49 protein-coding genes and 1 pseudogene are annotated in these 56,311 nt (G+C 67.7%); 30 read left to right on the top strand and 20 right to left on the bottom strand.

All coding sequences use genetic code 11. The features are described from left to right. The 7 genes from ACM14_RS20520 to ACM14_RS20550 all read left to right on the top strand — a co-directional run. A partial coding sequence (locus tag ACM14_RS20520) for an HlyD family secretion protein (RefSeq protein WP_139093477.1) occupies window positions 1-544 on the top strand: 544 nt, incomplete at its 5' end. Next, window positions 541-3,297 carry a ribosome-associated ATPase/putative transporter RbbA gene (gene rbbA, locus ACM14_RS20525; protein ID WP_043820141.1) on the top strand — a complete coding sequence of 919 codons (2,757 nt, stop codon included), beginning with the start codon at window positions 541-543 and terminating at the stop codon, window positions 3,295-3,297. The genes ACM14_RS20520 and rbbA, both read left to right, overlap by 4 nt. Before the next feature lies 1 nt (window position 3,298). Next, window positions 3,299-4,429 (top strand): ABC transporter permease, encoded by a 1,131-nt coding sequence (locus ACM14_RS20530; protein ID WP_012202690.1) that lies wholly within the window; start codon window positions 3,299-3,301, stop codon window positions 4,427-4,429. A 53-nt stretch (window positions 4,430-4,482) separates the two neighbouring features. Further along, complete coding sequence (locus tag ACM14_RS20535) at window positions 4,483-4,992, top strand: hypothetical protein (RefSeq protein WP_065347159.1); 510 nt, start codon at window positions 4,483-4,485, stop codon at window positions 4,990-4,992. Between the two features lie 137 nt (window positions 4,993-5,129). Further along, entirely contained in the window at window positions 5,130-7,613 is a 2,484-nt protein-coding gene (locus ACM14_RS20540; RefSeq protein WP_065347160.1) for a DUF3141 domain-containing protein, read from the top strand. Next, entirely contained in the window at window positions 7,610-9,070 is a 1,461-nt protein-coding gene (locus ACM14_RS20545; RefSeq protein ID WP_065347161.1) for a bifunctional enoyl-CoA hydratase/phosphate acetyltransferase, read from the top strand. Before ACM14_RS20540 ends, ACM14_RS20545 begins: the two co-directional genes overlap by 4 nt. Next, entirely contained in the window at window positions 9,067-10,302 is a 1,236-nt protein-coding gene (locus ACM14_RS20550) for an acetate/propionate family kinase (protein ID WP_065347162.1), read from the top strand. The genes ACM14_RS20545 and ACM14_RS20550 overlap by 4 nt, the downstream gene beginning before the upstream one ends. Here the strand turns inward: ACM14_RS20550 and ACM14_RS20555 are convergent. Further along, the gene (locus ACM14_RS20555; RefSeq protein WP_016449526.1) at window positions 10,299-10,649 is read right to left on the bottom strand and encodes a chorismate mutase; all 351 of its coding nucleotides are present in this window, start codon (window positions 10,647-10,649) and stop codon (window positions 10,299-10,301) included. The two genes, ACM14_RS20550 and ACM14_RS20555, sit on opposite strands and share 4 nt — an antisense overlap. Then, a complete protein-coding gene (gene trpE, locus ACM14_RS20560; RefSeq protein WP_013804687.1) occupies window positions 10,646-12,145 on the bottom strand; it encodes an anthranilate synthase component I in 1,500 nt (499 codons plus the stop codon). Before trpE ends, ACM14_RS20555 begins: the two co-directional genes overlap by 4 nt. Window positions 12,146-12,502: 357 nt before the next feature. Here trpE and ACM14_RS20565 point away from each other — a divergent pair, with 357 nt between their 5' ends. The 3 genes from ACM14_RS20565 to ACM14_RS20575 are packed head-to-tail and all read left to right on the top strand — an operon-like array spanning window position 12,503 to window position 14,324. After that, window positions 12,503-12,898 carry a hypothetical protein gene (locus ACM14_RS20565; protein WP_013804688.1) on the top strand — a complete coding sequence of 132 codons (396 nt, stop codon included), beginning with the start codon at window positions 12,503-12,505 and terminating at the stop codon, window positions 12,896-12,898. Next, complete coding sequence (locus ACM14_RS20570) at window positions 12,895-13,344, top strand: hypothetical protein (RefSeq protein WP_012202682.1); 450 nt, start codon at window positions 12,895-12,897, stop codon at window positions 13,342-13,344. Before ACM14_RS20565 ends, ACM14_RS20570 begins: the two co-directional genes overlap by 4 nt. Next, complete coding sequence (locus tag ACM14_RS20575) at window positions 13,344-14,324, top strand: CBASS cGAMP-activated phospholipase (protein WP_065347163.1); 981 nt, start codon at window positions 13,344-13,346, stop codon at window positions 14,322-14,324. Before ACM14_RS20570 ends, ACM14_RS20575 begins: the two co-directional genes overlap by 1 nt. Window positions 14,325-14,372: 48 nt before the next feature. Here the strand turns inward: ACM14_RS20575 and ACM14_RS20580 are convergent, their stop codons facing one another. Continuing rightward, window positions 14,373-14,687 carry a hypothetical protein gene (locus tag ACM14_RS20580; protein ID WP_034389625.1) on the bottom strand — a complete coding sequence of 105 codons (315 nt, stop codon included), beginning with the start codon at window positions 14,685-14,687 and terminating at the stop codon, window positions 14,373-14,375. Between the two features lie 1,130 nt (window positions 14,688-15,817). Between ACM14_RS20580 and ACM14_RS20585 the strand changes: the two genes are divergently transcribed. After that, complete coding sequence (locus ACM14_RS20585; protein ID WP_047219814.1) at window positions 15,818-16,414, top strand: chalcone isomerase family protein; 597 nt, start codon at window positions 15,818-15,820, stop codon at window positions 16,412-16,414. Here ACM14_RS20585 and ACM14_RS20590 read toward each other — a convergent pair. The 8 genes from ACM14_RS20590 to ACM14_RS20625 all read right to left on the bottom strand — a co-directional run bounded on the left by ACM14_RS20590 (window position 16,389) and on the right by ACM14_RS20625 (window position 24,626). Then, a complete protein-coding gene (locus ACM14_RS20590; RefSeq protein WP_013804691.1) occupies window positions 16,389-17,804 on the bottom strand; it encodes a HAMP domain-containing sensor histidine kinase in 1,416 nt (471 codons plus the stop codon). The genes ACM14_RS20585 and ACM14_RS20590 overlap by 26 nt on opposite strands. Next, window positions 17,773-18,459: a response regulator transcription factor gene (locus ACM14_RS20595; RefSeq protein WP_013804692.1), complete on the bottom strand. Its 687-nt coding sequence runs from the start codon at window positions 18,457-18,459 to the stop codon at window positions 17,773-17,775. Before ACM14_RS20595 ends, ACM14_RS20590 begins: the two co-directional genes overlap by 32 nt. Beyond that, window positions 18,437-18,937 (bottom strand): hypothetical protein, encoded by a 501-nt coding sequence (locus tag ACM14_RS20600; protein ID WP_034389620.1) that lies wholly within the window; start codon window positions 18,935-18,937, stop codon window positions 18,437-18,439. The genes ACM14_RS20595 and ACM14_RS20600 overlap by 23 nt, the downstream gene beginning before the upstream one ends. Window positions 18,938-19,106: 169 nt before the next feature. Continuing rightward, a complete protein-coding gene (locus ACM14_RS20605) occupies window positions 19,107-19,799 on the bottom strand; it encodes a hypothetical protein (protein ID WP_047219816.1) in 693 nt (230 codons plus the stop codon). A gap of 244 nt (window positions 19,800-20,043) precedes the next feature. Next, window positions 20,044-21,339 (bottom strand): polyamine aminopropyltransferase, encoded by a 1,296-nt coding sequence (gene speE / locus ACM14_RS20610; protein WP_065347164.1) that lies wholly within the window; start codon window positions 21,337-21,339, stop codon window positions 20,044-20,046. A gap of 146 nt (window positions 21,340-21,485) precedes the next feature. Continuing rightward, window positions 21,486-22,163 (bottom strand): phosphoglycolate phosphatase, encoded by a 678-nt coding sequence (locus ACM14_RS20615; RefSeq protein WP_043820118.1) that lies wholly within the window; start codon window positions 22,161-22,163, stop codon window positions 21,486-21,488. Between the two features lie 187 nt (window positions 22,164-22,350). Then, a complete protein-coding gene (locus tag ACM14_RS20620) occupies window positions 22,351-24,078 on the bottom strand; it encodes a methyl-accepting chemotaxis protein (RefSeq protein WP_065347165.1) in 1,728 nt (575 codons plus the stop codon). 71 nt (window positions 24,079-24,149) lie between these two features. Next, window positions 24,150-24,626, bottom strand: coding sequence for a chemotaxis protein CheW (locus ACM14_RS20625; RefSeq protein ID WP_065347166.1), 477 nt, complete (start codon window positions 24,624-24,626; stop codon window positions 24,150-24,152). Between the two features lie 333 nt (window positions 24,627-24,959). On the opposite strand from ACM14_RS20625, the gene ACM14_RS20630 reads away from it, so the two are divergent. The 6 genes from ACM14_RS20630 (at window position 24,960) to ACM14_RS20655 (ending at window position 32,771) form a co-directional block, all read left to right on the top strand. Then, on the top strand, window positions 24,960-26,657 hold the full coding sequence (locus ACM14_RS20630) for a methyl-accepting chemotaxis protein (RefSeq protein WP_065347167.1): 1,698 nt from the start codon (window positions 24,960-24,962) through the stop codon (window positions 26,655-26,657). Window positions 26,658-26,731: 74 nt separating this feature from the next. Continuing rightward, window positions 26,732-27,967: an HD-GYP domain-containing protein gene (locus tag ACM14_RS20635; protein ID WP_065347168.1), complete on the top strand. Its 1,236-nt coding sequence runs from the start codon at window positions 26,732-26,734 to the stop codon at window positions 27,965-27,967. 268 nt (window positions 27,968-28,235) lie between these two features. Further along, window positions 28,236-28,607, top strand: coding sequence for a response regulator transcription factor (locus ACM14_RS20640; RefSeq protein WP_043820108.1), 372 nt, complete (start codon window positions 28,236-28,238; stop codon window positions 28,605-28,607). Then, window positions 28,607-29,371, top strand: a complete 765-nt coding sequence (locus ACM14_RS20645) for an HD-GYP domain-containing protein (protein ID WP_065347169.1) — start codon at window positions 28,607-28,609, stop codon at window positions 29,369-29,371. Before ACM14_RS20640 ends, ACM14_RS20645 begins: the two co-directional genes overlap by 1 nt. Before the next feature lie 9 nt (window positions 29,372-29,380). Next, a complete protein-coding gene (locus tag ACM14_RS20650) occupies window positions 29,381-30,220 on the top strand; it encodes an ABC transporter substrate-binding protein (RefSeq protein WP_065347170.1) in 840 nt (279 codons plus the stop codon). Between the two features lie 25 nt (window positions 30,221-30,245). After that, window positions 30,246-32,771 (top strand): ATP-binding protein, encoded by a 2,526-nt coding sequence (locus ACM14_RS20655; RefSeq protein WP_065347171.1) that lies wholly within the window; start codon window positions 30,246-30,248, stop codon window positions 32,769-32,771. Between the two features lie 38 nt (window positions 32,772-32,809). Here the strand turns inward: ACM14_RS20655 and ACM14_RS20660 are convergent, their stop codons facing one another. Both ACM14_RS20660 and ACM14_RS20665 read right to left on the bottom strand, forming a co-directional pair. Beyond that, a complete protein-coding gene (locus ACM14_RS20660; protein WP_065347172.1) occupies window positions 32,810-35,413 on the bottom strand; it encodes a bifunctional diguanylate cyclase/phosphodiesterase in 2,604 nt (867 codons plus the stop codon). Window positions 35,414-35,656: 243 nt separating this feature from the next. Then, window positions 35,657-36,571 (bottom strand): LysR substrate-binding domain-containing protein, encoded by a 915-nt coding sequence (locus ACM14_RS20665; RefSeq protein WP_065347173.1) that lies wholly within the window; start codon window positions 36,569-36,571, stop codon window positions 35,657-35,659. Between the two features lie 183 nt (window positions 36,572-36,754). Here ACM14_RS20665 and ACM14_RS20670 point away from each other — a divergent pair, with 183 nt between their 5' ends. The 6 genes from ACM14_RS20670 (at window position 36,755) to ACM14_RS20695 (ending at window position 42,323) form a co-directional block, all read left to right on the top strand. Then, window positions 36,755-37,504 carry an SDR family NAD(P)-dependent oxidoreductase gene (locus ACM14_RS20670; protein ID WP_013804706.1) on the top strand — a complete coding sequence of 250 codons (750 nt, stop codon included), beginning with the start codon at window positions 36,755-36,757 and terminating at the stop codon, window positions 37,502-37,504. A 71-nt stretch (window positions 37,505-37,575) separates the two neighbouring features. Then, entirely contained in the window at window positions 37,576-38,577 is a 1,002-nt protein-coding gene (locus tag ACM14_RS20675) for a TRAP transporter substrate-binding protein (RefSeq protein WP_065347174.1), read from the top strand. Between the two features lie 17 nt (window positions 38,578-38,594). Continuing rightward, the gene (locus ACM14_RS20680) at window positions 38,595-39,149 is read left to right on the top strand and encodes a TRAP transporter small permease (RefSeq protein WP_043820094.1); all 555 of its coding nucleotides are present in this window, start codon (window positions 38,595-38,597) and stop codon (window positions 39,147-39,149) included. 13 nt (window positions 39,150-39,162) lie between these two features. Continuing rightward, the gene (locus tag ACM14_RS20685) at window positions 39,163-40,422 is read left to right on the top strand and encodes a TRAP transporter large permease (RefSeq protein ID WP_017406354.1); all 1,260 of its coding nucleotides are present in this window, start codon (window positions 39,163-39,165) and stop codon (window positions 40,420-40,422) included. 33 nt (window positions 40,423-40,455) lie between these two features. Beyond that, the gene (locus tag ACM14_RS20690; RefSeq protein WP_065347175.1) at window positions 40,456-41,319 is read left to right on the top strand and encodes a transketolase; all 864 of its coding nucleotides are present in this window, start codon (window positions 40,456-40,458) and stop codon (window positions 41,317-41,319) included. After that, on the top strand, window positions 41,316-42,323 hold the full coding sequence (locus ACM14_RS20695) for a transketolase family protein (protein WP_065347176.1): 1,008 nt from the start codon (window positions 41,316-41,318) through the stop codon (window positions 42,321-42,323). Before ACM14_RS20690 ends, ACM14_RS20695 begins: the two co-directional genes overlap by 4 nt. Before the next feature lie 57 nt (window positions 42,324-42,380). Here the strand turns inward: ACM14_RS20695 and ACM14_RS20700 are convergent, their stop codons facing one another. Then, complete coding sequence (locus ACM14_RS20700) at window positions 42,381-43,073, bottom strand: winged helix-turn-helix domain-containing protein (protein ID WP_043820088.1); 693 nt, start codon at window positions 43,071-43,073, stop codon at window positions 42,381-42,383. A 33-nt stretch (window positions 43,074-43,106) separates the two neighbouring features. Next, window positions 43,107-44,273, bottom strand: coding sequence for a hypothetical protein (locus ACM14_RS20705; RefSeq protein ID WP_254662106.1), 1,167 nt, complete (start codon window positions 44,271-44,273; stop codon window positions 43,107-43,109). Window positions 44,274-44,285: 12 nt separating this feature from the next. Here ACM14_RS20705 and ACM14_RS32505 point away from each other — a divergent pair, with 12 nt between their 5' ends. The 3 genes from ACM14_RS32505 to ACM14_RS20715 all read left to right on the top strand — a co-directional run bounded on the left by ACM14_RS32505 (window position 44,286) and on the right by ACM14_RS20715 (window position 46,540). Further along, window positions 44,286-44,879: a hypothetical protein gene (locus tag ACM14_RS32505; protein WP_254662107.1), complete on the top strand. Its 594-nt coding sequence runs from the start codon at window positions 44,286-44,288 to the stop codon at window positions 44,877-44,879. A 128-nt stretch (window positions 44,880-45,007) separates the two neighbouring features. After that, window positions 45,008-46,054, top strand: a complete 1,047-nt coding sequence (locus tag ACM14_RS20710) for a porin (protein ID WP_013804713.1) — start codon at window positions 45,008-45,010, stop codon at window positions 46,052-46,054. A gap of 198 nt (window positions 46,055-46,252) precedes the next feature. Continuing rightward, window positions 46,253-46,540, top strand: a complete 288-nt coding sequence (locus ACM14_RS20715; RefSeq protein ID WP_224986389.1) for a CzcE family metal-binding protein — start codon at window positions 46,253-46,255, stop codon at window positions 46,538-46,540. A gap of 69 nt (window positions 46,541-46,609) precedes the next feature. Here the strand turns inward: ACM14_RS20715 and rpe are convergent, their stop codons facing one another. After that, window positions 46,610-47,293 carry a ribulose-phosphate 3-epimerase gene (gene rpe, locus ACM14_RS20720; RefSeq protein ID WP_012202654.1) on the bottom strand — a complete coding sequence of 228 codons (684 nt, stop codon included), beginning with the start codon at window positions 47,291-47,293 and terminating at the stop codon, window positions 46,610-46,612. A 116-nt stretch (window positions 47,294-47,409) separates the two neighbouring features. Between rpe and apaG the strand changes: the two genes are divergently transcribed. From apaG to ACM14_RS20740, 4 genes are all read left to right on the top strand, one after another. After that, the gene (gene apaG, locus ACM14_RS20725) at window positions 47,410-47,817 is read left to right on the top strand and encodes a Co2+/Mg2+ efflux protein ApaG (RefSeq protein WP_034367895.1); all 408 of its coding nucleotides are present in this window, start codon (window positions 47,410-47,412) and stop codon (window positions 47,815-47,817) included. A gap of 52 nt (window positions 47,818-47,869) precedes the next feature. Continuing rightward, window positions 47,870-49,837, top strand: coding sequence for a site-specific recombinase (locus tag ACM14_RS20730; protein WP_012202652.1), 1,968 nt, complete (start codon window positions 47,870-47,872; stop codon window positions 49,835-49,837). A 198-nt stretch (window positions 49,838-50,035) separates the two neighbouring features. Further along, a complete protein-coding gene (locus ACM14_RS20735; RefSeq protein ID WP_043820084.1) occupies window positions 50,036-51,298 on the top strand; it encodes a cation:proton antiporter in 1,263 nt (420 codons plus the stop codon). Beyond that, the gene (locus tag ACM14_RS20740; RefSeq protein ID WP_013804717.1) at window positions 51,288-52,412 is read left to right on the top strand and encodes a YbdK family carboxylate-amine ligase; all 1,125 of its coding nucleotides are present in this window, start codon (window positions 51,288-51,290) and stop codon (window positions 52,410-52,412) included. Before ACM14_RS20735 ends, ACM14_RS20740 begins: the two co-directional genes overlap by 11 nt. 20 nt (window positions 52,413-52,432) lie before the next feature. On the opposite strand, the gene ACM14_RS20745 is transcribed toward ACM14_RS20740, so the two are convergent. From ACM14_RS20745 to ACM14_RS20760, 4 genes and pseudogenes are all read right to left on the bottom strand, one after another. Next, the gene (locus ACM14_RS20745) at window positions 52,433-54,553 is read right to left on the bottom strand and encodes an alpha/beta hydrolase domain-containing protein (RefSeq protein WP_065347178.1); all 2,121 of its coding nucleotides are present in this window, start codon (window positions 54,551-54,553) and stop codon (window positions 52,433-52,435) included. Window positions 54,554-54,661: 108 nt separating this feature from the next. Beyond that, a complete protein-coding gene (locus ACM14_RS20750; protein ID WP_013804719.1) occupies window positions 54,662-55,645 on the bottom strand; it encodes a tripartite tricarboxylate transporter substrate binding protein in 984 nt (327 codons plus the stop codon). Window positions 55,646-55,693: 48 nt separating this feature from the next. Beyond that, entirely contained in the window at window positions 55,694-56,065 is a 372-nt protein-coding gene (locus ACM14_RS20755) for a hypothetical protein (RefSeq protein WP_043820078.1), read from the bottom strand. Further along, a pseudogene (locus ACM14_RS20760) lies at window positions 56,062-56,311 on the bottom strand (hypothetical protein); the annotation flags it as partial. The gene ACM14_RS20755 and the pseudogene ACM14_RS20760, both read right to left, overlap by 4 nt.

A 56,311-nucleotide genomic window follows, 5' to 3' on the forward strand; every position in this document is an offset into this window, starting at 1 on the left:
CGCCGTGAAGGCGGCCGAGGCCCAGGTGGTGGGCGTGCGCTCCCAGGTGCAGGCGGCCACGGCCACGGTGGCGCGCGTGCAGGCCGACATCGACGACGGCGTGCTCAAGGCCCCGCGCGACGGCCGCGTGCAGCTGCGCGTGGCCCAGCCCGGCGAAGTGCTGGGCGCAGGCGGGCGCGTGCTCAACCTGCTGGACCTGTCCGATGTCTACATGACCTTCTTCGTGCCGGAAACTGCAGCCGGGCGCATCGCACTGGGCAGCGAGGTGCGTCTGGTGCTGGACGCCGCGCCCGAGTACGTGATCCCGGCCCGCGTCTCCTTCGTCGCCAGCCAGGCCCAGTTCACGCCCAAGACCGTGGAGACCGCCAGCGAGCGCCAGAAGCTGATGTTCCGCGTGCGCGCCCAGATCCCGCCGGAGCTGCTGCGCCGTCATCTGGAACAGGTCAAGACCGGCGTGCCCGGCATGGCCTGGCTGCGCACCGATGCCAGCCATGAGTGGCCCGCCAACCTGGCCATCAAGCTGCCAGCCCAGCCCGCGCAATGAGCGAGAGCACGACGCCCCACGCCAGCGGCTGGGTCGTGCGCCTGAAGGGCGTGCACCAGCGCTATGGCCAGGTCGAGGCGCTGGCGGGCATCGACCTGGACATTCCCGAAGGCCGCATGGTCGGCCTGATCGGGCCGGACGGCGTGGGCAAGTCCAGCCTCATGGCGCTGATCTCCGGGGCGCGCAAGATCCAGGAAGGCAGTGTCGAGGTGCTGGGCGGCGACATGGCCCAGCGCCGGCACCGCGAGGCCGTCTGCCCGCGCGTGGCCTACATGCCGCAGGGCCTGGGGCGCAACCTCTATCCCACGCTGTCGGTGGAGGAGAACCTGCAGTTCTTCGCGCGCCTGTTCGGCCATGACGCGGCCGAGCGGCGCCGGCGCATCGACGACCTCACCCAGGCCACGGGCCTGCGCAAATTCCTGGAGCGGCCGGCCGGCAAGCTGTCGGGCGGCATGAAGCAGAAGCTGGGCCTGTGCTGCGCGCTGATCCACGACCCCGACCTGCTCATTCTTGACGAGCCCACCACGGGCGTGGACCCGCTGGCGCGCGCCCAGTTCTGGGACCTGATCGCGCGCATCCGCCGCCAGCGCCCCGGCATGAGCGTGCTGGTGGCCACGGCCTACATGGACGAGGCCCAGCGCTTCGACTGGCTGGTGGCCATGGACGAGGGCCGCGTGCTGGCCACGGGCACGCCGGCCGAGCTGCTGCAGCGCACGGACAGCCGCTCGCTGGAAGAGGCCTTCATCGCCCTGCTGCCCGAAGAGAAAAAGCGCGGCCATGCGCCCGTCACCATTGCGCCCCTGCCCGAGGGCGGCGAGGACGACATCGCCATCGAGGCCAGGGACCTGACCATGCGCTTTGGCGACTTCGTCGCCGTGGACCATGTGTCCTTCCGCATCCGCCGCGGCGAGATCTTCGGCTTCCTGGGCTCCAACGGCTGCGGCAAGAGCACCACCATGAAGATGCTGACCGGCCTGCTGCCGGCCAGCGAGGGCCAGGCCTGGCTGTTCGGCCAGCCCGTGGACCCGCGCGACATCGACACGCGCCGCCGCGTGGGCTACATGACCCAGGCGTTCTCGCTGTACGGCGAGCTGACCGTGCACCAGAACCTGGTGCTGCATGCGCGTCTGTTCGGCGTGCCCGAGGCGGACATTCCCGCGCGCGTGGCCGAGATGCTGCAGCGCTTCGACCTGCAGGCCGCGCAGCACAGCCTGCCGGCCGCCCTGCCGCTGGGCATGCGCCAGCGCCTGTCGCTGGCCGTGGCCATGGTGCACAAGCCCGAGCTGCTCATCCTGGACGAGCCCACCTCGGGCGTGGACCCCGTGGCGCGCGACGGCTTCTGGCGCCTGCTGGTGGAGCTGTCGCGGCGCGACCGCGTGACCATCTTCATCTCCACCCACTTCATGAACGAGGCCGAGCGCTGCGACCGCATGTCCATGATGCATGCGGGCAAGGTGCTGGACAGCGACACGCCCGCGCGCCTGGTGGCCAAGCGCGGCGCGGCCACGCTGGAGGAAGCCTTCATCGGCTACCTGGTCGAGGCCGGTGGCGGCGAGGCCCCGGCCGAGGAACAGCAGGCCGCACCGGCCACCCCCGCTGCCGTGGAAACGCACACTGCGCGCCGCCGCCATTTCAGCGCCCAGCGCATGCTCAGCTATGTCTGGCGCGAAGCGCTGGAGCTGCAGCGCGACCCGGTGCGCGCCACGCTGGCCCTGGTGGGCTCGCTGATCCTGATGTTCGTGATGGGCTACGGCATCAGCCTGGACGTGGAGGACCTGCGCTTTGCCGTGCTGGACCGCGACCAGACCACCATCAGCCGCAGCTATGCGATGAGCCTGTCGGGCTCGCGCTACTTCATCGAGCAGCCGCCGCTGACCGACTACGACGCACTGGACCGCCGCATGCGCAGCGGCGAGCTGACCCTGGCCATCGAGATCCCCCCGGGCTTTGCGCGCGACGTGCTGCGCGGCGGCTCCGTGCAGGTGGGCGCCTGGTTCGACGGCGCCATGCCCACGCGCGCCGAGACCGTGCGCGGCTACCTGCAGGGCATCCACCAGCACTGGCTGACCGAGCAGGCGCGCGAGCGCCTGGGTGTGACGCCGGCCGGCCTGATCGACATCCAGACGCGCTTTCGCTACAACCCCGACGTGCGCAGCCTGCCGGCCATGGTGCCGGCCGTCATGCCCCTGCTGCTGCTGCTTTTGCCCGCCATGCTGACGGCGCTGGCCGTGGTGCGCGAGAAGGAAAGCGGCTCCATCACCAATCTCTACGTCACGCCGGTCACTCGCACCGAATTCCTGCTGGGCAAGCAACTGCCCTATGTGGTGCTGGCCATGCTGAACTTCCTGCTGATGTGCCTGATGGCCGTCACCCTGTTCGGCGTTCCCGTGACGGGCAGCTTTGCCACGCTGGCCCTGGCGGCGCTGATCTTCAGCGGCGCCTCCACGGGCTTCGGCCTGCTGGCCTCCACGCTGACGCGCAGCCAGATCGCCTCGATGTTCCTGGTGCTGATCGGCACGCTGATCCCCACCACGCAGTTCGCGGGCCTGGTCGATCCCGTGTCCTCGCTGGAGGGGGCGGGCCGCATCATCGGCGAGGTCTATCCGGCCAGCCACATGATCGCCATCAGCCGCGGCGTGTTCAGCAAGGCGCTGGGATTTCGGGAGCTGGCCGGCTCGTTCGGGCCGCTGCTGCTGTCCGTGCCGGTGATCCTGGGCCTGGCCATTGCACTGACCAGAAAGCAGGAGAGCTGACATGCGCACCCGCCTTTTCTCCAACATCTACCGGCTGGGCGTCAAGGAGCTGTGGAGCCTGTGGCGCGACCCCGTGCTGCTGGTGCTCATCGCCTATGTGTTCACGGTATCCATCTACACGGCGGCCACGGCCATGCCCGAGAGCCTGCACAACGCGCCCATCGCCATCGTGGACGAGGACGGCTCGCCGCTGTCGCAGCGCATCGCGGGCGCCTTCTATCCGCCGCAGTTCGCGCCGCCGGCCATGATCGACCGCACGCAGATGGACCCGGGCATGGACTCGGGCACCTACACCTTCGTGCTCAACATCCCGCCCAACTTCCAGCGCGACGTGCTGGCGGGCCGCGCGCCCGAGCTGCAGCTGAACGTGGACGCCACGCGCATGAGCCAGGCCTTCACGGGCAACAGCTATGTGCAGCAGATCGTCACGGCCGAGGTCAGCGAGTTCGTGCGGCGCTTTCGGGGCGCCACTGCCCTGCCCGTGGACCTGGTGGTGCGCGCGCGCTTCAATCCGGCGCTGGACAAGGTCTGGTTCGGCGGGCTGATGCAGATCATCAACAACGTGACCATGCTGTCCATCATCCTCACGGGCGCGGCCCTGATCCGCGAGCGCGAGCACGGCACGGTGGAGCACCTGCTGGTCATGCCGGTGACACCGACCGAGATCATGCTGGCCAAGATATGGTCCATGGGACTGGTCGTGCTGGTCACCGCCTTTGCCTCGCTCAACCTCGTGGTGCGCGGCGCCCTGGGCGTTCCCATCGAAGGCTCGCTGCCGCTGTTCCTGGCGGGGGCCGCGCTGTGCCTGTTCGCCACAACGTCGCTGGGGATCTTCCTTGCCACGCTGGCGCGCAACATGCCACAGTTCGGCATGCTGCTGGTGCTCGTGCTGCTGCCGCTGCAGCTGCTGTCGGGCGCCATGACGCCGCGCGAAAGCATGCCCGAGCTGGTGCAGAACATCATGCTGGCCGCGCCGACCACCCACTTTGTCGAGCTGTCGCAGGCCATCCTCTACCGCGGAGCGGGGCTGGACGTGGTCTGGAAGCCCTTCCTCGCGCTGGCCGCGATCGGCTCCGTGCTGTTCGCCCTCACGCTCACCCGTTTTCGCAAGACCATCAGCCAGATGGCCTGATTTCGTTCCCGCCGCCAAGGCATCTTTCCATCTCAACCAGCAAGGAGTTTCATATGAGCGCACAGACCATTCCCCTCCATCTGCTCAAGGCACAGCTTGAACTGCAGTTGCACCTGAGCCGGCTGCTGCAGGAAAGCGGCCAACAGTGGCTGGAGCATGCCGCACGCAACGGCCCCGAGCGCATCGCCGAGACCGGCAGCGAGATCGAGGGCGTGCAGCAGACCAGCAGCTGGCAGGAGCTGGCCACCCTGCCCGCCCAGGCCTTCTGGCGCCACGCCCATCTGCGCATGGGCCATGCCCAGGCCCTGGTCCAGACCGCCATGGCCAGCCAGATGACCCTGGCCCAGGGCGTGCAGCAGGCCGTGCACGACTGGCAGCAACAGGTGGCAGCCACGCTGGGCAACAGCACCCAGGGCGCAGCCGACACCGCCGTGCCGTGGAGCGACCTGCTCGCCCGCTGGACCTCGGCCGTGCAGTCCGTGGCCCAGCCCGCCCATGCGGCGCAGCAGCCCATTGCGGCAGCCGCCGCCGAAACGGCCCGCGACACCACAGCCCAGGGCTGACGGCTCCCAAGGAAGCCGCCACGCGGTCCCGCAGTTTCGGGGCCGCATGGGCGCGGGGCGGTCATCCGCACCCAGCCACAAGCAATCACACGCAATCTAAGAGCAGGGCATGACATGCCGGTAAAGGAGTGGGCCAGATGAACGAGAACCTGCAGAGCCACGGCACCGTGGACGTGGGAGGGATGTGGGGCGATCCGATGAAGCTGTCGCAGGCAGCCGCGCAATACGCCACCGATGCCTGGCAGCGCTCGCTGCTGTATGCCGACATCCGGCGCCAGCGTGGCAACCAGTACCGCGAGCATCTGGCCGAGGAAGTGCCCAATGTGCTGAGCTTCCGGGCCGAGATCGTGATGTCGGGCCTGGACCTGCCGCGCCCCGTCAACTACGGCCTGGCACGCATCGCGCCCATGGAGGGCACGGTCATCGACCCGGCCAAGCGCCCCTTCATCGTTGTCGATCCGCGCGCGGGCCACGGCCCCGGCATCGGCGGCTTCAAGCCCGACAGCGAGATCGGCGCCGCGCTCAAGGCCGGCCATCCCTGCTACTTCGTGGGCTTCCTGCCCGACCCCGTGCCCGGCCAGACCGTCGAGGACGTGATGCGCGCCGAGGCCCAATTCGTGCGCAAGGTCGCCGAGCTGCATCCCGAGAGCCGGGGCAAGCCCGCCGTCATCGGCAACTGCCAGGCCGGCTGGCAGATCCTCATGACGGCCGCCGTCTGGCCCGAGCTGTTCGGGCCCATCATCGTGGCCGGCGCGCCGCTGTCGTACTGGGCCGGCGACAACCCCATGCGCTACGGCGGCGGCCTCATGGGCGGCAGCTGGGTGACGGCACTGACCAGCGACCTGGGTGCGGGCCGCTTCGACGGCGCCTGGCTGGTGCAGAACTTCGAGAACCTCAACCCCGCCAACACGCTGTGGGAAAAGCAGTACCAGGTCTATGCCGACGTGGACACCGAGGGGCCGCGCTACCTGGGCTTCGAGAAGTACTGGGGCGGCTATGTCTTCCTGGAAGGCCGCGAGATGCAGTACATCGTGGACAACCTGTTCATCGGCAACCGGCTGGCCACGGCCGAGCTGACGACCTCGGACGGCGTGCGCATCGACCTGCGCAACATCCGCTCGCCCATCGTGGTGTTCTGCTCGCATGGCGACAACATCACGCCGCCGGGCCAGGCCCTGGGCTGGATCACCGACCTGTACCGCGACGACGAGGACATCGCCGCCCACGACCAGACCATCGTCTTCGCCACGCATGACAGCATCGGCCACCTGGGCATCTTTGTCTCGGGCGCCGTGGGCCGCAAGGAGCACCGCGAGTTCGCGGCGCACATCGACATCATCGACCTGCTGCCCGCCGGCATCTACCGCGCCGAGATCGCCGACCGCCCGGCCGGTGTGCCGGCACAGGATCTGACCGACGACGCCTACCTGATGAAGATCCGCCGCAGCGACCTGGCCGAGGTGCGCTCCATCGTCCGGCCCGACCCCGAAAGCGAGCGCCACTTTGCCGCTGCCGCGCGCGTCTCCGAAATCAACCTGGCCCTGTACCGCAACACCGTGCAGCCCTGGGTGCAGGCGCTGTCCACGCCGCTGTCTGCGCGCTGGCTGCAGGCCATGCACCCGCTGCGCGTGGGCTATGAATGCTGGTCGGACTCGCACCCGCTGGCACCCGTCGTGGCCCAGGCCGCCGAGCATGCGCGCGAGGACCGCCACCCCGTCGAGCCCGACAACCCCTTCCTGAAGGCGCAGCAGGCCATGTCGCAGGCCGTGGTGCATCTGCTCGACACCTACCGCGACCAGCGCGATGCCATGCAGGCGCGGCTGTTCCACGCCATCTATGGCTCGCCCCTGGTCCAGGCCCTGGCCGGCCAGAGCCGCCAGGACGACGGCCCGCCGCGCCCCCACCCCGGCGAATCGCCCGAGCACTGCCAGTACATGCGCCAGGAGCTGGCGCGGCTGCACGAAAGCGTGGCCCAGGGCGGGCTGTACGAGGCCGTCATCCGCGCCCTGTTCCACGTGCTGCGCGCACGCGGCGAGGCCGATGAGCGCCACTTCCGCCACGCCTGGCGGCTGCTGCAGGACCACCTGGGCGGCGTGCCGCCCGACATGGCGCAGTTCCGCCGCATCGTGCGCCGCCAGGCCCTGCTGATGCAGCGCGAGCCCGACGCCGCCATGGCCGCCATCCCCCGGTTGCTGGCCGCCTCGCCCGCCGCCGACATCCGCTGGGGCATGACCACGGTGGACGAGCTGGCCAACCAGGGCGGCAACCTCAGCGATGCCGAGCACCAGCGCCTGCTGCAGGCCATGGGGCATTTCGTGCAGGCGCTGGAGGCGGCCGAGTCCAGGCAGGCGAAAGAGCAGGCCGAGCGGCACCCGGCCATCGCGCCAGCCTCGGTGGCCGAGCCTGAACCCGCACCTGTGACGGCACCTTTGACGGCACCCGTGACAGCTCCTTCAGCAGCGCCTCTGACCGCTCCTGTTGCGGCTCCTGTGGCCGCTCCTGCTGCAGCTCCTGAACCGGCACCCGAGCCCGCACCTGTTCCCGACTCCGCGCCTGCCGCCAAGCGCCCCGCACGCGCCCAGGCCAGCCGCGCACACCCCAGCCCCCGGAAAAAGCGATGAACCTCTCCCCCGATTCCGATGCGGCCCTGCCGCCCGAAGACCTGGCCCTGGTGCGCAACCACAGCTTTGACGAGCTGGACGTGGGCGACAGCGCCAGCCTGGAACGCACGCTGAGCACCCAGGACCTGCGCCTGTTCGCCGCCCTGTCGGGCGCGGCCGTGGCCGACGGCGCTGGTGCCGGTGCCGGTGCCGGCACGGTTGCCGGCGCCGACGATGACGACACGGCCCTGATCGCCCACGGCATGTGGGGCGGCATGCTGCTGGCCTCGGTGCTGGGCACGCGCCTGCCCGGCCCCGGCACCACCCTGGTCGGCCAGACGCTGCGCTTTCTGGCGCCGCTGGCCGCAGGTGACAGGCTGACCGTGCGCGTGGAGGTGCTGGCCAAGCAGGCCGAGCAGCGCCAGGTCACGCTGGCCGTGGCCTGCACCAACCAGCATGGCGCCGCCGTGATCGAGGGCCAGGCCACCGTGCATGCGCCTGCGCGCCACATCGAGCGCCAGCGCACCAGCCTGCCCGAGATCCGCCTGGAAGCCGGTGGACGCGACGGCCTGCAGCGCCTGCTGGCCCACGTGGCCGGCCTGCCACCCATCCGCGTGGCCGTGGTCCATCCCTGCGACGAGCCCAGCCTCTCGGCCGCGCTGGACGCGCGCCGCGAAGGCCTGATCGACCCCGTGCTGGTGGCCCCGCGCGCGCGGCTGGAGGCCGTGGCGGCCGAGCACGGGCTGGACCTGGGCGGCCTGCGCATCGAGGACGTCCCGCACAGCCACGCCGCCGCCACGCGCGGCGCCGAGCTGGCCGCCTGCGGCGAGGTCGAGGCCATCATGAAAGGCAGCCTGCACACGGACGAGCTCATGGCCGAGGTGGTGGCCGCCGCCGCCGGCCTGCGCACCAAGCGCCGCGTCAGCCACTGCTTCGTGCTGCAGACGCCGCACTACCCGCGCCCGTTCATCGTCACCGATGCGGCCATCAACCTCGCGCCCGACCTGCAGCAAAAGGCCGACATCGTGCGCAACGCCATCGCCCTGGCCCATGCCATCGGCGTGCCCGAGCCCAAGGTCGCCATTCTGGCCGCCGTGGAGACCGTGAGCCCGCACATGCCGGCCACGCTGGACGCCGCCGCGCTGTGCAAGATGGCCGACCGGGGCCAGATCGAAGGCGGCGTGCTCGACGGGCCGCTGGCCTTCGACAACGCCGTGTCCATGGCCGCCGCGCGCACCAAGGGCATCGATTCGCCCGTGGCGGGCCAGGCCGACATCCTGGTCGTGCCCGACCTGGAAAGCGGCAACATGCTGGCCAAGCAGCTCATGTACATGGGCGAGGCGGCCAGCGCCGGCATCGTCATGGGCGCCAAGGTGCCCGTGATCCTGACCAGCCGCGCCGACAGCCGCGCCTCGCGCATCGCCTCCTGCGCCATCGCCCTGCTGCTGGCCCACCGCTACCGGAACTCCCCGCCATGATCCCTGCCCACACCGCATCCTCCCCTGCCGCCCGCGAACTGGTCGTGGTGCTCAACTGCGGCTCATCCAGCATCAAGTTCGCCGTCTTCGACGGTGCCCAGCGCCCGCTGCCGCGCAAGCCGCTGTGGAACGGCAAGGTCCAGGGCATAGGCGGGCCCGCGCCCGACTTCGGCGAGAGCGGCGTGCCGCCCTTTGCCATTGCCCTGGATGCCGCCCACCCCTACCGCGCCGCGCTGCAGCTGATCCGCGAGCGCATCACCGCGCGCCTGGCGCAGCTGGACGGCGCCCGCGTGGCCGCCGTCGCCCACCGCGTGGTGCACGGCGGCAGCCGCTACTTCGAGCCCGTGCGCGTCGATGCCGGCGTGCTGGCCGATCTCAAGGCCTTCATCCCGCTGGCGCCGCTGCACCAGCCCTTTGCGCTGGAGGCCATGGACATCCTGCTGCGCGAGCGGCCCGAACTGGTGCAGGTGGCCTGCTTCGACACCGCCTTCCACCACACGCTGCCCAAGGTCGAGCAACTGCTGCCCCTGCCCCACGCGGCCTGGGAGCGCGGGCTGCGCCGCTACGGCTTCCACGGCCTGTCCTACGAATACATGGCCACCGCCCTGCCCGAGCGCCATGGCGACCTGGCGCGCGGGCGCACCCTGGTGGCCCACCTGGGCAGCGGCGCCAGCCTGTGCGCCATGCAGGGCCTGCAAAGCGTGGCGACGACCATGGGCTTCTCGGCGCTGGACGGCCTGATGATGGGCACGCGCACCGGCGCGCTGGACCCCGGCGCCGTGATCTACCTGATGGAAATCGAAAAGCTCAGCCTGCAGGAAGTGGGCCGCATCCTGTACCACGAGTCGGGCCTGCTGGGCGTCTCGGGCACCTCGTCCGAGCCGCGCGTGCTGCTGCCGCTGGAGTCAGGCGCCGATGCCCAGGCCGAGCGCGCGCGCGACGCGCTGGCCCTGTACGTGCGGCGCATCGTGCGCGAGATCGGCGCCCTGGTCGCCGTGCTGGGCGGCCTGGACCTGCTGGTGTTCACCGCAGGCGTGGGCGAGCACAGCGCCGAGATACGGCGGCGCGTGTGCGAGGGCCTGGGTTTTCTGGGCCTGCGGCTGGACGCCGAGGCCAATGCGCGCGATGCGGCCGTGATCTCGGCCACCGGCAGCGCCGTCACCGTTGGCGTGGAGCCCACGAACGAGGAATGGGTGGCAGCGCGCCATGCGCTGCGCTGGCTGCCGGGCTAGGAACGATCGTCCTGCGCACCGCCTTCGCGCAGCCGCGCGAACTCGCGGTGCTCGTAGGCAATGCATTCCTCCATGAGGTGGCGGTACACCGCCTCCATCATGTCGGGCTGGCCGCCCTCGGCGGCCGTGCGCTCGCGCACGCGGCGCACGATGGCCTCGATGCGGCCCTCGTCGCGCACCTGGGCCGCATCGGCCTTGATGCGCGCGGCCTGCTGCATGTAGCCCATGCGCGTGACCAGCAGCGGCACCAGCACATCGTCAAGCGCATCCACATTGCGGCGCACATCCAGCATGTCGGTGCAGTGCTGCACCAGGTCGATGGCCTGCTTGGCGCGGTCCGTGCTCATTCCAGTCCTTCCTCCACCAGCTCGGCCGCGCGCATCAGTGCGCGCGCCTTGTGCTCGGTCTCTTTCCATTCCATCTCGGGCACGGAATCGGCCACCACGCCGGCGGCGGCCTGCACGTAGAGCGTGCCGTCCTTGATCACGCCCGTGCGGATGGCAATGGCCAGGTCCATGTCGCCCGCAAAGCTCAGGTAGCCGCAGGCGCCGCCGTAGATGCCGCGCTTGGTGGGCTCCAGCTGGTCGATGACCTCCATGGCATGCACCTTGGGCGCGCCCGTCAGCGTGCCGGCCGGGAAGGTGGCCTTGAACACGTCCATGTTGTCCATGCCGTCGCGCAGAATGCCCTCCACGTTGCTGACGATGTGCATCACGTGGCTGTAGCGTTCCACGGCAAAGGCCTCGGTCACCTTCACGCTGCCCGTCTTGGCGATGCGGCCGATGTCGTTGCGCGCCAGGTCGATCAGCATCACGTGCTCGGCGCGTTCCTTGGGGTCGGCCACCAGCTCCTTTTCGGTGGCCTTGTCGGCCTCGGGCGTGGCGCCGCGCGGGCGCGTGCCGGCCAGCGGGCGGATGGTGACCTTCTGGCCCTCGTCCGTGTTCTCCTGGCGCACCAGGATCTCGGGGCTGGCGCCCACCACATGGAAATCGCCCAGGTGGTAGTAGTACATGTAGGGGCTGGGATTGAGCGATCGCAGCGCGCGGTACAGGCTCAAGGGGCTGGCCGTGAAGCGCTTGTGGATGCGCTGGCCCACCTGCACCTGCATGAAGTCGCCCGCGGCGATCAGCTCCTTGGCCTTCTCCACGGCCGCCAGGTAGTCTTCCTTGGCAAAGCTGCGCTGCGCCGGGTGGCTCTCGCCGGCCTTGATCTGCGGCGCGCTGACCGAGTAGCGCAGCAGATCCTTCAACTGCCGCAGCCGCTTCTTGGCGCGCGTATAGGCCTCGCTCTCGCCGGGGTTGGCATAGACGATCAGGTACAGCTTGCCCGACAGGTTGTCGATCACCGCCACTTCCTCGCACTGCAGCAGCAGGATGTCTGGGCAGTTGAGCGTATCGGGCGGGCAGGAATCTTCCAGCTTCTTCTCGATATAGCGCACGGCGTCGTAGCCGAAGTAGCCGGCCAGCCCGCCGCAAAAACGCGGCAGCCCCGGGCGCAGCGCCACCTTGAAGCGCTTTTGGTAGGCAGCGATGAAGTCCAGCGGATTGCCCTTGGCCGTCTCCACCACCTGGCCATCGGTCACCACCTCGGTGCATGCCGCATCGCCAAAGCCGCTGGCGCGCAGCAGCGTGCGTGCAGGCAGGCCGATGAAGCTGTAGCGCCCGAAGCGCTCGCCGCCCACCACGGACTCCAGCAAAAAGCTGTGCTTGCCGTCACCGCCCGCATGGGCCAGCTTGAGGTAGAGAGACAGGGGGGTTTCGAGGTCCGCAAACGCCTCGACCATCAGAGGGATGCGGTTGTAGCCCTGCGCAGCAAGGCTCTTGAATTCGAGTTCGGTGATCACGGGGGAAGGCTCCGGATTGCGTGGCGCTGGCAGACCTGATGTGGGTGCGGGCTGCGTATGGATTGCGCCGATTCATTCGATTGGCCCGTAGGGCCTCGGGTGCACGCCGGGTCGCGCCCCGGGTGCTTCAGCTGTTCAGTTGGACAGGCTTGCGCCAGGGCCAGGCTCCCCGGTCTCCACAACCTGCAATGAACATGCGATGAATGAACATAGCGGGCAAGTGTAGCGCAGACGCGGCTGGGTACAAGTGCGGACCGGCGCCTTGCGGGGGCGCCGCAGGGGCCTGCCATGGCCACAATTGACACCCTGGTCAGCCTGACCAACAATGGCAGCACAACCTGACCAGAAAGGTCGATCATGCCGTCCCATTTCTCCGCCCGCACCGACGCTGCCTTGCCCGAGGGCGAACGCGACCCGCTGAACCGCGCCCTGCGGGACCTGAGCCATCAGGTCGGATCGGCCATGCCGCGCAACACCACGCCCATGCCGATCTCGGTCTTCAAGGCGCAGTACGGCGCGGTGCTCAAACAGGCCGATCACGACGGGGTGGCCCTCATCTCCCAGGGCCGCAAGCGCTACGTGATCGTCAGCGAGGAGCACATGGTGGCCCTGTCCGCCAACGAGCGCGCCCCCCGCACGGTGGCCGACATCTGCAGATCGCTGCCGCTGCCGCGCCAGGCCGTGGATCTGTCCGCTGCGCAGATGTCCGGGGCGCGCGGCGATATCGACGTACCCGCCCGGCGCGCGCCATGAGCCGCTACCTGCTGGGCCCCCGATGCCTGCTGTGGATGGCGAACCAGGAGCCCGCGACCCTGGAGTGGTTCTCCACCATCCGGCCGCTGGACTGCATCGTCAGCGACCTGTCCATGGCCATCGCCAAGGCGGCCGTGGCCGAGGCATTCCACGACCTGCGTGACCGCAACGAATGGTTCTCCCTGCTCGACGCGCTGTATGCCAACCTGCGCGCCGAAGGCGCCTCCATGCTGACCAGCGTGGACAACAAGGTGCTGGAGCGCTTCATCGAATGGCGCAACTTCGCGCCGCTGGACAGCCAGGGCCCGCGGGGCACGGCGCCCCTGGCGCAGGACCTGCGGCTGCTCATCGCCACGGCCGACTTGCTCAAGGTCTGCTACACCGAACCCGCCAACCTCTACCTGACGCAGGCCGCCGCCCGGGGCGTTGCCGTGCACGCGCTGTGATGGACTTCGACGTACCGCCCCTGTCCAGCGCGGTGCGCCAGGACCTGCGCCGGCGCCGGGTCGTCCTGAGCCTGTCGGGCGGCGGCTATCGCGGCCTGTTCAGCGCCCATGTGCTGGAGCGCATCCACCGCGAATTCGGCAACGGCGACCTGCTGGAGAAAGTGGACCTGTTCGCCGGCACCTCCATCGGCGCAATCATCGCCACCGCCCTGGCCAGCGGCTGCCAGCCCGCGCGCATCAAGCAACTGCTGCTGGACCACGGCCCCGCCATCTTTCCCTCCAAATGGCTGCCCGGCCTGCGCCAGGCCATGGGCAAGGCGCTCTATGACAGCGCCCCGCTGCGCGCAGCGATCAAGGAGGCCATGCCGCAAGCGGAGCAGTCCGCCCTGGGGCAACTGCAGGTGCCGCTGCTGCTGCCCGCCGTGAACTGGAATTCATCGCAGCTGCACGTGCTGGCCAGCGGCGCCCTGCCCGACAGGGACCGGCTGGGCCTGACGCTGATGGACGCCATGCTGGCCTCATCGGCCGCCCCCACCTACTTTCCCGCGCACGCCGCAGCAGGCCATGTCTTCGTGGACGGCGGACTCGCCGCCAACGCGCCCGACCTGCTGGCCCTGCAGGCCGCACGCCAGCTGTGGGGGCCGGCCGCCGACATCGTGATGATCAGCATAGGCACCGCCAACCCCCAGCAGGGCCAGGACCCCGTGGCCATGCCCCGGCGCGGGCTGACCCTGGTCAAGCCCCTGCTGGACCTGGTCATGGCCGCCCAGGAGGTCCAGGCCGTCAAGGCGGCCCGCCAGGAAATGGGCACCAGCAGCTACCTGCGCCTGAACTTCACGCAGCCCCCAGCCCAGCAAAAGCGCCTGGGCCTGGACATCGCCAACGCCGACAGCACCCGGCTGCTGCAGGCCCTCGGCGACGAATGCATAGCCGCCCTCACGGAGCAGGAAAAGACGCTGCTGAAGAACGTCCTGGGCTGAAGCCCCAGGCCAAGCGAAGCGAAGGCCCGACAGGGCTTGCAAAGAGAATCAGCGCTCAAACGCCGCCGAAGCCGCAGCCATCCGCCGCAGATACGCCGGATCCTCCTGCAGGCAATGCACGTAGCTCACCTCGTCCTCCACCAGCTCCTCCATCCGCTGCGCAGCCCCGCAAATGGCCTGCAGCGCATTGGCCACCACCTCCAGATTGCGATGGCCCTCGGGCCGCTCCAGCCAAGCCAGCGCCAGCTGGCCCAGCGAGTACACCTCGCTGCTGCCTTGCAGCGTCAGCCGGCCGATCTCGGTCACGGCATGGCTCAACTGCTGCGGCGTGGGCTGGGTCAGGGTTGTGGAAGCGGTACTCATGGCGCAACCCCTCCCACGGCAGACGCGCCAGCGTGGGGCGCTTGATGGGAGGAGGGGAAGGCAGAAATGGAAATGCCGTACATGATTTCGTACTCCTTTGCGAGAGAACAAAACCACCGGCCCGTGTTCTTACGCACAGACAGGTGGACGGGATGTTAAGAACACGTGCAAAGCCGTGCGGACGCCCTTGCGGGTAGCCCCATCCCGCCCGTAACCGCAGGGACGTGGGCATGCACCCACGATCCGACAATTCAGACGTGACAAGGCCTCGCTCACGGGGAGGCCGCACCGCTTTACACGCAGGTGTTCTTACGCACCAGCCCCTGAACAGGGGGCCGCCGCAATGATAGAGGCTTTCAAGACGGCAAACGCCCCAGCGCTCCAGGCCGAGCGAAGCGAAGGCCCGAACCCACTCCCCGTATGGCCGCGCCTGCGCCGGGCTGCCTGCGGGGTTGCAGTCCTGCCGAAGGACAGGACTGCTTCGTCATCTGACTCGCTGCGGTTGTCTGAGCGAAGTTCACGCAGTGAACGCAGCGAGTTCCGCAGCGAACCCCGCAGGCAGCCCGGCGAAGGTTGCCCCGCAGCGCAGCGAAGGGGACGCGGACATTCGGGCGCTTTTCTTTGCTCACTTTCTTGTAGCGAGACAAGAAAGTGAGTCGGCCGCCGGGCCGAAACCCGGCCTCGAAAAGAAACGCCCCGACAGGGGCTTGCAAACAGAATCAGCGGTGCAACGCACAGACAGGTGGACGGGATGTTAAGAACACGCATTGCGACGTGCGGACGCCCTTGCGGGTAGCCCCATCCCGCCCAAAACCACTGGGACGCAGGCTCGCGCCTGCGCTCCGGAAACAAGACGAAAGCCACGAGCCGGTGTACTTACCCACAGACAGGTGGACGGGATGTTAAGAACACGCATTGAGCCGTGCGGACGCCCTTGCGGGTAGCCCCATCCCGTCCATAACCGCAGGAACGTGGGCATACACCCACGACAAGAACAGCGGACCGAGCAGGAGATAGCCACACTCCATCGGCCCGCGAAAACCCTGTTGCCACCCCCACCCGATCCCCACAACATGTCGCCCGGACGTAACAAACCGCAACCGGGCCACAGGCCCCGCGCAGGAGACACCATGACCGCCTTGCCCCGCTGGATGAAGACAGCCGCCCTGGCCATGGCGCTGGCGATGCCGCTGGCCGCCACTGCCCAGGAGCCTGCGCGCACCGTCGCGGGCGTGGCCTATCCCGCCCAGGCCGGGGTGGGCGGCCAGACGCTGCAGCTCAATGGCGCGGGCATTCGCTACAAGGCCATCTTCAAGGTCTACACGGCGGGCCTGTACCTGGAAAAGCCGGCCGCCAGCCTGCAGGAGATCGCGGCCCTGCCCGGCCCCAAGCGCGTGAGCGTGACCATGCTGCGCGAGATCGATTCGGCCGAGCTGGGCAAGCTGTTCGCGCGCGGCATCGAGGACAACATGGAGCGCGCCCGCTTCTCGCGCCTGGTGCCCGGCGTGCTGCGCATGAGCGACATCTTCACGCAGCACAAGAAGCTGCTGCCGGGCGAGAACTTCTCGGTGGACTGGGTGCCGGGCCAGGGCGCCCAGGTCTTCGTCAAGGGCCAGGCCCAGGGCGCGCCCTTCCAGGAGCCCGAGTTCTTCCAGGCGCTGCTGGGCATCTGGCTGGGCCCGCACCCGGCCGACGATCAGCTCAAGAAGGCATTGCTGGGCGGTTGAACGGCTGCGCGGGCTCCTGCACGGGCCCGGCAAAGCGTGCCTGGATCTCCAGCCCCGTGGCACCGGGCAGGGCCGTGAGCGTCCAGCCGTGGGCGCGCGCAATCTCCAGGCAGATGGGCAGGCCCAGGCCTGCGCCCAGGTCGCGCCGCTCGCTGCTGCGCCAAAAGCGCTCGAAGATGCGCGGCAGGTCCTCGGGCGGCACGCCACGGCCCTGGTCCAGCACCGAAAAGCCCAGGCCGCAGGCCTTCACGGTGACGGTGGCGCCCTGCGGGCTGTGCTGCACGGCGTTCTCGATCAGGTTCTTGAGCAGCACGAAGAGCGCGCCCCGGTCGGCACGCCAGGCAGGCGAGCCGTCCTTGACCTCGCAGTGGATGTGCACGCCGCATTTTTCGGAGGCGCGGGCCATGAAGTCGCAGACCTCGCCAATGATGTCGGCCGGCGCAATGTCTTCCATGCGGTAGCGCTGGTGCTCGCAAACCTCGGCCAGGTGCAGCAGCTGCTGGACCTGGCGCGCCATGTGGTCCACGTCCTTGAGCAGCTCGGGGCTGCGCCGGTCCTCGGGCTCCAGCTCGATCTGCACGCGCATCAGGGCCAGCGGCGTCTTGAGCTCATGCGCGGCCATGGACAGGAATTCCTGCTGGTTCCTGAAGCCGGCCTGCAGCCGGTCCAGCACGTGGTTGAAGGCCTCGACCAGGGGCGCGAACTCGCGCGGCAGATCCTTGGGCTGCAGGCGCGTGCCCAGCGTCTGCGGGGTGATGCGCTGGGCATCCTGCGCGGCCACGCCCAGCGGCCTGAGCATGCGCTGCAGCGTGCGGTGTGTGGAGAACAGGAACACGACCAGGAAGACCACGCCGATGGCCACCATGCCGCGCCACAGCGCGGGCAGGCCCACCGATTCGCGCAGCCAGTCCACCATGCGGTCGCTGACGGCTATCTGCACGTGCCACGTCGTGCCGTCGTGGACCAGCGTGGCCGTGCCCGCGCGCATGACCACGCCGCCGCGCTCGTAGGCAAAGGCCTTGAGCTCGGGGTCGAAGCCCTGGCCGGTCTGCGTCAGCGGCTGCATTTCGCCGTTGGGGGCGAAGACCACGCGGCCGCGGGCGTCGGTGATGCGCAGCTGCATTTCCTCGCCCAGGCTGGTCAGCATCCAGGCCTTGAGTTCACGCTCGCTGAACCCCTGGGGCACGCCCTTGGCATCGAAGCTCACCCACTCGGCCAGCTTCTCGGCCGCATGCCCCATGCCGCGCTGCAGCGCGTAGCTGTCGAAGGGCTTGGCGACGAGGATCACCAGCGCGCCGACCAGCAGCGCGCTGAACACCATGCTCAACCCATAGACGGCCAGCAGCCGCGAGCGCAGGCTACCGGGCCAGCAAAGGTTCGCGAAGCGCATAGCCCTGACCCCGGATGTTGACGATTTCCATGCATGAGCCGGCCGCGGCCAGCTTGCGGCGCAGCCGGTGCAGGGCCACATCGAGGGCGTTGGGCGTGACCACGCTGCTCATGCCCCAGGCCGCCGCCTCCAGCGTGGAGCGGCGCACCGTGGCGCCGGCCTTGCGCACCAGGCTGAGCATGATCTGCAGCTCCGCCGGCGGCAGCGCGATGGCCGAGCCCGCGCAGTGCATGCAGGCCTGCTGCGGGCTGATGCTGATGTCGCCCAGCTGCGGCGCCAGCTCCTGCACCAGGGCCGGGCGGCGCAGCAGGGCGCGCACGCGGGCAATCAGTTCTTCCATGGGAAAGGGCTTGGTCAGGTAGTCGTCGGCACCGGCCTCCAAGCCGCCCACGCGGTCGCTGAGCGCGTCACGGGCCGTGAGCATCAGGCAGGGCGTGGAACGGCCCGCGGCGCGCAGGCGCTGCACCAGTTGCAGGCCGTCGCCATCGGGCAGGCCGCGGTCGATGACGATGACGCCGTAGTCGATGTCCTGCAGGGCCAGCCAGGCCGTGGAGATCTGGTGGAAGACGTCGGTCTCTATGCCGGAGTTGGCCAGCGAGCGGCTGACCAGCGTGGCCAGTCTGGCATGGTCCTCAATTAATGCGATGCGATTCATGGTTTCCGTCGTTGCCGCACAGGGACAGCAAATGCTCCCTGATCCCGGTGATGCGCTGCGGCGCCATGGGCTCGACCAGCACATGGATGACCCACAGGTCCTCGACCATGGCGCGGCATTGCAGGGCAATGTCCTCGGACACCAGATCGTCGGCGCAGGCAGCGTCCACGAAATCAAACCATATGTTCTGGAATCTTGCGCGGGTCAGCAACTGTGCGGCCGTCTTCTGGCCGCGCTGGCGGGACAGGGCATGCTCGCAGACGCAGCGGACGTAGGCGCGCAGGTGGCGTGCGGGGCCTGGCGGCTCCTCGGCCAGCGCCTGCAGCAGGTCCTCGCGGAACTTGAGGATGAGCAGCTCGAAGATCGTCTCCAGCCGCACTGCACGGTGCTGGCTGCATTCTTGGAAGCGCGAACCCAGGGAATACGCCTGGCCCGCCGCCTGGATACCTATCACGTCCTGGTAGATGGAGGCTTGCATTGCGATGGCACGTTCTGTCGTTTCAGGCTCCGTCGGTCCGCCGCGAGAGCGGCAAACCTGCGGGGAAAACGGCCATGCTCCCCGATTGCGTCTTACTGGCGACTTACCGGCCCCTGAATCTGCCCCATTACACCGGGATATGCAGGCGGCCGGTTTGATCAATATTGGCTCAAATATCTTCCTGCCAGCCAGCAACATACCTGACCAGCGCCCACTGTGCCAGCCACAGTGCCATATAGCCAAAGGTCTCCACCAGCTCCTCCAGCACAATCACCTGATAATCAAACCATTGCTGCAGGACAATGAAGCCATGACCTTCCGCATTGGTGGATATCACCATGGCCGCGACAAATATCGCCAGGCTGAATATCGGCAGCGCCTTCTCGCGCACCAGGCGCTTGATGACCTTGTTCCAGACACCGTGGCGCACAAACCAATAGCAGCACAGCAGCAGCATGGCACCCACCACCCATTTGACGGCGGGCCGGTACCACAGCACCTGGGAGCTGATCACCGGCCCCCACTTGCCAGCCTCCAGGCTGGGCAGGAAAGCCGCGCCCCAGGCCAGTTCACGCCCCAGAAAGGCCAGCCAGAACAGGGAGGCGATCCACCACAGTGGCGCTGCAAAGGAGCCCTTTTGCCGCCGCGCCGCAACCAGGGCCGCCACCATGCCCAGCAGCAGGGTCACGGCCTGGATATTCTCCAGGAATCCATTTTCCCAGCTCAGGCTTTGCGGCAATACAAAGCTCAGGGGAAAACTCAATACCAGCCCCGCCAACAAAGCCCAATTCCAAAGCCGCAGCAAGGAATCATCATGGTATTTGGACGCGGATATTCTTGTTTTTGAAAGGGAAGCAGTCATTTTGATACAGGGCGTCTGGCGCTTTATCTGTTGATATGGTTTTTGCAAGCACGCAATATCCCGGAAATACTTACCAGGAAGCCGGAAAAATGGCGGGCGCACGGGCCTTCCCGCCGTTTTTCATTACAGCAGACTTGCCACCAGATTGCAGCACTGTGTCAAATTTGCCCTGCCGGGCGCGCAGTTGCCACCGCAGCCCGGCCAGGGCGGGCCGGGCTCGGCCCGTTGCCGGAACGGGCTGGGCTCAGGCGACGCGGACCGCGCGCGGGGGCAGCGCCGCCAGGGGCGCGGGCTGCACCAGGTCGCGGTAATAGTTGGGCAGCGCGAACAGTGCGGGGTGCACTTCGGCGTTGTAGTAGCGCAGGTCGGGCAGGCGGCGCTCGGCCAGGCGCTGGCGCAGCTGGGCGGGGGGCAGCGCCGCCGCGTCCAGCGTGTCGGAGGCCACGGCCAGGCCCCAGTAGGCGCCGTACAGGGGGATGTAGAGGCCGTAGCAGCGCACGATGGCAAAGCGCTCGCGCAGGCTGGCCACCAGCCGCGCCACCTGCTCGCCATGGAAGACGGGGCTGCCCAGGTGCAGCACCAGTGCGCCGCCCGGCGCCAGCACGCGCTTCATGCGCGCCAGGGCCTGGTCGGAGTACAGCGCGCTGGCAGGCGTGTCGGGGTCGGTGAGGTCCATGAGGGCGAGGTCGAAACGCTCCTCGGTGTGCTCCACCATGGCCATGCCGTCGCCTATGCGCAGCTGCAGCCGCGGGTCATCGAACACGCCCCGGTGCACCTGCTGCAGGTGCGTGCGCGCGGCCTGGACCACGGCCTCGTCCAGCTCGGCCACCACCACCTGCTCCATGGACGGGTGCTTGAGCAGCTCCTCGGCCGCGCCGCCATCACCACCGCCCAGGATCAGCGCCTTGCGCGGCGCCGGATGGGCCAGGGCCGCGGGGTGGACCAGGGCCTCGTGGTAGAAGAATTCCTCGCGTTCTGAGGTCATGAAGCGCCCGTCCAGTCGCAGCACCTTGCCGAACTGCGGCGTGTGCAGCAGCTCCAGTTCCTGATGGGGCGTCTGCACGGTTTCGCGCCGCGTGGCGCGCCAGCCAAAGCGCGCATGGGGCGTGAGCGCCTCCAGCGCCCAATCGCCTTCATCGGCCGCCGCCTCGTCCTTGGCGCCGGGGCCGATGTCGCCGCGCATGAGCTGCTGGCGCACCACGCGGCCCGGCGCGTAGGCGGCGATCACGCCCTCCATCAGCGCGCGGGCCTTGCCCGAGTTGTCGGCGGAGAAATTGCAGACGTAGACATCGACGGTGACGCACCCGGTCTCGGGCCAGGTGTGTATGGCCAGATGCGATTCGGCCAGCAGCACGGTGCCGGTGACGCCGCCGGGCTGGCCCTGATAGTCCGGGAACTTGACCCAGCGGTCCTCCACCAGGGTCAGGCCGGCCTGCGCGGTCTGTGCGCGGCACAGGGCGGCGATGGCGTCGGCGTCGAGCATGTGGCGCGCGTCGCCCTGGCATTGGTAGAGATCGGCGGTCAGGTGCAGTCCGTGCATGTCGCGTGCTTCCTCCTTGTCTGTGGCCGGATTACGGCCAGGATGGCAAAGCAGACGACTCTAGCAAAAACATAAATCGCACCGTCAAAGTGCGTTAACCATCGCCAAATCCCATTCTTTTTCCAAAAAACCTGGAGCTGTGCGAATCAGGCCAGTTCGGTCAGCGCATCGACAAAGCCGTCGGCATCGACCTGGCGCACGGGCTGGCCGTGGTTATAGCCGTAGCTGACCAGCACCACGGGGCAGCCCGCGGCGCGCGCGGCCTGGGCGTCGTTGCTGGAGTCACCCAGCATCAGCGTGCGCGCGGGGGAGGTGCCCAGGGCCTCGCAGGTCTTGAGCAGGGGCAGAGGGTCGGGCTTCTTGCGCTCGAAGGAGTCCCCGCCGAAGACCTGCTCGAACAGCGGCGCCAGGCCCTTTTGCGCCAGCAGCGGCTGCGCGAAGGACAGCGGCTTGTTGGTCAGGCAGGCCAGCCGCAGGCCGCGCGCGCGCAGGGCCTGCAGGCCTTCGAGCACGCCCGGATAGACCTCGGCGAACTGGCCGTTGAGCTGCAGGTAGTGGTGCTCGTAGCGCTGCCAGGCCTGGCCGTAGATGGCATCCACATCGGCCGCGCCCACATGGGCCAGCACCGAGCGGATCAGGTGCTCCGAGCCCTTGCCCACCATGTTCTCGATGGCCTGCGGGGCGATGGCCGGCAGTTGCAGGTCCGCCAGCATGCGGTTGAGGGCTTCGGCGAAGTCGCCCAGGGTGTTGACCATGGTGCCGTCGAGATCAACGATGGCGGCGTCCAGTTGCTGTGGGTTCAACGGAATGAAGTTTGAAATCATGAAATGGGGGTGTCGAAAGCCGGGGGCTGCCTGCGCAGGAACAGCGTTGAAAATATCAGAACTTGCGCGGGCCCTGGGACTTGGGCCTTGCGTCCCCTGGCAGCTCCTGCATGGCCGTGGCCCCGTATCCCGGTGTGCCGCGATGCGGTCCGACGAGCGCCAGGGCCGCACGCAAGGGGGAGGTTGATCAGAACGACACCCAGTCGTCCTGCTCCTGCGCTTGCTTGTGCACGGGCTGCACGGCGCGGGCAGCCTGGCGTGCGGGGAGTGCCGCTGTCGCGGGTGCCGGCTTGCGCGCCCGCACCGTCGGTTGCGGGAGCGGCGGGGTCGGGGAAAGCTGCGCCGCATGGCCTCCCAGCTGGAAGATCGACACGGCCTGCACCAGCTGCTGTGCCTGCGTTCTGAGGCTGGCCGCTGCCGCCGCACTTTCCTCCACCAGCGCCGCATTTTGCTGCGTTACCTGGTCCATCTGGCTGACGGCCTTGCCGACCTGCGCTACCCCCGCGCTTTGCTCATCACTGGCACTGCTGATCTCACCCATGAGATCTGTCACGCGCTGGATGGAATGCAGCACTTCCGCCATGGTGGCTCCGGCTTGGTCAGCCAACTCGGTACCCTGTTTGACGCGTGTGGCGCTGGTGGCGATGAGCTGCTTGATTTCCCGAGCTGCCTGCGCGCTGCGCTGCGCCAGGTTGCGCACCTCACCGGCCACCACGGCAAAGCCTTTTCCCTGCTCGCCCGCGCGGGCCGCCTCGACCGCGGCGTTGAGCGCCAGGATGTTGGTCTGGAACGCGATGCCGTCGATCACGCCCACGATTTCGCCGATCTGGCGCGAGCTTTCGCTGATGTCCTGCATCGCATTGACGACCTCCTGCACGGAGCCGCCGCCCTTGGTGGCCACCTGGCTTGCTCCCAAGGCGAGTTGATTGACCTGCCTGGCGTTGTCCGCGTTTTGCTTGACGGTGGTCGACAGCTGCTCCATCGACGCTGCAGTCTCCTGCAAGGCACTGGCCTGCTGTTCGGTGCGCTGGCTCAAGTCGGCATTGCCATTGGCGATTTCCGTGCTGCCGCCGGCGACCCCGTCGGCATTGCTGCGAACTTCATGGACGACAGAGACCAGACTCTTGAGCATGGCATTGAGCGATGCCTGGACGCTGCCTTCAGGGGCTTGGTGGCGAAGCAATTCAGGGCTGAGATTGCCCTGGGCAATCTGTTGCGCGACGTCGCCCAGTTGTGCCGGCTCCGCACCCAGGGCGCGCGTCAGGCCGCGTGCTATCAGTTGCCCCATCAGCACAGCCAGGACAAAGGCCATGACGCTGGCGGCGATCAGTATGTTTCTGCGGTGCGCGTAGGCCTGCGCGGCCTCCTCGATCATCTGCTGTGAACGCAGCCGGGTCAGTTCACTGTATTGGCGGGTGGCCTCGATCAGCTGCGCCAACAAGGGCCGGCACTCTTCGTTCATCTTGCGGATCGCTGCCTCCTTCTGGTTTTGCAGAGCCAGGGACACGATGTCGGTAGCGACCGGTCCATACCGTTGCTCCACGCCCGCAATTTTGGCAACCAGATCACGTGCATCGGCCGCAACATCCTTCGAAGCCATTTTGGCCTGGAGTTCGGCCAGCGAGGTGTTGACGTCGGTGTGCGCGGAGGTCACGGCATCCTTCTCCGCCGCCAGGTCTGCAGGCGAGGTCACCAGCACCAGGTTGCGCGCCGCGATCGCCCGGCGGTCCACGGCTGTGCGAACCCTCTCTGCCAGGTGTGCACGGGCGTTGACGCCTTCGACGAAGCGCACAAGATTCTGATTTGCCTCGCTCAACGCCTGAAGGGCCAGCAGGGACACCACCATGGTGACAAGCGCCAGGCAAGTGAAGGCCGCGGAAAGTTTGGTCTTGACAGTCCAGAAGCGAGGATTCATGACGCGTCTCCAGTGGGATGGGCAAATTGCGGTGTACGGGCGGGGAAAAGGGGCGTGCCGGAGCACATGGCTCAGCTCGAAGCGCAGTCCGGCAGGGCTGCCGTGGCCGTCGCCAGGAGCTTGTCGGCATCGATCAGCAGCAGCGAGCGCTCATTGAGCACGCCCAGGGCGAGAAGGCAGTCATTGACGAGGCCCCCGCCCATGGCGGGCACGGCGCGCAGGTCCTGCGGCATGAGCGTCACCACGTCGGTGACCCCCTCCACCACCATGCCCGTCACTCCGCCGGGCAGGCGCAGCATGATGGTCACGGTGCAGGCGTCGTACGGCTTGGGCGCAAGGCCCAGCCTGAGCCGCAGATCGATGACGGGAATGACCTCTCCGCGCAGTTCCAGCACGCCGTTGAAGTAGGCGGGGCCGTTGGCAATGCGCATGGGCGACTCGTAGGACCGGATCTCCTGCACTTGCAGCAGGTCGATGCCGAACTCCTCATCGTCCACGCGGAAGGAGAGCCATTGCTTGGTGGTGTCGGTCTTCAGTGCATGCGGCATCTTTATCACTCCAATCAAATTTATTTGATGAATTTGATAAAAATTTAACAGAGAGCAAAGAGCAGCACAACCGGTTGTTACATTTTTTGGTGGGGCTGATGCCTCGCCGCGCGGGCCAGCCGGAGCGCGTCACCAAGCGCTGCTGCACTGTGGCGACGGCTCATCCAGAGAGGTGGAGGACTGGGTCATGGCTCGGGCGCAGCGCATCCCGGAGCAATGGCCCAGTGAAACTGAATTGATAAATTCAATCACTCAAGATGGGCGCAAGCTTGGTAAATTATCAAATAAATCATATTGATCAAAATTACCAACCGCATCCCGGGAGCCCCCACCATGTTCCTCCGCCTTCTGTCCATCCGCACACGGCTCATCGTTGCCTTCACCCTGCTCCTGCTGCTGCTCAGCACGGTGGCGGCCATCGGCTCCCTGCAGATCGCCCGGGTCCAGTTCAATGCCAACGACCTGGGCACCAACTGGCTGCCTTCCACCAATGTGCTGGCCTCGATCCGGGCCACGGCCAACGCGGCACGCCGCGCGGGGCTGCGCCACGTGATCGAGGAGGACGCGCAAAGGAAGCGCGCCCAGGAGGACCTGCTGCTGCAGGCCCAAAAAACCCTGGAGTCGGAGCTGGCCGTCTATGAAAAGCTGGTGTCCTCACCAGAGGAGCGGCAGCTGTATGACAGGATGGTGGTGCTGTGGGAGGCGGCCCGCGCCGCTGACCGCAAGATGGTGGAGCTGTCCAGCGCAGGGCCCGAGCAGGCAGCCCAGGCACGCGCCCTGGCCACGGGAGCGACCGCTCAGGCATTCGCCCAACTCATGGACGTCGTCGGCCAGGACATCGCGCTGAATCAGGAGGGCGGGCGCAAGGCCACCGAGCAGGCCGAGAAGGACTACCACCTGGCGCTGTACCTGCTCGGCGGCCTGGCCGCCCTGGCCGTGGTCTTGGGCGCCGTGCTGGCCTGGGCGATCACGCGTTCGATCACCGAGCCCCTGCGCATGGCGGTCTCGGTGGTGGACACCGTGGCGCACGGCGACCTCACGGCCAACATCGTGGTGCAGGGCAGGGACGAGCCAGCCCAGTTGCTCTCCGCCATGAGCAGCATGAACGACAAGCTGCGCGAAATCATGGGCCGTGTACGCCAGAGCAGCGACTCCATTGCCACGGGATCGAGCGAGATCGCCTCTGGCAGCCTGGACCTGAGCCAGCGCACCGAGCAGCAGGCCAGCAACCTTGAGGAAACGGCTGCCTCGATGGAGGAACTCACAGCCACGGTGCGCACGAATGCAGACACGGCACAGCAGGCCAACAAGGTGGCCTCGGCCGCCTCGGCCTCCGCTGTCGAGGGGGGCAAGTCCGTGGCCCTGGTGGTGCATACCATGCAGGACATCTCGGAGGCCTCGCGCAAGATTGCCGAGATCACGAACGTCATCGACGCCATTGCCTTCCAGACCAATATCCTGGCGCTCAACGCAGCCGTGGAGGCCGCGCGGGCCGGCGAGCAGGGCCGGGGCTTCGCGGTGGTCGCCAGCGAGGTGCGCGCGCTGGCCCAGCGCTCGGGCACGGCGGCCAAGGAGATCAAGGAACTGATCGGCGCCAACCTGCAAAAGGTCGAGCAGGGCACCGAGGTGGCGACCCGGGCCGGCGAGCAGATGGGCCGCATCGTGGAGCAGGTGCGCAGCGTGGACACCATGATCAGCGAGATCTCCAGCGCATCGGCCGAGCAGGCGGTGGGCATCCGTCAGGTCGGCGAGGCGGTGAGCCAGCTCGACCAGATGACGCAGCAAAACGCGGCGCTGGTCGAGCAAAGCTCGGCCGCTGCAGGCAGCCTGGAGCAGCAGGCCGCCGCCCTGGCGCAGATCGTCTCCACCTTCAAGATGCATCCCGAGCATGGCGCAAGCCAGCCTGGCGGGCTGCGCGCCGCGACCGCCCAGGCCATGGCCCCCAGGCAAGCGCAGCCCTCCAGGCCGCCACGCCTGTCGCCTGCCCGTGCGCAGCCGCAGGTCAAGGATGAAGAATGGGCGGCCTTCTGACCTGGATTCGTACCGAAGCAGGCAAAAGGCGGCAAGATAGTGCATCCATGTGAACCGTTGCGGGGTCCGAGTTCATGATCAAGCGCATCAGCGTGCGCCAGTTGCGGCTGGGCATGTTTCTGGAAAGCCTCTGCGGCAGCTGGATGGAACACCCGTTCTGGCGCAGCCGCTTCAAGCTGGAAGACCCTGCCGACCTGGCGAGGATCCTGCAGTCCCCCATTCAGGAAGTGTGGATCGATACCGCCAAGGGCCTGGATGTTGCGCAAGGCGGGCCGTCTTTCACCCGCGAGCAGGTGGACACCGTGATCGACGCCCAACTGTCCGAGATCTCGCAGCTGGCCGAGCTGGAGTGCGAGCTGCGGCCCGTTGCCTTCGAGGAGGAGGTGAAGCGGGCCGCCCGCATCTGCCACCAGTCCAGGCAGGCGATCACCGCCATGTTCCGCGAGGTGCGCATGGGCAGGGAGATCAACCAGGACGAGGCCCGCTACGTGGTCGCCGAGGTGTCCGATTCGATCATCCGCAATCCCAGCGCCATGATCAGCATCGTCAGGCTCAAGAACAGCGACGACTACACCTACATGCACTCGGTGGCGGTCTGCGCCTTGATGATCGTGCTGGCGCGCCAGCTCGACCTGCCACCGCACCAGGTGCGCGAGGCGGGCTATGCGGGCCTGCTGCACGATATCGGAAAGATGGCGATCCCCGCCCCCATCCTGAACAAGCCGGGGCGCCTGACCGACAGGGAGTTTGCCGAGGTCCGTGAGCATCCGGCGCGAGGCCTGGAGCTGCTCAAGGCCGGTGGCGTCGATGACCCGGTCGTGCTGGACGTCTGCCTTCACCACCACGAGAAGGTGGATGGCACGGGCTACCCCCACAGGCTTCGCGGCGAGGACATCAGCCTGTTCGCGAAGATGGGCGCGGTCTGCGATGTCTACGACGCCATCACCTCGGACCGCCCCTACAAGCGCGGCTGGGATCCTGCGGAGGCGGTGCACAAGATGGCCGAATGGAGTGCCGGCCACTTCGACAAGACCGTTTTCCAGGCCTTCGTCAAAAGCATAGGCATCTATCCGGTGGGCTCCCTGGTGCGGCTGACCACGGGCAGGCTGGGGGTGGTGGTCGACCCTGGCCGCCAGTCCCTGACCTGTCCGCAGGTCAAGGTGTTCTATTCCACGGCCAGCGGCATGCGGATGGCACCGGAGACCGTTGACCTGGCCCGGCCTGGGTGCACGGAGAAGATCGTCAGCCGGGAAGACCCTGCGAAATGGGGCTTCACCGACCTCGATGCACTGTGGAAGGACGAGGCCTAGGAACAGGCCCTGCGCACAGGCGCAGCGGCAGGTCTGCGACGAACCTGCCTCAGGGCTGCCACCTGCCCGGCTGGCGGCTCAGTTGCGCCGTCTGTCCCCCCAAGCGTTTTGCCTGCCTGCGACTTGTCGCGATCGTGCATGGGTCGCGCCCACCGGAGCACCTTGCCCGGCACGGATCTGATAGAAAAATTCAATAAAATTTGATGAAATTGATATTTATGATTCACATGTCGGATCAAATTTCCGTTTCGGCATGAAAGATCTCCCCATGCAAAAAATACTCATCGTCGAAGACCATGCAGACATCCGCAAGCTGCTGCGCATGACGCTGGAATTCCGTGACTTCGAAGTCGTAGAGGCCTGTGACGGAGATGAAGCCTGGACGATGGCCCAGAGGCTCAGGCCCGACATCGTCCTGCTCGACATCATGATGCCGGGCACCATCAATGGCCTGGAGGTTTGCAGCCGCATCAAGAGCTCCTACGAGCTGCTGCATACGCTGGTCATCCTGCTGACGGCCCGGGGCGGCGCCGAAGACCGCAAGGCGGGCATCCTCGCCGGAGCCGACGAATACCTGGTCAAGCCCTTCAGCACATTGAAGCTGCTGGAGACGATCGAAAGCCTGCAGAGGATCGCCTGATGGCCCAGTACCAGACCGGCACCCCGAGGGAGCCATCGCGACGTTTCGATCCTGCGGCCGTGGAGCAGATGGAGCTGCTCATCCAGGACTTCGGCCGCATGTACTGCGAGCGCAACGATCTTCTCAAGGAAGTGACACGTGCCCACCACGAGACCCTGCTGCGCCTGGCCATGGCCGCAGAGCTCAAGGATGACGATACTGGCTCGCACATCGTCCGCATCGGCTACCTGTCGGAGGCCCTGGCCCTGCGCCTGGGCTGCCGCATCGAATTCGCCAGCCTGCTGCGCAAGGCGGCCCCGATGCATGACATAGGCAAGGTCGGCATTCCGGACACCATCCTCAAGAAGGAGGGCCCCCTGGGTCCCGAGGAGCGCCTCGTCATGAACCGGCATGCCGAGATCGGCGCACGCCTGCTGGGCCAGTCACGCATCCCCGTGTTCCAGATGGCCGCCGAGATCGCCGCAAGCCACCATGAACGCTTCGACGGCAAGGGCTATCCGGAGGGCTTGGCAGGCGAAGAAATCCCGCTGTCGGCTCGTATCACGTCCATCGTCGATATCTTCGACGCGCTCACCATGGACCGGGTGTACCGGCCGGCGTTCGGGCGGGAGCAGGCCCTGGAGATGATCGCGGCGGAACGGGGCAAGGCCCTGGATCCCGGAATCGTCGACGCTTTCATGGACAACATCGAAGAGCTCGACGCGCTGCGCCTGGCGCTGACCCGGCAGGCTCCGTCCTTCACCGAACTGATCGACACACCCTGAAAGCCCGCCATGCGCCCATCATCGACCTGTTTCGGCGCACCGCCTCAGCGGCGCGTGCTGGCCCGTCTGGCAGCCGCTGCCGGATTGCTGCTGTGTCTGGTGCCATGGTCCGGCTCTGCCGCAGCTGGCGAGGTGCTGGAGCGGATTGCATCCACGGGCGCCCTGCGCGTGTGCATATGGCCAGACTACTACGGCATCACGTTCCGTGACGCGCGCACAGGCAGGCTGACGGGCATCGATGCGGAGCTTTCGGTGGAGCTGGCCAAGGACCTGGGCGTGCGGGTGCAGCATGTGGACTCCTCCTTTCCCAGGCTGATACCTGACCTGCTGGAGTCGCGCTGCGATGTCGCCATGTTCGCCGTGGGCATCTTTGCCCAGCGCCAAAAGCAGCTGCGCTTCACGCAGCCGTATCTGAGCAGCGACATCTACGGTGTGACCACCAAGAGCAATCAGACCGTGCAATCCTGGGCGGACATCGACCAGCCTGGCGTGCAGGTCGCCGTGCAGCGCGGCACCTTCATGGAGCCCGTGATGCGCGAGACGCTCAGGCATGCGCGCCTCGTGCCCACCGAACCACCCCAAAGCCGTGAAAAAGAACTCATGGCGGGGCGCGTGGACGTGTTCATGACCGACTACCCCTATAGCCGCAGGCTGCTCGACAGCTCCGACTGGGCCCGGCTGATCGCCCCGCCCAAGCCGTTTCATGTAATTCCCTACGGCTACGCGACCAGTCCGGCCGACACCCAGTGGCTCGCTCGCCTGGACCAGTTCGTCTCCGACATCAAGCGCGACGGGCGCCTGACCCGTGCCGCGCGCAACAATGGGTTGAGCGCAATCGTCGCGCCTTGAATACGACCGATGGAGCATTTTCATCATGTCCAAACAAACGGCCGCACATCATTTTCTGGAGGCCAGGCGTAGCGCCCACCTCAAGGTATTGATTCTGACATTTGCTCTGTGCGTGCTGTCAGGTTTGGTGCTCTTTGTCTGGAGTCAGCTGCACGCCGAGGCCGACAAGAGCAAGGCCCAGGCAGCGTTGCTGGCTCGGGTGCTTGAAGATCAGACCGGCAAGACCTTCGAGACCGGCGATGTCGCCCTGGCGAGCCTGGCCCACAATCCGGTCATCCTGTCCGCCGACAGCCCGCGCGCCGCGCGCGAGGCGGCCATGGCGCAAGTGGTCGCCCAACTGCCGGTTCTGCGCAGCATGGCGCTGCTCGATGGCCAGGGCCACATCCTGGCGAGCACTCAGGCGGGCGAAGCCGGCCTGCAGATCGAGGTGCAGCAGTTGCTGCCGGACAATGCATCGGCTCCGGTCCTGGGCAAGGTGCAACTGGGACGCCTTGTCAGCGGCCGCAGCCTCTCTTCCCTGACATTGGCCCCGCATGCAATACCGCGGGGCGTCCACTACCTGCCCCAGATCCTGGCCTTCGAAAACGACAGCGGCGCACCCGCCGTGCTGGTGGGCCTGATCAATCCCGATGCCGTGGCCAACTTCTACCAGGCCACGCTGGAAACCCTCAGCTACGAGGCGGTGCTGCTGAGCTATGACGGCCAACCGCTGGCCAGCACGAACGCAGGCGGGGGCGTACAAACGGCCTCTGCACGCAAGACCCCCATCTTCCAGAAATGGCTGCCAGGCAGCGAATTCGGCTCCTACATTGGCGCCGGCCTGCTAGGCCCCCATGAGATCGTGTCCTTTCGCACGGTCCGCAACTGGCCCCTGCTGCTGGTGGTGGAGGAGCCCTACGCGGCGGTGATCGCGCGCTGGCGTGACGATGCCTTCGCCTTCTTCGTTGCCGGACTTGCGCTTCTTGCCCTGGTGCTCGGCCTGAGCGCGTCGGTGCTCAAGACCCGCAGGGTGCAGAAGTCGGCACAGCAGGCTATGGAAAAGGCCCAGGCGCGCATAGCCCGCAGCGAGCATGAGATGGCCGTGCTCATGCGCAGCGTGCAGGAGCTGATCTTTCGCACCGACAGCCACGGCCGGCTGACCTTCGTGAACGCCCGCTGGGAGCAGTGGACCGGGCAACCCAGCGCCGAGGCGGTAGGGCAGCCGCTGGAGGGCATCGTGCATGAAGCCTGCAGGTCCCAGATCCAGGCACTGCTCGACCCCCAGGCCAAGCTGGCCCTGCGCAACTGCCAGGCGCGCTTTCGCCTTCCCGACGAAAGGGAAATACTCTGCGACATCGCCGTGGTTCCCCTGCTGCGCGAGGGCCGGCTGGTGGGCTTTGCCGGCAGCGCCGTGGACGTGACCGCCCGCTGGAAGGCCCAGCAGGAGCTGCAGACCCAGCTGGCCTTCCAGCACCTGCTGTTCGAGACCACGCCCCTGCCCATGCTGGTCACGAACGCGGGCCAGCGCGTGGCCCTGGTGAACAAGGCCTGGGAAGACTTCTTTGGTAGGTGCCGCTACGCCGTGCTTGGCCATGAGGTCGAGGGCCTGCACTCTGGCGACCATGACCTGCTGCAGATGCACGGCAATGAGGATGTGATGCGTTCAGGCCAGCCCATGGTGCTGGAGGCCCGGCTGCCCCATGTGGACGGCAGCTACCGCGACGTGCAGATCTCCAAGGCGGCAGTCAAGGATGCCCAAGGCCGGATCACCGGCGTGCTCAGCATTTTTGTGGACGTGAGCGAATTCCGCGCGGCCGAGCATGCCATCCACGAAGCCCGCGACGCGGCCGAAGAGGCCTTCCGCGTGAAATCGGAATTCGTGGCCAACATGAGCCATGAGCTGCGCACCCCGCTGCAGTCCATCATGGGCTTTGCCGAGCTGGGCGGCCTGCGCTCTCACGGCAATGCCGCGATGGCAGACATGTTCAACGACATCCATGCAGCCGGCCAGCGCATGCTGGCCCTGGTCAACGACCTGCTGGACGTGGCCAAGCTGGAAAGCGCCGTGGGAACCATCCACCTGGAACGCACCGACCTCAGGAGCCTGATACGGCCCGTGGTGCGCGAGCTCGAGCCGCAGCAGCAGCACAAGCTCATCGACCTGCGGCTGGAGCTCGACGACACGCCGCTGCTCGCCAAGGCCGACCCCGTGCGCTTTCAGCAGGTGGTGCGCAATGTGCTGGCCAATGCCATCAAGTTCTCGCCCATCGGCGGGCGCATCGATGTGCAGGGCCGCATCGACGGACAGGGCGACATCTGCATTGCCGTCTCCGACCAGGGACCGGGCATTCCGCCGCAGGAACTGGACAAGATCTTCCAGCCCTTCGTGCAGTCCAGCAAGACCAAGGACGGCTCGGGCGGCACGGGCCTGGGCCTGGCCATCTGCCGCAAGATCATCGACACCATGGACGGCACCGTCGTCGCCAGCAACGGCCCCGCGGGAGGCGCCATGTTCTGCATCACCTTGCCCACCCGCAATGCCATGGAAACCCGTCCAGCCGAGTTGACATAGCCGGCACCGGCACCGGCACTGGCGCCGGGACGCGAAGCTCAGGCCTCGGACGGCATGTGCCGCCCATGCGCCAGCCAGTTGTCCCCGGCCTGCCAGCGCGCGGCCCAGGCGGGCAGCTGGTCGGCGGGCATGGGCCGGGCGATGCCGTAGCCCTGGGCCACGTGGCAGCCCATGTCGCGCAGGCGGCGCGCATGCTTGGGCGTTTCCACGCCTTCGGCCACCGATTCGAGCTGGAAGGTGCTGGCCAGCTGGATGACGCCTTCGACGATGCCCAGGTCGTCCGGGTCGGCCAGCATGTCGCGCACGAAGCTCTGGTCGATCTTGAGCGACTGCACGGGCAGCTTGCGCAGGTAGGTGAGCGAGGAGTAGCCGGTGCCGAAGTCGTCCAGCGCAAAGCGTATGCCCAGCTGCCGGCACTGGCCCATCACCTGGATGGCCTGCTCCATGTCGGCAATGGCGGCGCTTTCCAGGATTTCCAGCTCGATCAGGTGCGGCGGCAGGTCCGGGTGGCGGGCCAGCACCTGGGCCATCTTGGCGTGGAAACCGCCGTCCAGCAGCTGGTTGGCGCTGACGTTGATGCTCACGCACAGGTCCAGTCCCTGGCCGAACCAGCGCGCCGCCTGGGCCACGGCCTCGCCGATGACCCAGTCGCCCAGCGGCCGCTCCAGGTCGCTGCCCGCGATGAAGGGCAGGAACTCGCCCGGCGCGCGCAGGCCCTGGCGCGGGTCGTGCCAGCGCAGCAGGGCCTCGGCACCCACCAGCTTGCCACCGCCCAGCTCCACCTTGGGCTGGTAGTGCAGCAGGAATTCGCCCTTCTCCAGCGCCTGGCGCAGCCAGCCCAGCTGCAGGCGGCGCGCATGGGCCTTGCGGTCGTTTTCCGGATCGAACAGCTGGTAGCGGTTGCGCCCGGCCTGCTTGGCCACGCACATGGCCTGGTCGGCATGGCGCAGCAGCAGGTCGGGGTCGGCCTGGTCGTCGGGGTAGAGGCTGACACCCACGCTGGCGGTCACGGACAGCACCCGGTCCTGCACGGGCACGGGACGGCTGGCCGCCTCCAGCACCCGGTCGAGGATGGTGGAGCAGTGCTCGGCCGAGCCGATGTGCGACAGCAGCAGGACGAACTCGTCGCCGCCGAGCCGGGCCAGCGTGTCCTCGGAGCGCAGCACGCTCTTGAGGTGGGCGGCCACGCCCACCAGCAGCGCATCGCCCGCGGCCGCGCCGTGCAGGTCGTTGATTTCCTTGAAGCCGTCCAGGTCCAGGAAGCACACGGCCAGGGAGCGGCCCTCGCGCGCCGTGCGCAGCATGGCCTGGTTGAGCCGGTCGATCAGCAGGCGGCGGTTGGGCAGGCCGGTGAGCAGGTCGTAGTGGGTGACGCGCTCGAGCTCGGCCTCGTGGGCCTTGATGTGGCTGATGTCGGTGAAGACGCCGATGTAGTGCTCGATCTCGCCACCGGCGCCCTGCGCGGCGGAGATGGACAGCATCTCGGCGAAGATCTCGCCCGTCTTGCGGCGGTTCCAGATCTCGCCGTGCCAGAAGCCGTCGCGCTCGATGCAGGCCCAGATCTGCCGGTAGAACTCCGGTCCGTGCAGGCCCGAGGACAGCACGCGCGGCGTCTTGCCGATCACGTCCTCGGGCGCATAGCCGGTGATGCGGGTGAAGGCCGGATTGACGCGCGTGATGCGCCGCCCCGGATCGACCACCATGATGCCCTGGTGGCTGCTGTCGAACACCACGGCGGCCTGGGCCAGTTCGCGCTCGAAGCGCTTGCGCTCGGTGATGTCCCGGGAGATGCCGAACAGGCCCGCGATGTGGCCTGCGGTGTTGCGCACCGGGCCCTTGGTGACCAGGAGGTCCAGCGTCCTGCCCGGCTCCACCGTCAGTTGCTCCTCATGCGTGGCCACCTCCTGGCGCAGCACAGCCTGGTCCTTCCTGCGGATGGCGCTGGCGATGCCGAAGGGAAAGAGCGCGAAGTCATCCTTGCCCACGATGTCCTCGGCCTGGCGGCCCACCAGGCTGGCGGCGGCCCGGTTGACCAGCAGGTAGCGCCCGCGCAGGTCCTTCACGAACACCGCGTCCGAGGTGCCCGAGATCACCGAGTCGAGCAGTTGCCGCTGCATGTTGGCCTTGCGCAGCGAGCGCTGCAGCGTCTCGGCCAGCACGCTCACGGCCAGGCCGTTGACGGCCACCACGCCCCACTGCGCCCAGTCGCGCACGGCGACGCCGTCGGTCTGGTCCAGGCTGTAGGCGGCAAAGGCCGTGGCCAGCAGGCCCGGCCCCAGGCCGCCGATCAGCGCACTGACCAGCACCGGCAGCATGAACAGCAGCAGCAGCGAGCGTTCACCGAAATGGCTGGCCAGCGTGCTGCTGGCGGCCAGCACGGCCAGGCTCATGGCCAGGGCAAACAGATAGGAGGCCCAGACCGGAAAACGGCGCGGCCCCATTTCCTGGGTGATGGCGGAGGCGCCGCCGCTGTGCGCGGCCGGCACCGAGCACAGCGCGAAGAACAGCAGGAAGTCCGTGGCCAGCACAAAGAACAGCCCTTTGACGACGGAAAGCCAGCCGATATCCGCACTCCCTGCCAATGCGAACAACAGCTTGTCGGACAGAAGGATCCAGCCGAATGCGAACAATCCGTAGCTCACCGTGATCAGTCCGATAAATCGGCGTCTTGCTGATTTGGCCATTTCAGCGTGGCACTCCCTGTGTGTATGGCTGTCCCGAATTATTGCCAATCCCTGCTGGCAATCACGTCGTCATTCACCGAAAACAGGGGCAATAAAACCATTTGCCGCACACTGGCTCATTCATAGAGAAATTGCATCGCAGGTTTTTCGCAATGGATGCAGGAATATCCGCTCTGCCATTTTTCGGGGCTGGCGGCCAACTCAGTCCGGGCTTTGGCGGCAGGGCTGCTGCTCGGTGCGGGCAGCCTCGGCATGCAGCCAGGCCAGGAAGGCCGCCACGGCGGGCCGCCGGGCGTTGCGCGCGGGGTAGACGGCAAAGTGGGCCTTGACGCGCAGGGCCCGGTCCACGCCGAAGGGGGCCACCAGCCGGCCGTCGGCAATGTGGCCGCCCGCATTCATGGCGCTTTCCAGCGCCACGCCCAGGCCCTGCGTGGCCGCGTCCAGCGACATCTGGGCGCGGTCGAAACGCACGGCAAAGCGCTCTGGCGCGCGCAGCTGCGAGAACGACTGGAACCAGTCCGCCCACTGGACGATGCTGACGTTGCTCTGGATCAGCGGCACATGCAGCAACTGCTGCACGCGCTGCAGTTCATGCTCGGCCACGAAGGCGGGGCTGGCCAGCGGCAGGATGTGCTCCTCGAACAGGGGCTCCACCTCCAGCTCCGGCCACTGCGCAATGCCGTAGCGGATATCGATATCGGCCTGGCCCAGCGCGAAGTCGCTGTGCGAATGCGCAGCCGACAGGTTCAGCGCAATGTGCGGGCAGGCCCGCGCAAAGTCCCGCAGCCGTGGCATGAGCCAGAGGCTGGCGATGCTGGGCGCGCAGTGCACGTAGAGGCTGTTGCTCATGCTGTGGCGCAGGTCCTCGGTGGCCGAGACGATGGCCGCCAGCGCGCCGCCCACCCGCTCCAGGTAGGCCTGCCCCGGGCGGCTCAGGCGCACGCCATGCGCGCTGCGCTCGAACAGGCGCACGCCCAGCTGCGCTTCCAGCTTGGCCACCTGGTGGCTGACGGCCGAGGCCGTCAGGTGCAGCTCGGAGGCCGCCAGCGCGAAGCTGCGCCGGCGCGCCACGGCCTCGAAGGCCTGCAGGTGGGCACTGCTGGGAATGGACGCCATGGCAAGTTCCTCGAAGATGCGGGCAGCTCACGGGCAGACACCGGGGGACACCCGGAAGACCCCGGGAGACCCCGTACGTGAGCTGAAGAACCGTCATCTTAGGCTGATGAAACATCGTTTGTCTTCATGCTCGTGACAGCCCAAGATGGCTGCATCCACCACCACTACAGCGGATACAGGCACATGCTGCTCAAGGACAGGGTCGCCATCATCACCGGCGGCGCAGGGATCAACGGACTCGGTTTTGCCACGGCGCGCCAGATGGCCGCCCAGGGGGCCCGCGTGGCCATCCTCGACCTGGAGCGGGCCGATCCGGCCGGCGCGGCCGCGCGGCTGGGCGACGGGCACCTGGGGCTGGTGGCCGACGTGACGGACAAGCCCTCGTGCGAGGCGGCGGCCGCCGCCGTGCTGCGCGCCTTCGGGCGCATCGACGCGCTGGTCAACAACGCGGGCATCACGCAGGCCGTGGGCACGCTGGAGATCGGCGGGGCCGACTACGACCGCGTGCTCGACGTCAGCCTGCGCGGCACGCTGTACATGTCCCAGGCCGTGCTGCCGGCCATGCGCAGGCAGCAAGCGGGCGCCATCGTCTGCATTTCTTCCGTCTCGGCGCAGCGCGGCGGCGGCATCTTCGGCGGGCCGCACTACTCGGCCGCCAAGGCCGGCGTGCTGGGCCTGGCCCGCGCCATGGCGCGCGAGTTCGGCGGCGATGGCATACGCATCAACTGCGTCACGCCGGGCCTGATCGAGACGGACATCACCCAGGGCAAGCTCGGCCCCGAGCGCAAGCGCGAGATCTCCGCCACGATTCCGCTGGCACGCCTGGGCCGCGCCGACGATGTGGCCGGCGCCTGCGTGTTCCTGGCCAGCGACCTGGCTGGCTATTGCACGGGCATCACGCTCGATGTGAACGGCGGGATGCTCATCCACTGACTGCATCACCCGCACCCCACCGGCCTGGCCATGGCGCGCATGGCCCCCCAAAAAGCAAAGGAGACAAGACCATGCAGAACAAGCATTTCCAACGCGCTGCCCTGGCCGCAAGGGCCTTGGCAGCCTGCGCCCTGCTGCTGCCGGCACTGGCCGGCGCCCAGGCCGTGAAGCTCACGCTGGGCCACGGCGCGGCGCCCGACAATCCGCGCCACCTGGCCTCGCTGAAGTTCGCCGAACTGGTGAAGGCGCGCAGCGCGGGCCGTATCGAGGTGCAGGTCGCCCCCTCGGCCCAACTGGGCGACGACGCGGCCATGGTGACGGCCCTGCGCACGGGCGCGCTGGACCTGTCGGCCAATTCCCAGGGCGCGGTGGCAGCGGCCGTGCCGGAGTACGCGGCCTATGGCATGCCGTTTCTCTTCGCCACGCCGGCCCGTGCCTTCCAGGTGCTGGACGGGCCGCTGGGCCGGGAGCTGGCCGACAAATCGGCCGCCAAGGGCATGGTGGTGCTGGGCTACTGGGACAACGGCATACGCCACATGACCAACAGCAAGCGGCCCCTGCGCAGCGTGGACGATCTCAAGGGCCTGAAGATGCGCACGCCGCCCGACGCGGTGCTGGTGGACATCATCCAGGCCCTGGGGGCCGAGGCCCAGCAGATCAAGTTCGCCGAGCTGTACGTGGCCCTGCAGCAGGGCGTGGTCGATGGCCAGGAGAACCCGCTGGCCAACTTCCACGCCAGCAAGCTGTACGAGGTGCAAAAGCACCTGACGCTGACGGGCCACATGTTCCAGATGACGCCGCTGCTCATGGGCAAGCGCAGCTGGGACCGGCTGCCGGCCGCCGACCGCACGCTGCTGACCGAGGCCGCGCAGGAGGCCACGGCCTACCAGCGCCAGCTGGCGCGCGAGGCCGACGACAAGCTGCTGGACGACATCCGCGCCAAGGGCGTGGAGGTCAGCACCATCGACGCGCGGGCCTTCGCCCAGGCCACGGCCAAGGTGCAGGACAAGTGGCTGGCCAGCCCTGCGGGCCCCTATATCGCCAAGGTCGTCAAGGCCGCAGGCGCGCAGTGAAGTGCAGGGAGGCATCCATGAACCTCATCGAACGCCTGGTCACGGGCCTGTGCCGCGCCGTGCTGTGGACCAGCACCCTGGTGATCTTCGTGATCCTGGTGTGCAACACCGCCCTGCGCTATGCCAGCGGCGCCAGCCTGCAATGGGCCAACGAAGTGCCCGAGCTGCTGTTTCCCTGGCTGGTGATGTCGGGCGTGGTGCTGGCCGCCGCCCATGGTGCCCACATCACCACGAGCTTTCTGGTCGAGGCGCTGCCTGCCCGCGTGCAGCGCGCCACGGCCGTGCTGGGCTGGCTGGCCGTGGCCGCCCTGTACGCCACGCTGGCCTGGTCCACGCTGAACATGCTGGAGATCGTGCATGACGAGCGCAGCCAGATCCTGGGCATTCCCGGCTCGCTGACCTATGGCTGCGTGATGGTGGGCATGGTGCTGCTGTCCTTGCTGGCCCTGCAGTCGGCCTGGCGCGCCTGCGTGGCGGGTGGGGGCCGGGCATCCGCAAGGGCTGCAGATGCGGCCGATGCCCCAAGTGCCGATGCCGAACCCGCGCGGCCCGTGGCCGCCGTGCACTGGTGAAGGGGGCATGTCCATGTCCTTCATCATGCTTTTCGTCTTCATGGCGGGCGCCGTGATCGCCATGCCCATTGCCCACGCGCTGCTCATGGGCGCCATGGCGGCGGCGGCCACCTCGGACCGCGTGCCGCTGGACCTGCTGGTGCAGCAGATGGTGGCCCAGGTGCAGAGCTTTCCGCTGATCGCCATTCCGTTCTTCATGCTCACCGGCTCGCTGATGATGGGCGGGCGCCTGGGCGAGGCCCTGGTGGGCGTGCTGTCGGCGCTGATAGGGCGCTTTCACGGCGGGCCGGCCCAGGTGGGGGTGATGTCGTCCACGCTGTTCGGCGGGGTGTCGGGCTCGGCCGTGGCCGATGCCTCGGCCATCGGCTCGCTGATGATCCCGTGGCACAGGCGGCTGGGCTACCCGCCCGCGTTCTCGGCGGCCACGCTGGCGGCGGCGGCCACCATCGACATCCTGATCCCGCCGTCGATTCCCATGATCCTGTTCGCGCTCAGCGCCAATGCATCGATTGCGGCGCTGTTCGTGGCGGGCATCGTGCCGGGGCTGCTGATGTGCGCGGGCTTCATGGGCGTGTGCTGGTGGGTGGGCCGCAGGCGCGGCTTCCCGCGCGACACCACGCCCTTTGCCTGGCCCGCCTTCCGGCGCCACCTGCTGTACGCCAGCCCGGCCCTGCTGCTGCCGGTGCTGATCATCGTGTTCCTGCGCTTCGGCATCGCCACGCCCACCGAGGTGGCCGTGCTGTCCACGCTGTATGCGGGCCTGGTGTCGGCCGCCATCTACCGCGACCTGGGCTGGCGCCGGCTCAACGATGCGGTGGTGCATGCGGGCCTGGCCACGGGCGTGGTGCTGCTGGTGATCATGGCCTCGTCGGCCATCGGCTGGCTGCTGACCTTCGACCGCATGCCCGACGGCATCGTGCAGTGGGTGCAGTCGCATGTGCATTCGGCCTGGCTGGTGATCGTGCTGATGAACCTGCTGATGCTCTTCATCGGCATGTTCATCGACCTGCCGGCCGCCGTGCTGCTGCTCACGCCGGTGTTCGTGCCGCTGGCCCAGAGCATCGGCATGGACATGACCCAGCTGGGAATCATGATGGTCGTGAACCTGGCCCTGGGGCTGTACACGCCGCCCGTGGGCACGACGCTGTTCATCACGAGCTCGCTGGCCCGGGTCAAGGTGGGCCAGACCGTGCGCGAGCTGATTCCCTTCTATCTGGTGGCGCTGGCCGTGCTGGCGCTGGTGTCCTATGTGCCGGCCAGCATCCTGCGCTGAGCCGCGCGCCCTTCCATCCCGAGGAGACGATGCATGAACCAAGAACCACTGCAACAGCGCCTGGACCGGCTCGCGGCCTGTGCCTGGCGCATACGCCGCCGCGCCCTGCAAATGGGCGAGGTGCAGGGCCAGGGCTACATAGGCCAGGCCCTGGGCTGGGCCGATGTGCTGGCCGTGGCCTATGGCGACGCGCTGCGGCTGCGGCCCGATGAGCCCGGGTGGGAGGGCCGCGACCGCTTCCTGCTCTCGCACGGCCACTACGCCATCGCCTTCTACGCGGCCCTGGCCGAGGCGGGCATCCTGTCCGACGAGGAGCTCCAGACCTATGGCAGCGATGACAGCCGCCTGCCCATGTCGGGCATGGCCAGCTATACGCCGGGCATGGAGATTTCGGGCGGCTCGCTGGGCCAGGGCCTGCCGATCGCCGTGGGCATGGCGCTGGCGCTGCGCCACAAGGGCAGCGATGCCTTTGTCTACAACTCCATGTCCGACGGCGAGCTGGACGAGGGCTCGACCTGGGAGGCCGCGCTGTCCGCCGCCCACCACGGGCTGGGCCGGCTGATCTGCCTGGTGGACGTGAACAACCAGCAGGCCGACGGCCCGTCCACACGCATGCTGGGCTTCGAGCCGCTGGCCGACAAATGGGCCGCCTTCGGCTGGCATGTGCAGCGCGTGGACGGCAACGACCTGGCCCAGGTGGTGCAGGCCTTCGACGCGGCACGGGCGCTGGCCGAGGACCGGCCCCGCGTCATCCTCTGCGACACGCTGATGGGCAAGGGCGTGCACTTCCTGGAGCAGCGCGAGAAGAACCATTTCATCCGCGTCGATCCGCCCGAGTGGCAGCAGGCCATCGCCATCCTGGACGCATCGCAACCCCTGGAGCCCGCCCTGCCATGAACATGCCTCTTGCCACCCCCAAGCCCCGGCCGACCACCTCGGCCATGATTGCCTCCATCGCCGCCGAGGGCCAGCGCGTGCAGGCCGCGCCCTTCGGCAAGGCCCTGGTGGAGCTGGCCGCCAGCCGGCCCGATGTGGTGGGCATGACGGCCGACCTGGCCAAGTACACCGACCTGCACCTGTTCGCCCAGGCCCACCCCGAGCGCTTCTTCCAGATGGGCATGGCCGAGCAGTTGCTCATGGCCGCCGCCGGCGGCATGGCCAAGGAGGGGCTGACGCCCTTTGCCACCACCTATGCGGTGTTCGGCACGCGCCGGGCCTATGACTTCATCCACCAGGTGATTGCCGAGGAGAACCTGGACGTCAAGATCTGCTGCGCCCTGCCCGGCCTGACCACGGGCTACGGCCCCAGCCACCAGGCCACGGACGATCTGGCCATGATGCGGGCCGTGCCGGGGCTGACCATCGTCGATCCCTGCGATGCACTGGACATCACCCAGGCCGTGCCCCAGATCGCGGCGCACCGCGGCCCCGTCTACATGCGGCTGCTGCGCGGCAACGTGCCGCTGGTGCTGGACGAGTACGACTACCGTTTCGAGCTGGGCAAGGCGAAGATGCTGCGCGAGGGCCGCGAGGTGCTCATCATCTCCAGCGGCTTCATGACCATGCGCGCGCTGGAGGCCGCACAGTTGCTGGCCGCCGACAACGTGGGCACCGCCGTGCTGCATTGCGCCACCATCAAGCCGCTGGATGTGCAGGCCATCGTGCAGGCCGTGGCCAGCGGGCCGCGCCTGGTGGTGGTGGCGGAGAACCATTCGGTGGTGGGCGGCCTGGGCGAGGCCGTGGCCGGCGCCCTGCTGGAGCGCGATGTGCGGCCCGCGCGCTTTCGGCTGGCGGGCCTGCCGGACGCCTTCCTCGATGCGGGCGCCCTGCCCACGCTGCATGAGCGCTACGGCATCAGCGCCCAGGCGCTGGCGGGACGCATCCGCCAATGGCTGGGCTGAACGCCCGGCGTTGTGGCGGCGGGCGCAACAGGGCGTACCAGAGCAGAGCAGGACAGATCAGGGCTGCTTGGCCGGATCCCCGTCGCGCAACGCCAGCAGGTAGCCCATGCCGCGCACCGTGTGCAGCAGCTTGACCGCATAGGGATCATCGAGCTTGCTGCGCAGCCTGCACACCGCCACATCCACCACGTTGTTCAGCGCATCGACGGGCAGGCTCCAGACCTGCTGCACCAGTTCGGCGCGCGTGACCACATCGCCCTGGCGCTGCAGCAGCAGCCACAGCACGGCGAATTCCTGGCGAGTGAGGTCCAGTCGCCGGCCGGCACGCTCGACCCGCTTTTTCGACAGGTCCAGCACCAGGTCCGCCAATGTCAGGCGCAGGCCCTCCTGGCCGGCAGCGCCTCGCATCCGCAGCCGTGCGCGGGCCAGGAACACCGGCAACCTGACGGGTTTGACCAGGTAGTCATCGGCGCCGTTCTGCAGGCAGAACACCTGGTCCTCCAGACTGTCGTTTGCGGTGACCACGATGGTGGGCGTGTCGCCCGCCTGGAGCAGGGTCTGCAGGACCGCACGCCCGCTCTGGCCAGGCAGGTCCAGATCCAGCACGAGCAGGCTGTAGGCGCGGCTCAGTGCCAGGTTGCGGCCCTGCAGACCGTCATGCACGACATCGACGTTGAATCCGTCCTGGCACAGGCCCTGGCACAGGTACTGCGCCGACGGCGGGTGGGCATCCACGATCAGGATCTTCATGTCTTTTCCTTCGCACGCGGGCACAGGCGAGGCTCAGGCCAGCACCTGGCGGAGGATCTGCTGCTGCCGCCTGGCCCATTTCGTGCCAATGCGAATGGCATCGCGCTGCTGTGAGGAGGCAGAAGCGAAGAAGACCGTTTCACTGATCTGCAGGCGGTGAAACAGCCGCCGCATCTGCAGGGATCGGGCCCTCAGCGAGCCTTCCGGCGCCAGGGATTCCCCCTGCTGTGCCGAGAACATGGACGCGGCCTGCTCCAGGCAGCGCTGGGCATCGGGCGTGGTCGCGGGCACGGCACGGGGCTCGCACAGCCGGGCCTTCGCCACCAGGGGGTTGTGGCCCACCACCAAACCCCAGGGACGCATGGCGGTCGAGGGATTGACCGACAGCGCCTCCAGCTTGGTGAGCCCGAACACGCGCGCCAAGCGCAGGCGCATGGCCAGCAGCGGGGCATCTGGCTGTACGGCCTCGATGGCTGCGAGGGCCTCCTCCTCGTTGTCACCGCCCACGGGCAGCAGCAAGGAACGCAGCAGCAGCCCGGCCAGCACGTCCCCCTTGGCCGCTGCAGCATGGAGCAGGGCCACGCCCTGTTCCATGGGTTCGATGTGCGTGGCATCACGCAGCACCAGTGCACCCAGACGGCGCTCGGCCTCGGGCAGTCCGTGACGTGCCGCCTTCTCCAGGCAAAAGCGTGCCAGGGTGGGATTGGCCACCGAGCTGCGGTAGTCGGAGCAGATGCGGAACAGGTGCAGCCAGGCGGTGACGATGCCGCCATCGGCAGCGCGCAGCAGCAGGGCTGCGGCCTTGCGCAGGTTCTGCGCATTCACGAGGTTTTCGGGAGCCAGGTGTGCACAGGGCAGCCCCGAAAGCGCCCGTCCAAGCACGTGGCAGGCGCGCACGTCGCCATTGGCGGCGCATCGGTCCAGGCTGGCTTCGATCCAGCCCACGGTCAGCCGTCCCAGGCCATGGCCCGCCACCTCCGCCTGGTGGACCAGGTCGGCAATCAGCTGCTGCATGACCGGGCCATGAGCGGCATGAGGCAGGTCGCGCAGGAGCTCCAACATCCGCACGGCGCGGTGCGACTGGCCCATGGCCATGGCCTGCCGGGCCTCGCAGGCCATGACTTCGGCAATGTCCAGCGGCTGTATGGCGCGCAGGATCTGCAACGCCTGCAGCAGCTCGCCGGATGTGTGCGCAGACACGCTGCTTGCCAGATGGCTTGGCAGGGCGGCGCCGCACTTGCCAAGGCACTCCAGCGCCAGATCGAGCTCCCCCCGGATGAGATGCCATGCGGCAAGCTTCTGGCGCCCGACATCCTCATACTCCGCCGCGATCCTCAGGGTCTCCAGCAGCCCGTGCTCCAGCAACTCCCTGAGCGGCAGATGCAAGGCTATGCAGACCGAGGCCTGGCGCCTGGCCTGAGGCAGTGCGGCCTGCAGATACTCCAACCCCACCGGGATGCTCCTGGAAACGCCGGGCCCCCCGGTCAGATACGCCTCCCCGAGCTGAAGCCTGGCGCCCGTGTCCCCTCGCCTGGCCAGCATCCTCAGCTTGACATCCTCGCGCCGCATTTTTCTGTCCCCTCCTATCTTGCGATACCCGCTCTCAGCCGTATCAACAACCCGATACGAATTGATTTTTTCTTCTTTACCGGATTCAACCCCCGGGATGCTATCAATCTCCAGAATCCATCTACCCAACAGAAAAGTGACATTCAAGACATATTGAAGAAAGATAACTGCCATGAATGGAATTGCAATCCATTGGTGTTGGCCGGACGGAACATGTTGAGCCCTAAAAACCTGTGATTGGCTTGCCACCCCCCGTCGATTCCTTTTCAAGACTCCTGGCGCCGGCCTGTGAATTCTAGTATTTACAACAGCATCCGTTTTGAAATGGATGCGCATGGAATCCACATTCAATACAAGGACCAGGCATGAAATTCAATCGTATATTGGCGGCCGCACTGCCCGTCATTTCGCTGGCGGCCAGCGCGCAGTCATCCATCACCCTGTTCGGCATCGTTGACGTCAATGGGCGCTACGTGAAGAACAGCGATCTGCCCAGCAACATGACCATGAACAACAGCGGGCTGTCATCGGGCCGGTTTGGCTTTCGCGGCACCGAGGATCTGGGCGGCGGATTGAGAGCCGAGTTCTGGTTGGAGTCCGACCTCTATGCCGACACCGGCACGACAAACGCCAATGGCAAGTTCTTCCAGCGCCGCTCCACGGTGAGCTTGGCGGGCGGCTTCGGCGAGCTGCGCCTGGGCCGCGATTTCACGCCGGCCGCGCAAAATCCCACCAAGTTCGACCCGTTCAACGTGATCGGCCTGGCAAACTCCAACATCATCAGCCGCCTGCCCGGCACCTTCTCGAACTACTACCGCAGCGACAACGCCATCCAGTACTTCACTCCCAAATGGAGCGGTTTCCAGGCAGAAGTGATGTATGCCCTGGACGAAGACCCCGTGAGCAGCGCCGGCCGCCATTTCGGCAGCCGCCTGACCTACGACAACGGCCCTCTGAACCTGGCGCTCACCTATGGCTCGACCGATGTGAACGCTGCGGGCACCAAGCTCAAGCAATATGGCGCAGGCGCCTCCTACGATTTCGGCTTTGCCAAGCTGATGGGGTATTTCCAGCGCGAGGACCTGCCCTATGGCACCTATGGAACCCGCATCGCGGGCTCCGAGGACCGATGGCAGGTCGGCCTTACCGTGCCCGTGGGGGCGAACTACATCCGCGCCTCCTATGTGCGCACCGATTCGCGCCGTGGCCCGGTGGCCTTCAATGGCAGCGATGCCAACAGGTATGCGATCGGCTATGTGCACAACCTGTCGCGGCGCACGGCGCTGTATGGAACCCTTGCACGCGTGACCAACAAGGGCGGGGCCAATTTCAGCCTCAATGGCGGCACCACCGGACTGGCTGCGGGCGGCAGTTCCACAGGCGCTGAACTCGGCATGCGCCACAGTTTCTGAAGATTTCCACGCATTTGCGGCAATATGGCTGAAATGTCATCCGGCTGCCCGGATATATAGAAGCCGATGACTCTACAGTCTCCGCCATGGACTGAATACAGTTCATGGCGGATTTCATGAATCCGCCCATGTATCCGCCCTATTTCGGAGGCATATTCAATGAAATCCATATTCATATTGGGCACCGCAGCAATCGTCATGGCTGCATTGCCGGCCCATGCAGAACGCTTTGCAAACGGCAAATCCTATTACGGATCGCCCGCGCCTGCGGGCGTCTACCGTACTGTCGATCTATCGCAGAAAGCGCCCATCAATATCGCCTGCGGCGAAACCGTGAACTTCACCAGCCAGGGCCGCACGTTCGCGTGGAAGGTCAGCTCCATCCAGCACAACCATGTCCCGGTGGCGCGCTTTGCGCCGCCCGGTTTCGACACGCAGGGCAAGAGCATCTTCGTCATGCCCGGAGAGCATGAGCTGGGCGGCTGAAAGCGCCGTTGGCAACAAAAAGGGCCCGCAATTCGCGGGCCCTTTTCGTTGCTGGAGGCAGGCCGAAGCTCAGGCGGCCAGGGCGCCGCGCATGGCGTCGATCACGGCCTTGTAGTCAGGCTTGCCGAAGATGGCGCTGCCCGCCACGAAGGTGTCGGCACCGGCATCGGCCACGCGGCGGATGTTGGTTTCCTTGATGCCGCCGTCCACTTCCAGGCGGATGTCGCGGCCGCTGGCCTCGATGCGCTTGCGCGCGGCCTCGATCTTGCGCAGCGTGCTGTCGATGAAGCTCTGGCCGCCGAAGCCGGGGTTCACGCTCATCAGCAAGATGAGGTCGATGTCGTCGATGACCCAGTCCAGCACGTCCAGCGGAGCGGCGGGGTTGAACACCAGGCCGGGCTTGGCGCCCTGGGCGCGGATGTTCTGGATGCTGCGGTGCACGTGGGCCGTGGCATCGGGGTGGAAGCTGATGTAGTCGGCGCCGGCCTTGGCGAAGGCCGTGGCCAGTTCGTCCACGGGCGAGACCATCAGGTGCACGTCGATGGGCACGGGCTGGCCGTCGGGCGTCTTCGCATGGGGCTTCAGGGCCTCGCAGATCATGGGACCGAACGTGAGGTTGGGCACGTAGTGGTTGTCCATCACGTCGAAGTGGATCCAGTCGGCGCCGGAGGCGATCACATTCTTGACCTCGTCACCCAGACGGGCGAAGTCGGCAGACAGGATGGAGGGGGCGATGCGGTAGGTGGGGCTCATGGCCTGCGATTGTCGCAGCTAGCCCATGCCGGCACCAGCGACGGCACAAAGCCATGGGCGGCGGCGCGTGGGGACGTTCGCAAGCCGGTACATTGCGGGCAGTTACCATTGCCGCCATGCCCATGAACGAGTTCCAGGTCCAGGTCCGCCCCGCCTTTTTGCCAGAGCAATCCGCTCCAGCGGCGGGCGTATACGCCTTCTCCTACACGATCACCGTGACCAATACCGGCCAGGTGCCGGGCCAGTTGATCGCGCGCCACTGGATCATCACCAACGAACTGGGCCATGTGGAAGAGGTCAAGGGCCTGGGGGTGATCGGCCGCCAGCCGCTGCTGCAGCCCGGCGAGACCTTCGAGTACACCAGCGGCTGCCAGCTGCGCACGCCCAACGGCAGCATGCAGGGCAGCTATCTGTGCATCAGCCACGAGGGCGAAGTCTTCGAGTGCCCCATCCCGCGCTTTCATCTGCAGTCGGGCGCTGGCGGCGACAGCTTTCCGGACCCTGACAACCGCGTGCTGCACTGAGCGCGTTCCTCGGGGGAGGCGCTAGTCTTCCGCCCTGCCGCAAGACCCCTACATGAAGCGAATCACCCAAGACCTGCCCGGCCTTCTGGCCGCACTCGACCCCGAGGCCGACCTCGCGCACCGCCATATCTGGCTGATCCACCTGCTGGAGTGGGTGCGCGCGCCCAAGCCGTCGGTGGACGGCGCCGTGCAGCGTGTGCAGTTGCTGGTGGAGGCCGTGGAGGCCGACCCGGCCGTGCGCCAGCGCCTGCATGCCTGGTGGCTGCGCTTCATCGACACCGTGGACATCACGGCGCTGCTGGCCGATTTCGGCTTTGCGCCGCGCACCAACATGTTCAGCGAGCTGTCCGAGCGCGCACGCTACAAGCTGCTGCCCAGCACGCCCGAGACGGTGGATGCCTCCGAGCTGTTCATGCTGGCCATGCCCGACGAATTCGACGCGCGCTGGCTGCACGCGCTGGAGGCGCCGCTGCTCGAACGCATCGCACTGCTGCTGACCGATGGCAGCGAGGGCCAGGGCAGCAGCTTCTGGCAGAACAGCCTGCTGGGCTCCATCACCTATTGCACGGGGCAGATCCTGTCCACGGGCTTTTCGCCCGAACTGCGCCTGCGCATGGACGAGCAGGCGCGCGACGACCAGCCCTTCCACGCCCTGATCCACGACGCAGAGAGCCTGCGCGTGGAGGTGATGCACGCGCTGCGCACCAATGACCGGCGCGATGCGGCCGAGGCCCGGCTGCGCGAGCGCCTGGATGCCTGCCGCGCGGCCGTGACATCGGTCTACACACATTTCGAGTCCGAAGGGATTTCGGTGGGCCTGGTGTTCCGCCTGCGCCAGCTGCGCGCGCGCATCCTGCGCGTCAGGCGGCTGCTGGACTGCCTGGTGGCCGACAACCGCGCCACCGAGACGGCCGACCTGCTGGCCAACCTGGTGTCCGTGGGCATCGAGCGGCGCAGCTTGCGCGCGCTGCTGTCCACCAACACCTCGCTGCTGGCGGCCAAGGTGGCCGAGCGCAGCGCCGAGACGGGCGAGCACTACATCACGCGCACCGGCCGCGAATACCTGTCCATGGCGACCAAGGCCGCTGGCGGCGGCTTTGTGATGGCCTTCACCACGCTGCTGAAGTTCGCGCTCTACGCGCTGGGGCTGTCGGCGTTCTGGGGCGGGCTGGCGGCGGGCATCAACTACTCCATCAGCTTTGTGCTGATCCAGCTGCTGCACTTCACGGTGGCGACCAAGCAGCCGGCCATGACGGCACCGGCCATGGCCGCCAAGCTCAAGGACCTGCGCGCCAGCGAGGCCATCGAGGAGTTCGTGGACGAGGTCGCCCACCTGGTGCGCTCGCAGGTGGCGGCCGTGCTGGGCAACGTGCTGGTGGTGCTGCCCATGGTGCTGCTGCTGTCGCTGGGCTATGCCCAGCTGTTCGGCCACACGCCCATCGACGGGCCGCATGCGATCGCCGTGCTCGACTCGCTGAGCCTGCTGGGCATGTCGCCGCTGTTCGCGGCCTTCACGGGCGTGCTGCTGTTCGCCAGCAGCCTGATCGCGGGCTGGGCCGAGAACTGGTTCGTGCTGCGCCGGCTGGACTCGGTGATCCGCTACAACCCCGGCATCACGCGCTGGCTGGGTGCCAAGCGCGCCGACCGCTGGGCGCATTTCTGGCGCAAGAACATTTCGGGCTTTGCCGCCAACGTCTCGCTGGGCATGATGCTGGGCCTGGTGCCCGCGTTCGCTGCCTTCTTCGGCCTGGGGCTGGAGGTACGCCACGTCACGCTGTCGGCAGGCCAGATCGGTGCCGCCATGGCGGCCCTGGGCTGGCAGGTGCTGCACTCCGACATGTTCTGGTGGGCGGTTGCCCTACTGCCGGTCAATGGCGCGTTGAATGTCACTGTCAGCTTTTATCTGGCATTCCGCGTTGCGATGAGGGCACACAATGTCAGCGGAGTCGACCGCTCGCGCATCTATTCGGCCATCCGCCGCCGTCTGCGCACAGCGCCGCTGAGTTTCTTCCGCCCCTGAGCCTGCGGGACCTCGGGAACCACGCGGAACCCACGTGCTGGCGTGCCCGCCCGGCCTTGCAGCCCGGCAGTCACGCCAGTGGATCGCCAACGAAGTGTCCCCGTGCCAAGCGCACGGGACGCGGGCTTGCCCGCGCCGCAGGGAAGGCCTTGCGGAGCTTCGCTTGCGGGCCACTGGCTCGCGCAAAGGACCTCGCTTATGAATGACATGCTGAGCTTCTGGGAACCGTGGCTGCGGCCATCGGCCGGGTTGGCCACGGTGCAATGGTCCCTGCTGCTGGCCGTGGCCACCATGGTGGGTTACGCCTGCCAGCGCCATGCGGCCCTGCCCAAGGTGGTCGGCTATTCGCTGGTAGGCGGCATTGCCGGGCTGATCGGCTTTGGCGCCAATACCGCCTGGCCGCTGCAGGGCACGGGATTGTTCCTGCTGGAGCTGGGCGTGGCCATCGTGCTGTTCGAATGCGGCGGGCGCATCACGCTGCGCTGGTTCCGCCACAACCCCATGGTGCTGGTGCAAAGCGTGGCCGAATCCGCGTTGACCTATGTGCTGGTCTCCCTGGTGCTGGGCTGGCTGGGCGTGGCCCCCGAAGTGGCCGGGCCGCTGGCCCTGGTGGCCATGGCGGCCTCGCCCCTGGTGCTGACGCGCGTGGTGGCCGACATGCGTGCCGCAGGCGCCGTGACCGATCGCGGCCTGGTGCTGGCCACCCTGTCCACGCTGTATGCGCTGGCCCTGGGCAGCGCCAAGGCGGGCATGCTGACGCAGCCCAAGGCGGGCTTCGTGGCCTCGATCATGCCGGTGCTGGTGGTGCTGGGCGTCTCGGTAGCCGTGGCCCTGGTGCTGGCCGTGCTGATGCGCCTGGCGCTGCGCTTCATGAGCCCGGCCAGCGAGAACACCTCCATCCTCTTTCTCACGCTGATCTCGGCAAGCGTGCCCGTGGCCTCGTACCTGGGCGGCTCGGCGCCGCTGGCGGCGCTGCTGGGCGGCATCCTGCTCAAGCAGTTCAACCCGCGCCCCTGGGCCTGGCCGCGCCAGCTGGGCACAGCGGCCTCGCTGCTGACCATGCTGATGTTCGTGCTGGTCTCCACCGTGGCCGCGCAGGCCGACTGGAGCGCGCCGGTGGCCGGCGTGGTGGGCGCCGTGATCCTGGCACGCCTGGTCGCCAAGACCATGGGCGTGGCCGTGGGCAATGTGGGCACGGGCGCCAACTGGCGCCAGGCCTTCTGGGTGGGCTGCGCCATGGCGCCCATGTCGTCGGTGGCGCTGCTGATTGCATCGCAGTTCGTGGCCGCCGCGCCCGAGCTGGGCGCGCAGATCGCAGGCGTGGCCCTGCCCACCATTTTGGTGATGGAGGTGCTGGGCGCCGCCCTGGCCACCGTGGCCATCTACCGCTCCGGCGAAAGCTCCCGTCCCTGGAAGCCGCTGAGCCGCACGAATACCGCAGGAGATGAACGTGAGTCTTGAAGCCTTCAACTCGTCCGAACCGCTGACCCTGGGCGTGGAGCTGGAACTGCAGCTGGTCAACACCCACGACTACGACCTGGCCCCCTACGCCGAGGACATGCTGCGCCTCATGCTCAAGAACCCGCTGCCCGGCAGCGTGGTGCCCGAGATGACGAACAGCATGATCGAGATCTCCACCAGCGTCTGCCATTCGGCCTCGGAGGTGCTGGGCCAGCTCAGCCAGATCCGCGATGCCCTGGTCAAAAGCGCCGACAAGCTCAACATCGCCGTGGTGGGCGGCGGCACCCACCCCTTCCAGCAGTGGCATGAGCGGCGCATCTACGACAAGCCGCGCTTCCAGGAGCTGTCGCAGCTGTACGGCTACCTGTCCAAGCAGTTCACCATCTTCGGCCAGCATGTGCACATCGGCTGCCCCGACGCCGACGCGGCCCTGCTCATGCTGCACCGCATGTCGCGCTACATCCCGCACTTCATTGCGCTGTCGGCCTCCAGCCCCTACGTGCAGGGCCACGACACGGCCTTCGACTCGGCGCGGCTGAACTCGGTGTTCGCCTTTCCGCTGTCGGGCCGCGCGCCCTGCGTGCTGCACTGGAGCGAGTTCGAGCAGTACTTCGACAAGATGACGCGCACGGGCGTGGTCAAGAGCATGAAGGACTTCTACTGGGACATCCGGCCCAAGCCGGAGTTCGGCACCATCGAGATCCGCGTGTTCGACACGCCGCTGACCATCGAGCGCGCAGCCGCCCTGTCCGGCTACGTGCAGGCGCTGGCCGCCTGGTTCATGGACACCCAGCCCTTCACGCCCGTGGAAGACGACTACCTGGTCTACACCTACAACCGCTTCCAGGCCTGCCGCTTCGGCCTGGAAGCCGTGTACGTGGACCCGGCCACGGGCGAGCACATGCCGCTGGCCGACCACATCCTCAAGACCATGGATGCCGTGGCCGACTACGCGGCCCGCCATGGCGCTGCGCCCGCCCTGCACCTGCTGCGCAGCGACGTGGCCGCCGGCAGCAACGATGCCCGCTGGCTGCGCGAACGCCAGCGCAGCGAGCAGCTGCTGGCCGAGGTCTCGCGCCAGGCGGCCATGCGCTTTCGCGGCCAGGCAGTCTGAGGCCTGCGTTCAGCGCAGGCTCAAGGCAGTACCGCCGCCGCACGCGCGGCGGTGATCTGCGCGTCGGCGTCGCGCTGCAGCAGCAGGCGCTGGCGCACCAGGTCCTGGGCCGCGGCCGTGACGGCGCTCAAGTAGCCGGCCTGATCAACATACAGCTCCTCCAGTGAAGGCCGCCCGTCACCGGCCGCCAGCCGCGCCGCGCGCGTCTTGTGGAAGGGGATGAAGCTGCCCGTGAGGTTGGACAGGTCCACGATGCCCGGCGTGGCCACGTAGTTGAACTCCATGCTGGTGCCCAGCGGTGCCCGCGCCTCCACGCTGCGAATGCCTGCGCGCGTGAGGCCGGTGGCCGCATCGACCTGAGGCACGAGGATGGCGTAGTCCTTGCCCGTGGCGCGCGGCGGCTGCAGCGTGGCGATGCCGCTTTCGTCCTGCGGCACGTACTGCGGGCCGAAGTCGAGCAGCGCAAAGCCGTTGTGGCGCGCCAGGTAGCGGAACTCGGGGATGGCGGTCTGCACGCCGCCCACGCTCCAGCTCAGGCCCTTCATGGCGGGAAAGACCAGCTTGTCGGGCCGCACCAGGGTGCCGTCGGCCAGCCTGGGCACCTGGCTGGCCGGCGGCTCGGTGCCGCGCACCACCCAGTCCTCCAGCGCGACGAACAGCGCGCGGAACGTGTCGTTGAAGTGCACCACGGTGCCGGCCGGATAGACATTGCGCGTGGGCGCATAGCCGATGCTGGCCGTGCCGCCTGCGCCGCCGTGCTGGGTGCTGGCGTAGTAGTAGATGCGCGCATTGGCGGGCTGGGCGATGTCGCGCAGGCCGTTGGCATCGGTCAGCACGGGCGAGCCCTGCAGCTGCCAGAACTCCGTGCCCGACAGGCCCAGGAAGAACTTGGGGCAGGTGTTGCTGGCTTCGCAGCGCTTCATCACGCCGCCCTGGCGGCCGCTGACCTCGTCGCTGTAGTCCTTGTCCAGGCCGCGCGGCGCGGTCTGTCCGAAGGCCGTGTGGTCGGTGCGCAGGCCGCCCCCGCCGCCGGGCACGGCAAAGCGCGTGTTGATGTTGGTCTGGCGCGCGGCCACGTGGGCATACATACCGTCGAAGACCTTGCCGCCATCGAGCGCCTGGTTGAAGCCCAGGTGCAGGAAGGTCTTCATGGCATTGCCCGACTGCGAGGTGCCCTGGCCGATGGTGTGCGTGATGCGCCCGGCCAGCGGATTGGCCTTGCCGTCGGCATCGGCCGCCTTGGCGCGGAAGAAGCTCACCGTATCGCGCAGCGCCGCCAGGCCCACGCCCATGACCTTGGGGTCCTTGGCCACGTAGACCAGCTCGTAGAGGTACTGCGGATCGAACCCGCCCTTCAGGCAGACGCTGGTGGCCGCGGGCGTGCCGGGGAAGGGATTGGCGGCGGCATCGCAGCTGGCGAACTTCCAGTCGCCCGCAGGCACGGTCTGGCGCGCATCGGTTTCGTTGATGCGGCGCGTGAGCGAGTAGCCGGCCTGCGTGTTGTCCAGGCTGGCGGGCTCGTAAGGAATCATGGTCCCGTTGAACACGCCGCCGGGCAGGGTCATGGAGGGCACGGCGGCGGCCGGGACCAGCTCGGTGCGATAGCTGCCCGTGATGCTGCTGCCGTCCTTGTTGCGGGCCACGGGCACGGTGACCGTCAGGCGTGCTGGCGTGGACTTGGGCACATCGCCCTGCCAGGCCGAGTACAGCAGCACATAGCCGCGCTCCAGGTAGACCGCATCGCCGGGCGCGGCCGTGGGGTTGGGCATGGTCAGGATGTTGCCGCGGTTGGGCGCGTCATAGCGCAGCACGCCGCTGGCCTTGGACATGTCCTTGGGCTTGAGCATGACGAAGTCGGTGCTGTACTCGACCATGCCGCGCGCATTGACGGGCGCCAGCGCCAGGTCCTGGATCACGGCGTTCTTCGGGTCGGCCGGGTCCAGCTCGCCGCGCAGCACGCCGGTCACTTTTTCGTAGGCGCCGACACTGCCGTAGCTGCCGGCAAAGTCCTCGGTGGCGCTGATGCTCAGCTGCATGCGCGGCGCCTGCGAGCCGGCGGGCGAGTCACTGCCGCCGCAGGCGGTCAGCAGGCCGGATGCGGCCAGGGCAAGGGCCAGTGGATGGGTGGATCTGATGTGCATGTTGTCTCCTTGGGGTCATGGCACAGGCAAGGCTCCGCCCTGGCCGCCGTGCATTGCGGCGGCCTAGGACGGTTCGGAAAGAAAGGGAACGGGAGAGCGGGGAGCGGCCTACTCGGGCTGGATGCCGGCGGCCTTGATCACCTGGCCCCACTTCTGGGTCTCGCCCGCCTGGAAGGCGGCCAGCTCCTGGGGCGTTGCGGTCCAGCCCTCGGAGCCGGACATCTCGAAGAAGGACTTGGCGCCCGCGCTGTGCACGGCGTCGGACAGAAGGCGGTTGAGCCGGGCCACCACGGCCTCGGGCGTGCCAGCGGGCGCGTAGGCCGCGAACCAGTAGCCCATGTCATAGCCCTTGACGCCGGCTTCCTCCAGCGTGGGCACCTCGGGCAGCTGCGGGCTGCGTTTGGTGGTGGAGTAGCCCAGGGCGCGCAGCTTGCCCGACTTGACCTGGGGCACGCCGGTGGAGGTGTCGGTGATCATCAGGTCGATCTGGCCGCCCAACAGGTCGGTGATGGCCAGCGGATTGCTCTTGTAGGGCACGTGCATCAGGTCCACGCCGGCCAGCTGCTTGAGCATTTCACCGGCCACGCGGCTGGAGGAGCTGCCGCTGCCGAACGACAGCTTGCCCGGCTGCTTCTTCGCCGCCGCCAGCAGATCGCCCACGTTCCTGTACGGCGCATCGGCGCGCACCACCAGCACCTGGCCGCCCTTGCCCAGCCCGGCCACGGGCGCGAAGTCCTTGACCGCGTCATAGGGCAGCTTCTTGTACAGATGCTGGTTGGCCGCATGCGTGGTGTTGGTGGTGATCAGCACCGTGTAGCCATCGGCCGCCGAGCGCGCCACCTGCTGGGCCGCGATCATGCCGCTGGCGCCGCCCTTGTTCTCGACCACTACGGCCTGCTTGGTCGCCGTGGTCACGGCCTGGCCCAGCGCCCGTGCCAGCTGGTCGGTGGCGCTGCCGGCCGCAAACGGCACGACGAAGGTGATGGGCTTGGACGGATAGTCCTGCGCCAGGGCCGGTGCTGCAGCGGCTGCCAGCGCGCAGGCGGCCAGCACGAGCGCATGGCGGCGGGGAAGGTTCTGCGAAAGGTTCATGTCTGTCTCCTTTGTTGTGATGAATGTGTGACGGGCGGGTCCTGCCGGCTACTCCGGCGCCAGGTGGGGCAGCAGCGAAGCCGGTATGTGGACTTGCATCTGCAGCAGCCAGTACGACAGCGCCTTGCCGTGGCTGTCGAGGTTGAGCGCGTCGTTGACGCCGCCGTCCAGCACCTCGTCCAGCACCCAGTTCATGGCCTGCAGGCGCTGCAGCACGAAGCGCTGCACGCGCGCAGGGCGCCGGGCGGCGAAGTGCGCGGCCACGCGCTCTTCGGTGATCTGCTCCACCAGCACGGGCCAGCAGGCGGCATTCCAGGCGATCAGGCTGATGTTGGAGCGGTTGCCCTTGTCCCCCGTGCGCCCGTGCGCCAGGCGGTACAACGGCACGGTGACGGGCATCGTGGTTGGCAGTGTGTTCATGCGGCGTGCTCCCCGGCCTCTTTCTCGGTCTCTTCCTCGGCCCACTTCCACCCGGTGGCGACGCTCTGCTGCGCCAGCAGGCAGGACACCGTGCCCAGCCGCGCGCGCAGCGCCGTGCGCACGCCGCCGCCGCCGGCCGGCCCGCAGGTGTACAGCGCATTGACCTCGCGCGGCAGGCGCCGCGCCTCGGTTTGCGTGGGGCGCAGCCAGGCGGCGCGCAGGCGCACGTCCTGGGGGGCGGCTGCG

This window comes from Delftia sp. JD2, assembly GCF_001682645.1.
GTDB lineage: Bacteria > Pseudomonadota > Gammaproteobacteria > Burkholderiales > Burkholderiaceae_C > Comamonas > Comamonas acidovorans.

What these genes read in the sequence shown, in the direction of transcription:
- ACM14_RS20585 (WP_047219814.1), top strand. Translation starts at nt 15,818, where the DNA reads ATGACCGCCTTGCCCCGCTGGATGAAGACAGCCGCCCTGGCCATGGCG.
- ACM14_RS20630 (WP_065347167.1), top strand. Translation starts at nt 24,960, where the DNA reads ATGTTCCTCCGCCTTCTGTCCATCCGCACACGGCTCATCGTTGCCTTC.
- ACM14_RS20735 (WP_043820084.1), top strand. Translation starts at nt 50,036, where the DNA reads ATGAATGACATGCTGAGCTTCTGGGAACCGTGGCTGCGGCCATCGGCC.
- ACM14_RS20700 (WP_043820088.1), bottom strand. Translation starts at nt 43,073, where the DNA reads ATGAAGATCCTGATCGTGGATGCCCACCCGCCGTCGGCGCAGTACCTG.
- rbbA (WP_043820141.1), top strand. Translation starts at nt 541, where the DNA reads ATGAGCGAGAGCACGACGCCCCACGCCAGCGGCTGGGTCGTGCGCCTG.
- ACM14_RS20600 (WP_034389620.1), bottom strand. Translation starts at nt 18,937, where the DNA reads ATGCAAGCCTCCATCTACCAGGACGTGATAGGTATCCAGGCGGCGGGC.
- ACM14_RS20680 (WP_043820094.1), top strand. Translation starts at nt 38,595, where the DNA reads ATGAACCTCATCGAACGCCTGGTCACGGGCCTGTGCCGCGCCGTGCTG.
- ACM14_RS20715 (WP_224986389.1), top strand. Translation starts at nt 46,253, where the DNA reads ATGGCTGCATTGCCGGCCCATGCAGAACGCTTTGCAAACGGCAAATCC.
- ACM14_RS20665 (WP_065347173.1), bottom strand. Translation starts at nt 36,571, where the DNA reads ATGGCGTCCATTCCCAGCAGTGCCCACCTGCAGGCCTTCGAGGCCGTG.
- ACM14_RS20640 (WP_043820108.1), top strand. Translation starts at nt 28,236, where the DNA reads ATGCAAAAAATACTCATCGTCGAAGACCATGCAGACATCCGCAAGCTG.
- ACM14_RS20555 (WP_016449526.1), bottom strand. Translation starts at nt 10,649, where the DNA reads ATGAGCACGGACCGCGCCAAGCAGGCCATCGACCTGGTGCAGCACTGC.
- ACM14_RS20535 (WP_065347159.1), top strand. Translation starts at nt 4,483, where the DNA reads ATGAGCGCACAGACCATTCCCCTCCATCTGCTCAAGGCACAGCTTGAA.
- ACM14_RS20670 (WP_013804706.1), top strand. Translation starts at nt 36,755, where the DNA reads ATGCTGCTCAAGGACAGGGTCGCCATCATCACCGGCGGCGCAGGGATC.
- ACM14_RS20750 (WP_013804719.1), bottom strand. Translation starts at nt 55,645, where the DNA reads ATGAACCTTTCGCAGAACCTTCCCCGCCGCCATGCGCTCGTGCTGGCC.
- ACM14_RS20655 (WP_065347171.1), top strand. Translation starts at nt 30,246, where the DNA reads ATGTCCAAACAAACGGCCGCACATCATTTTCTGGAGGCCAGGCGTAGC.
- ACM14_RS20675 (WP_065347174.1), top strand. Translation starts at nt 37,576, where the DNA reads ATGCAGAACAAGCATTTCCAACGCGCTGCCCTGGCCGCAAGGGCCTTG.
- apaG (WP_034367895.1), top strand. Translation starts at nt 47,410, where the DNA reads ATGCCCATGAACGAGTTCCAGGTCCAGGTCCGCCCCGCCTTTTTGCCA.
- rpe (WP_012202654.1), bottom strand. Translation starts at nt 47,293, where the DNA reads ATGAGCCCCACCTACCGCATCGCCCCCTCCATCCTGTCTGCCGACTTC.
- ACM14_RS20565 (WP_013804688.1), top strand. Translation starts at nt 12,503, where the DNA reads ATGCCGTCCCATTTCTCCGCCCGCACCGACGCTGCCTTGCCCGAGGGC.
- ACM14_RS20550 (WP_065347162.1), top strand. Translation starts at nt 9,067, where the DNA reads ATGATCCCTGCCCACACCGCATCCTCCCCTGCCGCCCGCGAACTGGTC.
- ACM14_RS20575 (WP_065347163.1), top strand. Translation starts at nt 13,344, where the DNA reads ATGGACTTCGACGTACCGCCCCTGTCCAGCGCGGTGCGCCAGGACCTG.
- ACM14_RS20545 (WP_065347161.1), top strand. Translation starts at nt 7,610, where the DNA reads ATGAACCTCTCCCCCGATTCCGATGCGGCCCTGCCGCCCGAAGACCTG.
- ACM14_RS20540 (WP_065347160.1), top strand. Translation starts at nt 5,130, where the DNA reads ATGAACGAGAACCTGCAGAGCCACGGCACCGTGGACGTGGGAGGGATG.
- ACM14_RS20625 (WP_065347166.1), bottom strand. Translation starts at nt 24,626, where the DNA reads ATGCCGCATGCACTGAAGACCGACACCACCAAGCAATGGCTCTCCTTC.
- ACM14_RS20570 (WP_012202682.1), top strand. Translation starts at nt 12,895, where the DNA reads ATGAGCCGCTACCTGCTGGGCCCCCGATGCCTGCTGTGGATGGCGAAC.
- ACM14_RS20530 (WP_012202690.1), top strand. Translation starts at nt 3,299, where the DNA reads ATGCGCACCCGCCTTTTCTCCAACATCTACCGGCTGGGCGTCAAGGAG.
- ACM14_RS20615 (WP_043820118.1), bottom strand. Translation starts at nt 22,163, where the DNA reads ATGATTTCAAACTTCATTCCGTTGAACCCACAGCAACTGGACGCCGCC.
- ACM14_RS20645 (WP_065347169.1), top strand. Translation starts at nt 28,607, where the DNA reads ATGGCCCAGTACCAGACCGGCACCCCGAGGGAGCCATCGCGACGTTTC.
- ACM14_RS20685 (WP_017406354.1), top strand. Translation starts at nt 39,163, where the DNA reads ATGTCCTTCATCATGCTTTTCGTCTTCATGGCGGGCGCCGTGATCGCC.
- ACM14_RS20730 (WP_012202652.1), top strand. Translation starts at nt 47,870, where the DNA reads ATGAAGCGAATCACCCAAGACCTGCCCGGCCTTCTGGCCGCACTCGAC.
- ACM14_RS20620 (WP_065347165.1), bottom strand. Translation starts at nt 24,078, where the DNA reads ATGAATCCTCGCTTCTGGACTGTCAAGACCAAACTTTCCGCGGCCTTC.
- ACM14_RS20635 (WP_065347168.1), top strand. Translation starts at nt 26,732, where the DNA reads ATGATCAAGCGCATCAGCGTGCGCCAGTTGCGGCTGGGCATGTTTCTG.
- ACM14_RS20755 (WP_043820078.1), bottom strand. Translation starts at nt 56,065, where the DNA reads ATGAACACACTGCCAACCACGATGCCCGTCACCGTGCCGTTGTACCGC.
- ACM14_RS20590 (WP_013804691.1), bottom strand. Translation starts at nt 17,804, where the DNA reads ATGCGCTTCGCGAACCTTTGCTGGCCCGGTAGCCTGCGCTCGCGGCTG.
- ACM14_RS20605 (WP_047219816.1), bottom strand. Translation starts at nt 19,799, where the DNA reads ATGACTGCTTCCCTTTCAAAAACAAGAATATCCGCGTCCAAATACCAT.
- ACM14_RS20690 (WP_065347175.1), top strand. Translation starts at nt 40,456, where the DNA reads ATGAACCAAGAACCACTGCAACAGCGCCTGGACCGGCTCGCGGCCTGT.
- ACM14_RS20595 (WP_013804692.1), bottom strand. Translation starts at nt 18,459, where the DNA reads ATGAATCGCATCGCATTAATTGAGGACCATGCCAGACTGGCCACGCTG.
- ACM14_RS20580 (WP_034389625.1), bottom strand. Translation starts at nt 14,687, where the DNA reads ATGAGTACCGCTTCCACAACCCTGACCCAGCCCACGCCGCAGCAGTTG.
- ACM14_RS20650 (WP_065347170.1), top strand. Translation starts at nt 29,381, where the DNA reads ATGCGCCCATCATCGACCTGTTTCGGCGCACCGCCTCAGCGGCGCGTG.
- ACM14_RS20710 (WP_013804713.1), top strand. Translation starts at nt 45,008, where the DNA reads ATGAAATTCAATCGTATATTGGCGGCCGCACTGCCCGTCATTTCGCTG.
- ACM14_RS20695 (WP_065347176.1), top strand. Translation starts at nt 41,316, where the DNA reads ATGAACATGCCTCTTGCCACCCCCAAGCCCCGGCCGACCACCTCGGCC.
- ACM14_RS32505 (WP_254662107.1), top strand. Translation starts at nt 44,286, where the DNA reads ATGGCTTGGCAGGGCGGCGCCGCACTTGCCAAGGCACTCCAGCGCCAG.
- speE (WP_065347164.1), bottom strand. Translation starts at nt 21,339, where the DNA reads ATGCACGGACTGCACCTGACCGCCGATCTCTACCAATGCCAGGGCGAC.
- ACM14_RS20745 (WP_065347178.1), bottom strand. Translation starts at nt 54,553, where the DNA reads ATGCACATCAGATCCACCCATCCACTGGCCCTTGCCCTGGCCGCATCC.